Source organism: Aeribacillus sp. FSL K6-8394 (assembly GCF_038008865.1).
In the GTDB taxonomy this organism is placed as follows: domain Bacteria; phylum Bacillota; class Bacilli; order Bacillales; family Aeribacillaceae; genus Aeribacillus; species Aeribacillus composti.
Genome location: NZ_JBBPAA010000002.1, coordinates 264,776 through 322,446 on the forward strand (window position 1 = coordinate 264,776; position 57,671 = coordinate 322,446).

A 57,671-nucleotide genomic window follows, 5' to 3' on the forward strand; every position below is an offset into this window, starting at 1 on the left:
TTTTAAAGCGGCCCAGCTTAGTTTTTTTGAAAGCAAAGTGATTGCGAAGGCTCCCATAGCGCCGATTCCACCAGCTTCGCTAGGGGTAAACACGCCAAAATATATTCCGCCAATACTCAATATGAAAACTAATAAAAATGGCCAAATGCTTTTTAAAGAGCGGAGTTTTTCGCTTAGGTTTGCTTTCTGTTCTTTTCTTGGTGCGATAGAAGGATTTAGTCTCACTTGAATGTTAATCATGAGCATAAACAACAATGTCAAGAGGATCCCAGGTACAAGCCCTCCAATTAGTAATGGGCCGATTGGTTCAGATGTAAGGGCGCCGTACAATATTAATATAACGCTTGGTGGAATAAGAATCCCTAATGTTCCGCCAGCTGCAACCGCTGCGGTCGAGAAGGCTGTTTTATACTGATAACGTTTCATTTCTGGAATGGCAATTTTCGCTAATGTAGCGGTTGTTGCATTGCTCGATCCTGATATTGCTGCAAAAATGGAACTGGCACCGATGGTTGCTATAGCTAATCCGCCGCGAAAATGCCCAAGCCATTTATCGACGGCATTGAAAAGGTCTTTTCCAAGTCCTGTATTAGACATGAACATTCCCATTAAAATAAACAGTGGAATGACACTTAAACTATAATTATTTACTTGACCAAAAGCTGATGTCCCAAGCTGAGAGAGTCCAACCTCCCAACCTGACAAAATACATATTCCTATAAACCCTACGAGAAATAACGATAAACCTACTGACATGCGCAATAAGATCAGTATTATTAACACGATAATTCCAATTAATCCTGTCATTTCTGGGCTCATGATTTCACCACCTTGATGAGAGATTTCAAAAGGTCAAGCAAAAATGTCAGCATAAAACAAAATGATCCGATAGCAGTAGTAAATACAAAAATGTATAAAGGTAATCCGAGATCGCCGCTTGTTTCATTACCTAATAAAATTCTGTTCCCATATTGAAATAATTGCCAAGTTGTTAAAGCAATAAGAATAAATAAAATCAACGAGCTAATGGCATAAAGCACATGTTGTAGTGTTGCGGGCATTTTGTTTGTCAGAAAATCGATTTCGATATGTTCTTTTTTCAATTGCGTCATACCTAAGCTGAAGAAAATAATGATTGCCAGAGACAAGCCAGTAATTTCATAAGTTCCGGTAATCGGTTTGTTGAAAAAATATCTTCCAATTACATCGACTGTTGTTAAGATCATGAGAAAAAACAACAAAATGCTGGAAATGGAGTGTAAGATATTATTCAACTTGTAAATCAGTCGATCTAACTTTTCAACCCAGTTGCTTTTTACAGACATAGGTTGTTCATGTGAAATTTCAGAGTCGACTGTGACAAGATTGCCTTTTTCTTCTGCGTTCATTCATTTCCCCCCATAATAATTAATTGGATAAATATAATACCTGTGCACGTGTTTTGCTCAATTGAAAGTCTGTCATTCTATTCGTACACAGGTATTTCAAGTAAAATTAATTTCCTTTAATTAGTTCTACAGCCCGATCATAAATCTTTTGACTGTCAATTCCTTTATCTTTTACATCTGAAAGCCATTTTTTTGTGACAACTTCAGATGCTTTTTTAAACTTTTCCAATTCGCTGTCTGGCAGAGTAATAAATTCGGTACCTTTCTCTTTTGCTTCTTTTTCTGCAAGAGCTCTTTGGTTATCGAAGGCTTTACCTGATTTTTCAGCCATTGGAATACCAAGCAGCTCTTTCTCAATGAGTTTTTGGTCTTCCGGCGAAATTTTATTCCAGCTGTTCTTGTTCATGGCAACGTAATAAATGCTCGTATTGAAATTTCCAATAGTGACGTAATCAACTACATCAAATAAGTTGAAATCTTTAATTGCTGCAACAGGAAGTACACCGCCATCAATAACTCCTTTTTGCATTGCATCGTAAATTTCAGGTGCAGGCAGTGAGACAGGTGTAGCTCCCCAAGATTTGATCATTTCGCCAGCTTCTACAGAAGGCGTTCTCAGCTTCAAACCTTTTACGTCTTCAAAACTGCGGACCGCTTTTCCTTTTGTGATGATCGCATATGGATCAGCAGCATGTACCCATAACAGCTTTACATCAGAATATTCTTTTTGAATTTCTGGAAACTCATCATATAACTTTTGCGCAACAACACTTAATTCTGCACCACTTTTTCCGTCTGGAAGGAACGGCAATTGCAATACTGAATGGACAGGGAATTTACCTGCATTATACCCTTGTAAGCCCCATCCTGCGTCCATAATACCTGTGACAATATTATCGTATGTCTCTTTAGGTCCGCCTAATGCTCCGCCTGGATAAATTTTGAATTTCACTCGATTATTGGTTAATTTTGCAACTTCCTCACTGAAAGGTGTCATAGAATCTTTATCCTGTACGTGGTCAGGTGAGTTCATATGCCCCATCTTGAATTCAATTGATTTTCCTCCAGACTCGCCGGATCCTTTAGATTCGTCAGACCCACCGGCGGAATTGGATGAACATCCGGAAAATATTAGCATGGCCAAAAGAACAAAAATGAAAAAGAACGAATATTTTTTTGCAGTGTGTTTCAACATCTTCCCCCCCTATAAATAGTAAACGTTTACAAATCAGAAAGTTTTAAATATTTTTACATCAATAAACATATTATTTAATCATTTTTTATAAAACGATAGCGTTTTTCTTATATATGAAACAATTGATAATTTTTAGTTCTTAACTTTTGGGGCTGCCGGCTGACTTACTTTCTCAAATGTGATCAGTGCGTTCCAGCTGCCGGAAGATTGGCCGTCTGCCCAATATTTCGGTTGGTCATCGTCTTCAAGCATGCTTAATAGCATGGCGAGATGTCTTCCGCCTGATTCTACCTTTGCCAGACGGGCGTATTGAGGAAGCATTTGATAGGCTGCATCATATTCTTTGTTTACTATATAACTAATGAATTGTTTATCTAGTGCATGTTCTGAAGCGGTCGGTTTATTGTGTCTGCCGCGGACTAAATTGTGGGAAAGTGCGCCGCTTGAAACAAATACAATTTTCTTTTCGCTTTCTTTTAATACTTTTGCAATCAGCTGTCCCCATTTATACGTTTCATCTAAAGTGGCAGCCATCGTCACGGACAAATTCACAACAGGTATGTCTTCATTCGGCACAAGGTATCTAAGAGGCACAACCGTTCCGTAATCCCAAACATAGTAAGGGTCGTCTATTCCTACAACTTGCAGTCCAGCATCTTGACCGATTTTTACTAGTTCATCACCAAGCTGTTTATCTCCGGGATATTCATATGGAACATCACGAATTAAATCAGGACATTCAAAAGCGGTTAAAATGCCCTTATGGACAGGAGTGCAATCAACATAATGGAAAAAAGTCGACGGCCAATGGCAGGAAACAAGAACGATGGCATCCGGTTTTAAATCATAAATTGTCTTTGACATCTTTTGCATCTCAATGGCCATATTCTTTTGAAAGTCGGGGACTTGGTCAAAATGGCACATGCTTGGCACATGAGGCGCTAACATAGCCAGCTCAATCGTCATCGCTACTTCTCCTCCTTTAAAATTATTTTCTTACTTCAGATGCGGGTTTGCCCGCAATTCCCCAATGGGTTTTTGGCACCTCTGTCACTAAAACGCGGATGTTTTCTTTTGGTGAATCGAGCGTTTCCGATACAGTATTTGTTACATTTTGAATTAACTCCTTTATTTTCTCTGGCGGCCTGCCCTCCATGATTTGAATAGTAACAAAAGGCATGTCATCCCTCCTATCAGGTAAGAAATTTTTTTCTTTCGCTATTTAAACAACATGGAAGCTTACTTCGCCCAATCCGTCAAATTTTCCTGTGACATAGTCGCCTTTGTTTATCAAGACGGCGCTCGTGATTCCTCCTGTTAGAATGACATCACCTGCACGCAGCTTTTGTCCTTTTCGTGATAACATATTGGCAAGCAGAGCGACGGAATGGGCAGGATGGCCAAGCACAGCGGCTCCGGCTCCTAACTCTTTTCTTTCGCCGTTTATGGAAAGAGTCGATCCAACTAAATCAAGTTCTAATCCTTCCGGCTTTTTCAAAGACGTTCCGAATACAACCCGGGATGTTGACGCATTGTCAGCGATTACATCAGGAAGCGTAAAATCAAAATTTTCATATCGGCTGTCGATGATCTCAAGAGCCGGCATCACGTATTCTGTTTTCGCAAGCACCTGTGCACCATTGACACCAGGTCCTTCAATATCTTCTTTTAATACAAAAGCGATTTCCGCCTCCACTTTTGGGTGGATTAAGTCATGAAAAGGCAATGCTCCGCCGTTATTGATCACCATATAATCGAATACATAGCCGTAAATAGGCTCATTGACCTTCATTTGCTTCATCTTAGCAAAACTTGTCAAACCCATTTTTGGACCGATGATACGGTGACCTTCATTTATTTTCATATTGACAATCTCTTGTTGAATGGCGTAGGCTTCTTCGACGGACAAATCCGGTTTTAATGAGGCCGTTACCTTTTTTACTTCACGTTTTTCCTTTTCCGCTGTTACTAAGTAGTCAGCAATTTTTTTTATATCTGCGCCAGCCATTTGCTGCATCCTCCTTAAGTATGTGCCGTTTGTTTTTGTTTTGAAATTTCAGCAGCTACATCAATAATCATATCCTCTTGACCGCCAACAACCTTTCTTTTGCCAAGCTCAACTAATATGTCGCGCGAATCAATTCCGAATTTTTTGCTGGCAGCTTGTGCATGCAACAGGAAGCTTGAATATACTCCAGCATATCCGAGTATTAGTCCATCTTTTGTAATTTCTTGCGGCTTTTCCAAAATGGGGGCTACTATGTTTTCGGCTACGTCCATAATTTTGTATAAATCGATTCCGGTGTTGATTCCTAAACGGTTGAGCACCGCGATTAATACTTCCGTTTGAGTGTTGCCTGCACCGGCGCCTAAGCAGCGGATGCTTCCGTCAATCCGCGTCGCTCCTTCTTCAATGGCTGCTAATGTATTGGCCATTGCTAGGGAAAGATTGTTATGGCCATGGAATCCGATTTCAATTGACAAGCTGTTTTTTAAAGCTTGAATCCTTTCTTTTACTTCATGCGGTAGAAAAGCGCCAGCTGAATCGACAACGTATACAACATCAGCTCCATAGCTCTCCATAAGCTTTGCTTGCTCAACCAGTTTTTCTGTTGGAACCATATGGGCCATCATCAAAAAACCGACAGTTTCCAATCCTAATTCTTTTGCGAAAGCAATATGCTGTGCTGAAATATCCGCTTCTGTTACATGAGTGGCGATTCTCGCCATTTTTACCCCCAGCTGTGCAGCTTGTTTTAATTCTTTCATTGTCCCGATTCCCGGCAAAAGCAAAACAGCAATTTTGGCATTTGTGACAGTAGATACAGCGGCTTCGATCAATTCCATTTCATTTGTTAAAGAAAGTCCGTATTGCAGAGATGAGCCACCTAAACCGTCTCCGTGCGAAACTTCAATATAAGGTACATTGGCATCATCCAACCCTTTTGCGACGGCTACGACTTGATCCACAGTATATTGATGTCGAATCGCGTGGCTGCCGTCTCTTAAAGCGACTTCAGTAATCAGTATGTTACGTTCTCCCACGATATTCACTCCTTCCTTAAACATTCACTTTAGAAGTCATATTTTTCGCCCATTCCTCCGCCACTTTCACTGCTGCGGCTGTCATGATATCCAAATTGCCTGAATAAGTCGGCAAATAGTCTCCAGCGCCTTCCACTTCAATAAAAACTGTTATTTTATTTCCGTCAAAGAGAGGTTCTTGTCTTAAGCGATAGCCCGGTACATAAGATTGGACTACTTCCACCATATCTTTGACGGATTGAGTAATCTTTTTTTGATCGACAAAATCATTTTCTACAAGGCAATATATCGTATCTCTCATCATAATCGGCGGTTCAGCAGGGTTTAAAATAATGATAGCCTTCCCTTTTTTAGCGCCGCCGATTTCCTCGATTCCGCGCGCTGTCGTTTCGGTAAACTCGTCAATATTTGCTCTAGTTCCGGGACCGGCGCTTTTGCTTGAAATCGTTGCCACAATTTCTGCATATTTGACAGGCTGAACTTTGTTGATGGCATGAACGATCGGAATCGTCGCTTGGCCTCCGCATGTAATTAAATTAATGTTGTCGGCATCCAAATGTTTATCAATATTTACAGGAGGTATGACAGACGGACCGACGGCAGCAGGTGTTAAGTCAAGAACTTTTTTCCCTGCTTGCTTCAGCAATTTTGCATGGCGTATATGAGCTTTTGCGGAGGTGGCATCAAATAGAATATCCGCTAGATCGGGATTTTCTAAAAAACCTTTAATGCCGGTATCAATCGTGTAATATCCGAAATCTTTTGCTTTTTTTAATCCGTCCGATGAGGGGTCAATTCCGATGACCGTTGTAAGCTCCAATACATCTGATCGACGGATTTTGTACATTAAATCTGTTCCGATGTTGCCGGACCCTAAAATTCCAACCTTTACTTTATTCATAAAATTCTCCTTTCAATCTATTATTCTGTAAATGATACAGTTACATGCCCGAGATGAGCGAACCGCGCCGTAAAGACGTCTCCAGCTTGTGCATCAGCGGCTCTGGATAGAGCGCCTGATAAAATGATTTCTCCGGGACGTAATGAAATATCAAAATCAGCCAGCCTGTTGGCGAGCCATGCGACACAGTTTGCCGGATTGCCTAATGCTGCTGCGCCAACACCGGTATTGACTAGTTCCCCGTTTTTTGTCAAGCTCATTCCAATTAATTCGAGATCAACATTTTCTATTTTTTCCGGTTTTCCTCCCAATAAGAAATATCCGGATGAAGCGTTGTCGGCAATGGTGTCAGCCAGCTTGATTTTCCAATCTTTAATGCGGCTGTCGACGATTTCTAATGCCGGAACAATATAGTCAGTTGCTAAGATCACGTCTAAAGCGGTTACGTTTGGACCTTTAAGCTCCTTTTTTAAAATGAAGGCAATTTCAGCTTCTACTCGCGGCTGCAAAACTTTTTTCATGGAAATGCTTCCGCCGTTTTCAACGACCATGTAATCTAATAAATGTCCATAGTCCGGTTCATCGACTCCAAGCAGCTTTTGCATTGCTAAAGATGTTAAGCCGATTTTTTTTCCGACAATTTTTTGACCTTGATCGACCTTTCTTTTTATATTTTCCAGTTGTATAAGATAAGCTTCTTCGGCAGTCAGATTCGGATCAACGGAAGTAAGAGGATCTGTCGCCTTGTTTAAAGCTTCAGCTTCCTGCAGTTGATTGGCAAAGTTGGCAATTTTCGTTGTTAACATTTTTTCCTTCCTTTCTCATTCAGACAGAATGATTTGGTAAGCAGGCTATTTTAACATACTCCTTATGTTTCAACGGCACCTGAAATTATAGCTTTATCGTTATGTTTGAAAGCTCTGTATAAAAATCTAAGCTGTGCATGCCGCCCGTTCTGCCAATTCCGCTGTGCTTCATTCCTCCAAACGGCGTTCGTAAATCACGCAGGAACCAGGTGTTGACCCAAATGATGCCTGCTTCAATTTGATGTGCCACCCTGTGTGCACGCCGTAAATTATTTGTCCAAATAGTTGCGCTTAATCCGTAATGTGTATCATTGGCTTGGGCTATAACTTCCTCCTCCATGTCAAACGGAGAGACAGTTACAACTGGGCCGAATATTTCTTCCCGTACGCAGCGGGAATTTCGATCCAAACCAGTTATGATTGTAGGTTCGAGATAATAACCCTTATCTAATCCGTCTGGACGCTTTCCGCCTGTTAAAATTTCTGCCCCATCTTGCTTGGCTATGTCGATGTAGCTGTTGACGCGTTCGTAATGTTCCTTGCTTACGAGTGCGCCGACATCTGTGCCATTTTCAAATGGATCGCCAATCTTTAATTCTTTTGTTTTCTTTACAAATTTTTCTAAAAACTCTTCATAAGCTGGGCGCTCTACATAAATTCTTGAACCGCAAAGACAAACTTCGCCTTGGTTAATAAAGCTTGATTTGATGGTAGTTTCAATGACTTCATCTAAATCTGAATCGGCAAAAATAATGTTTGGATTCTTGCCGCCCAATTCATATGAAAGTTTTTTCAAGGAATTAGATGCTGCTTTCATAATGGCTGCTCCTGTACCGGGTTCACCGATAAAGGAAATGGCGTCAATGTCAGGATGTTCGGCAATTGCTGCCCCAGCGGAGTTTGGACCGAAGCCATGAACAAGGTTGACAACTCCGTCCGGAACACCGGCCTCTTTGCAAATTTCCATTAATGCAGTAGCGGTTAAAGGAGTCCACTCTGCAGGTTTAATAACAGCTGTGTTGCCCATTCCTAAACATGGAGCCAGCTTCCAAGTCAATAATAAAAGAGGTAAATTCCAAGGCTTGATAATTCCCACTACTCCGACTGGGCGTCTGTGTGCATAATGAATGGCCTGATCATCTTGCTGATAAGCTTCATTCGTAATCGAAATGATGTAGTCTGCGAAGAAGTGGAAGTTATAGGCAGCACGGGGAATGTCAATTTTTTTTGCAAGAGATAGCGGTTTTCCTGTATCCAATGATTCCAATCGTGCCAGCTCATCCTGTCTTTCTTGGATTAAATCGCCAATGCGCCGCAAAATTTTTGAACGCTCCGTTAATGTTATGTTTTTCCAAGGGCCGTTCAAAGCCCTTTTGGCAGCGGAAACGGCATAGTCGACTTCTTTTTTTCCTCCTTCAGCGACTGTTCCGATTACTTCCTCAGTTGCAGGATTAATATTGTCAAAGGTCCTTTTGTTATCGGATTCAACAAATTGTCCGTTAATAAAATGCAAGCAGTTAATCGTTCCGTTTGAGTTGATTGGCATGATTCACCCTCCCGAATATCATCATAAATTTCAACTGTGACTTTAATGGTAGTTTCCCTATGTTGCACTTTCAACTTCTAAATTGCTATATATGCAACAAATATAAAAATTTTTAAAAATATCTAAATATTTAATTTTTTACTTTTCAGTTGTTCATATATTTGATATATTCTCGTATAAAGAAAATTGATGTAGAGGGGGAGGGTGTACATTGAATGGAAAAGACGAGAAAAATCAGCTTTCTTCCATCAAAAATGCGCTGAAAATATTGAAGAGCTTTACAATGGAAGAGCCAGAAAAAAAAATAAGCGATTTATCCAATTCTCTAGGATTAAATAAAAGCACAGTCAGCAGGACAATGAAGACGTTGGCAAGTGAAGGATTTGTTTATAAAGATTCAGAAACGAAGAAATACAGATTGGGATTATCCATTTTATCTTTAAGCGGCGTGCTATTCAGCAATATGGATATTTACAGAGAATCGCAGCCTGTACTAAATAAACTGGTCGAAACAACCGGTGAAACTGCCCATATTTCTGTATTGGACAATTTAGAAGTTGTTTATTTGCAAAAAGTAGAGTGCAATCACCCCGTAAGATTTTTAACCCATATCGGGAGACGCAATCCGCCTTATTGCACGAGCTCTGGAAAAGTTTTAATTGCATTTTCGGAAAATGAAACGGTCGAAAAAATTATATCTAAAGGGTTAAAGCGTTTTGCAAAAAATACGATTACGGATCCTGAGAAGCTGAGAGATCATTTAAAAAAAGTAAGGGAGAATGGGTATGCCGTCAGCATTGAAGAATTGTCCGAGGGAGTTAATTCCATTGCCGCCCCGATTTATGATTATACCGGAAAGGTTATTGCAGCACTTTCTGTAGTCGGTCCAAAACAACGAATCAATTCTTACAAGCTTAAGGCGATGGCGAAACAAGTGATCGCAGCAAGCAAGGAAATTTCTGAAAGAATGGGGTATTTGAATTTTTCATAATTTGGTGGGAGAGTGGAGAGATGTATGATTTTCATACACATTTCATCCCTGAAGGCGTGATGGAATGGGTAAAAGAACATAAAGAAACTATTCATGCTGAATGGGTGAAAAAAGAAAAGAATAAGGAAGAGTTTTTGATTGTTAATCAAAAATGGGGATTTGAATTAAAAAAATCTTTTTTAGATTTAACCCTTTTTTTAAACGAACAATTGAAAGCGGGAGTTCATCATTCCGTCATTTCGCCGATACCGCAGCTTTTTATGTACGAGTTTCCGGAAGAAATCACTGCTGAACTATCCGGCGTGTATAATGATTCATTAGCGCGGCTTGTGCAATCGTTCCCGGAAAAATTGTCTGCGCTGGCAACGGTTCCGTTAAATAACCCGGATAAAGCTGCACAAATCTTGAACGATGCGATGGGAAAAGGGTTAAAAGGAGCCATTATCGGTCCTGGGGCAGCTAATCATATGCTGTCAGATGAATTTTTTATCCCATTTTTTGAAGCAGCCGATCGGTTGAAAGCGATTGTTTTCATTCATCCGTTATTGAGCGAAGATCCTCGCTTGAAAAGAAGAATGATGCCAAATTTAATCGGTGTTCCGTGGGAAACAACGATTTGTGCTACAGATCTTTTATTAAGCGGATTGATTGATCGATTTCCAAATGTGAAAATATTATTTGCCCATGGCGGAGGATTTTTGCCTTACCAAATCGGCAGAATTGAAAAAGGATACGAAGAATGGGAAGCGGTTTCAAAAAAATTAACATCCTCTCCGAAAGAATACTTAAAGCGTTTTTGGTATGACAATGTTTTGTGGGAGCAAGCAAGCATTGACTATTTAGTGCGAATAGTGGGAGAAGATCGAGTAGTGCCTGGCTCCGATTTTCCGTTCGACCTTTCTGTCTGGCCTCCAAATGAAAAGCATTGCAAAGGGGCAAGTTCATTAATAGATTTTTAAAAGCTTTTCGTCTTTTAAGCCAGCAGGCTGGACAATCAATCGCTAAATGATTTATTTTTTGAATCATCGTTCCGGTTTTTTTTAGCAAAACGTTATTTCACGAACGGGCTCAGCATCATGAAAACGGAAATGTCGTTGTACTATATGGCAGCAGAAAAGCATAAAAGCAGTCTAGACTTGCGGACTGCTTTTATGCCGTTGTGTGCTGAACAGGCAGTAAAGGTGCTATCTCGTCTATTATTTTTTGATCAGCAATGACAGTATAATTTCCGATCGTTTGTATAGCTCCGCCCGCTTCGCACACAAGCAGCTGTCCAGCAGCAATATCATAAAAATTAGGCTTATAGTAGACTGCGATATCAAGTTTGCCGCAAGCAATGTAGGCTAAAGTGACAGCAGCTGTTCCGATCATTCTGACTCGGTAAACGTCGTTTACAATGTTTTCAAGCAATGAAATGCGCTCTTTATTCGTTTGTTTATTGGCGTCCTTTGCAAAATCGCCAATGGAAATAAAAGCTTCCGCCAGGCTGGCATTTCGAATGTTTATAGCATTTCCATTTAAATAGGCTCCTTCTCCCTTTGCTGCCCAATACGTTTCCCCAAAAGCAGGCAATGATATAGCAGAGACGACTGGATCATTTTGATAGGTTAGGGCGATGGAAACTCCGTAAAGCGGAACGCCGAAACTGTAGTTGATGGTCCCGTCAATAGGGTCAATCACCCATTCAAATTCATCCTTTCCCCCAATGCTGCCGGCTTCCTCACTGAATATGCGGTGATCAGGATATGTCTCCTGAATGCGATCAATGATCAGCTTTTCAGCTTTCAAATCCATTTCAGTCACAAAATCTTTTGCTGACTTTAATGTTTGCTGCCCAGCTTTTCCTGCATACGGCCGAATCAATTCACCTGCCTCTTTAGCTAACTTTATCGCAAAAGGCAAATATTGCTTATACATTGCGTTCCTCCTTCGGAAAAGTGAATCAATGATTGATTGCTATTAATTAATCATAATATATTTCAAGAAATTTAGGAATAGATGGAATGTTAACACACACTAAGTGTAATGAAAAGTTTCCACATGAGAAATGAAATGCCCTGGATAAGAAAAATCATCTTACATCTTGCATTGAACGCTTTTCTCCTCATATCTTACGGTGTTTTACATGTTCGATGGTGCAGCGGCTTGACGATTTAATGACAGAATATTATAATTTTAATAAAATTGGACTGCCCAACAGTCCAAAAAATGAAAGGAACATGTTTATGAAATCCAATATATTTAATGAGCTCACCAATACGAGAGTTTACGAAAAAATTGTTGATCAAATTAAGCAGCTGATAGAAGAAGGAAAACTAAAACCAAATGACCGCCTGCCTCCGGAGCGTGAATTGGCGAAAATTCTCGGGTGCAGCAGGACTTCTTTGCGGGAAGCATGCAGAGTTTTAGAATCGGAAGGAATCATTATTTCAAAACCAGGCGGCGGACGGTTCGTTCAAAAAGTCGATCAAAGCTTGATTCTGAAATATCAGATCAACCCTATTGATGTACTCGAAAAAACAACAGTGATTCAATTTTTGGAGGCCCGGGAAGCATTGGAGCCAAAAATTGCTGAAATAGCATGCGAAAGGGCAACGAAAGAAGATATAGAAAAGATGGAAAAGGCATTGAAATTAATGGAAGAAAAGTTAAAAAATCCGGAAGAGGAAATAGATGCAGACAGCAACTTTCATTTATCTCTCGCCCAAGCGACACATAATTTTGTGTTCATCTCATTTATGGATACGAATTTGAATTTATACCGGCAAGTGCGAAAGCAAACGTTGCAGTCGCAAGCGCGTTATTCTGAATCTTTTTTTGAACATGAAGCGATTTTGGAAGCCGTGAAACAGAAAGATAAAGCAAAAGCATCGGAAGCGATGAAAGTCCATTTAAGCAATTTGCGAAGCAATGTATTAGGCATGCTGCCAGAGAAAAATTAATGTTTTGGAGGGGGATACGATGGAAAAAGGAAATTATGGTCCGTTAACAGGAGTAAATATTTTGGATATATCGACTATGATCGCTGCTCCTTTTGGGGCAACACTGTTAGCTGACCTTGGCGCCGAAGTGACGAAAATTGAATTGCCCAATAAAGGTGATACTTTGCGGACTGTAGGCCCTTGGAAGGGGAATGAGCCGCTCAGATGGCCAGGGCTTGCCCGCAACAAAAAATCAGTTACTTTAGATATACGGAAAGAAGAAGGAAAAGAAATTTATAAAAAATACGGATATTTTAATTGAAAACTTTCGCCCCGGTACTCTTGAAAAGTGGGGGCTAGGGTATGAAGAATTGAAAAAAGCAAATCCTAAATTGATTATGGTTCGAATCTCCGGTTACGGTCAAACAGGACCGTATCGCGAAAAAGCCGGGTTCGGAACTCCGTGCACCGCTTTCAGCGGCCATACTTATATCCAAGGGTATCCGGACAGACCGCCTGTCAGTCCATCTTATTCATTGCTTGATTATATCACTGGTGTATATACTGCATTTGCTGCGGTCAGTGCATTATATTACCGTGATAAAACTGATGATCCAGAAGGGCAAGTAGTAGTCGAAATGGGATTATATGAATCGATTTTCCGAATGCTCGAATTTTTACTAGCTGAATATGACCAAAACGGTATAGTAAGAGAAAGAACACCCGGGTTGGCCGGACATTCAAGTCCAGCAGGAACATATGAAACGAAGGATGGAAAATATGTTGTTCTTGTTTGCAGTACTGATTCAACATTTAATCGGCTTGCAGAAGCAATGGAACGAACAGATATGCTTGAGGATGAACGTTATTATACAAATTCACAACGTTTAAAACATGACGATGAAGTACAAAAGATTGTCTCTGACTGGATACGCCAGTTTACGCTGAAGGAGCTGCAGGAAAAATTGGATTTGTACGGTGTGCCTGTCAGTCCGATTTTAAGTATTAAAGATATTTTTGAAAATGAACATTATCAAGCTAGGAAAAACATAGTAGAAGTTGAGCATCCTCGGCTTGGAAAAGTAAAAGTGCCGGGCGTCGTTCCTAATTTTTCAAAAACTCCTGGAACCATTCGTTACCGCGCTCCTGAGCTTGGAGAGCATAATGAAGAAATATTAGGCGGAAAATTAGGGTTATCAAAACAGGAGCTTGCCGAGTTAAAAGAGAAAGGAGTCATTTAAATGAGTGATGCCATGTTTCCTGCAAGGGTCATCATTTGCGAAGTTGCGCCGCGCGACGGGTTTCAATCAGAGGATCAATGGATTCCGACTGAACAAAAAATAAAAATTATCCGTGCGCTTGCGAACACAGGAGTTCAATCGATAGAAGTGACATCGTTCGTTCATCCAAAAGCAATTCCGCAGTTGAAAGACGCCGAGGAAGTTGTGAAAGGGATAGAAGATTTAACGCATATTAAATTTCGGGCTTTAGTGCCAAATGTAAAAGGGGCCCAAAGAGCAATTGCGGCTGGAATAAAGAAATTGAAGCTTATGCTCTCGGCAACAGATTCGCATAGTTTATCAAATGCAAACTGCCTTGTGGAAGAAGCGCAAAGAGGATTTGAACCTATTGTCGATTTGGCGCAAAAACATAATGTTGAAGTAGGAGGATCAATTTCCGTTGCATTTGGATGTCCATACGAAGGAAAAGTGCCTTTAGAAAAAATAGTAACAATTGTAGATCGATATAAAAAAATGGGGATAACTGAAGTTTCGCTTGCTGACACGACAGGAATGGCCAATCCAAAACAAGTCTATCAATATCTTGGCGTATTAAAAAAGGAATTTCCTCACATGACTTTCTCCATGCACTTCCATAATACGCGCGGAATGGCGTTGGCGAATGTGGTTGCCGCTTTGCAGCAAGGTGTCATCCATTTTGACAGTTCTGTCGCAGGTCTCGGCGGATGCCCATATGCACCAGGAGCAACGGGTAACATTGCAACAGAGGATTTAGTTCATTCACTAGAAGAGATGGGGATTGAGACTGGAATTCATTTAGATCGCATAATTGACGTTGCAAAAGATGTAAGAAACATGCTCGGTCATGATGGAGGAAGCTACATGCTTCAGGCAGGACCTTGTTCGAAATTGAGTCCAAAACCAACTGCTCAGGAAAAATTAGAAAAGTAAAATGATGGTATGGAAAACATGTTTTTAGATCGATCTAATAAGATCGATCAATTTTTTGCCGTCAAAAAAAGAGCCAGTTGAAATGCGTAAACCCAATCTGTTAGGCATTGAATAAAGAGTCGTAGCAGGGCTGAAAAGTGACCAGTTAAGTGTAGCCGATTCACTTTTTAAGCAAATCGACTTGTGCTTTCTTCTTCTAAACTTTTAAATTGCATGTGTTTTCATACTTCCCACCGATCGTAAAAACGCATCAAAAAGCCTCTACATTTTTCACTTCTTAAATTTTGCGTATGCCGCTTAATTCCAAAATGTTCATGGAGTTGCCGATAAGGGAGCCTCCTTTCATTTCAAACGAACGATTCACGCTTCAGATCTTCTGAGTATGAGTTACATGTTTGATTTTTCACCATAAAAAATCCCCTCTCCGGCAGACTCCTAAGAACACTTTTTTTACTTTCCACCTGGAGGGGATAAAACCACACAGAACCCTCTTTTTTCCCATCCAATGGATCAATGAAAATGATTATGAAAGGAAACGGACAGCGGAATTTGATCTTGGTGTTAACGCTGCTTGTTCAGCGCCGTTCTAAGATTGGCCAACTCGTTTTCAATTTCCGTAAGCTGCTGTTCCGCTTTTTCTATATTTCCTCCGACTGATTCAAGCTTTTCGATGTCCCCTTGAATGCGGATATAGTCAGATTTTAATTCGGCGATTCTTTGTTCAATTTCTTGTTTTGTCATCAATATTCACTCCAATGTATCTGATTTCCTTTTTACCATTTTATCATGAATGTCGGAATGACACCTTACACGATATGAGTGATTCCAACTAAAAATGTATGAGAAGTAACTATTATTTATGAAAGAGTCGAAAATATAATTATTTTTTCCGAAATAAAATAAGGAGAATTTTTGCGCCGTCTCTTTTAAGGGGTTTTTGGAAAAGGAGTAGGAAAAGGAGAATGAAAAATGTTTTAGTGCTGATGGAAAAAAATTTTGACCGAATCTACAAAAACTTTAACGATTTGTGCACAATGTTTGAAGAAAATCATCATTTAGACTACCAATCTTTTGAAACATATCAACAATTACGGAGAAAATTAATAGAAGATGTAAAAGCTCTTGAATATTTTATTGTTGGAACAATGAAATCTAAAGAAAAATAACTTTTCAATTAATAAAGGCTGCTTTGTTGATTTCGTTGCAAAAGATATATGATTTATGAAAAGATAAGTACAAAAAAGAAAAAGAGGAGGCAGGATGAAAAAAATTATAGCGGAAGCATTAAGGGCTGCTGGAGATTTTGGAGTAATCGAAAACATTCGGAAAGTAAGCGGAGGTGATATTAACGAAAGCTATTTTGTACAGACAGAAAACCAAACGTATTTTTTAAAGTACAACTTAGAAGCTCCCGAAGATTTTTTCCGTCTGGAAGCGGAAGGGCTTCAACTGATTAGGGATACTAACACCGTGCGCGTACCGAAGGTGTTTGCTTACTCCGAGAATTCCAACGAGGGATTTTTGATCATGGAATGGGTGAACGGTAAAAAAGATGATAATACAGAAAAGCTGTTAGGCCAAAAGCTGGCAGCTTTACACAAAAGCCATTTTGTATATCACGGATATTCGAAAAATACATATATTGGAACGCTTCCTCAAACCTGAATCCGTGATGAATTGAAATCGACTTTGATTTTGTTGTAATTTTGATGGATTGATAATCCATAAAACCCCTTTTATGCTTATGACCTATGTCATCTCTATTTCCGAAAATGGAACAAATCTCTTTTTTAGGTATACGAACCAAAAAAATAGACAAAAAAGCACAGGGAGTGACGTTGGACATCAGTGCCCGAACATTCGTTCGTTATCTTGCCTCTCTCCATTTCTGATAGACGTTCAGTAGGGGCTCGCTATAGCCACTCCTTCGCGTCAGTTTCATCCAGATCTGTCGTGATCGACGGACGAGTCGCCCTGCCATCGTGATCACCGTCTGAATAATCGTCTTGATGCGGCGGCGTTTCACTTTGTGGTGCAACGGATGTCTCGGATCGCTTAATAGATCTTGTCCAATCAGACGAAGAAGATTGTAAACGAAGGCTCCCATGACCAACACGAGCGCATTCGTTTTCATCTTCCCAGATGGAAGCCGCTCTAAATCTAAGTCGCTCTTCAGTTCGCTATGAAACTGTTCGCATGTCGCATGGTCATGATACAACGCGAGCACATCGCTCATTCGAACATGCTCGTATCCTTTGAGCCGCACCCAATAGCTTTCCACTTCATAATCAGGAACGAGCATCAGCTGTCCATTGCGTTCCATCGTCCGTTCCGTCACTTGGGTGACTTGAACGTACGTATACGTGTTTCCATCGATCGCTGCCTTCTGTGGAAGGCATAGCTCATAGGTTTGTACTCCTTCGCTTTGTCCATCATCGACACGTTTGCCCTTTTGCGAAGCGATCTGGAACCAAAGCGCTTTCGATTCTCGGCGTAAGTTTCGCTTGATGACAAAGTCCACGTCTTCCTTTAGGCATACGTGCACATTCGCTTCTGCATCGTTTCCTGCATCCATGCGAACAAGCAGACGAGATGAAGTCAGTTGACGAGCTCGACGGATAGCGGTGACTAAAAACGAGGGCATGTTGTCTTGCACATGTTGTTTCCCTGGACGCAACTCGGCATGAACGAGATACCCTTCCTTCCCTGCATACGCAAACAACGGTGTAAAACCGTCAAATCCTTTATACGTTCGACTGACTCCTTCTTTTTTCGTATCGGAGTTGTCAAATGGGGAACCATCTATATCAAGGGGAAGCCATGTCGTCTTTCCTTTGGTCCAACAAGGGGACAAAGTGGCATGTCGTTGAATCAACAGACGTATGGACTCCTCCCAAAGAATCGTTTCGGTCATCGGAAGACAAGCGAGCTGATCGAGTCGTTGTCGCAAGGTTGGAGAGGAAGGCACGTGCTGAATCCCCATCGATGCCGAAAAGATATCGTCCTGACGATACGCTTCGATATGATCGAAATCCGTTTTTCCTGTGGCAAGCAAGCCAATCATCGAGCGAATGACATCGCTATGGGAAATGTGCACTTCTCGACGAACCGTTGGAAGCCGAAGTGCGTTTACCCGTTTATCCAGTTTCGTTCGATGGAGTAAGTAGCCAACGAGAGCAAGCCCAGCACTTGGGGTAATCGCTTCATCTGTCAATACAAACCGAATCGGGAAATCTTTCATCACATCACCTACTTGATGAAGAATCGTCAACGTCGTTTTCCCTTATCGTATCAACGGTTTGCGACCATTGTAAAGATGTTTTGTCACGGATTCAGGTCAAAGAAACCGTCTTATGTCATCTTGGCTTGAATACTATCGGGACTACCGTTTAAGCGGACAAATGGAAATAGGAATCAAGAAAAATTATATACGTGGTGAACGTGGAAAAAGATTGGAAACTCTCCTTAATCGCTTGCATGAATGGATTCCAGCAAACGTGGAGGCTTCTCTTTTACACGGCGATTTATGGGGAGGGAATTGGATAGTTGGACCGAATGGGGAACCATTTTTAATTGATCCGTCCGTAATGTATGGAGATCGCCATTTTGAAATTGCCTTTACCGAATTATTTGGCGGCTTTTCCCAAGATTTTTACCGCGCATATGAAGAATATTACCCTCTTTCCGAAAGATATGAGGAAATCAAGCCTTTGTACCAGCTTTATTATTTGCTTGTCCATCTGAATTTGTTTGGGGAATCATATGGTGGAGCAGTAGACCGCATATTAAAAATGTATGTTTAAAAAAAGATGAGGACTGAGAACCGTTAGTTTTTTCGGTTTAGACAACTGTTTCCCTTCGTTTTAAGAGCTTGCAGCTCCCTAATTGTGCAAACGATCAAATGTTTTCTTCCAGAAAGAAAAGGATAGTTGTCGTCCCTCCCCGACACTCTTATTTAAAAGCCCGCTCTTCTCAAATAAATTTATAAACGAACGTTTTCATTTTCTAATTCAACTGTAATGTCAAAGCTTCGCTGCCCGGCGCATTCGGTTTATTAGTTGAAAGAGGTTGGAATACTGAACTCAGCATCAAAATGCAAGGACTTGAAGCTGACAGCATTTCTATATTGAAGACAAATGAAACAGGCTTAATAGCTTGCTTGGTCCATTTTGTCTCGGTTGATTCGATTTATCTGAAAAATTCCGCCTCTAAACGCGGATGAAGGCAGCCGCATTGCGAGACTGCTGATTTTGGCAATCATATTTATTGTTAAACAAACGTTTGAATAGTAATATAGGTAATTGATCATAATATATGAAGCAAATAAATGTTTCCACAAAATTTTTTATGATAATCTAAAATAAAGGAGTTGATCACATGGCAAAAGTAGCTACTCTTATTACAGACTTGTTCGAAGACAGTGAGTTCACAAGTCCTGCAGAAGCATTTCAATCAGCAGGTCATGAAGTGGTCACAATTGAAAAAGAAGCTGGCAAAAAAGTTAAAGGAAAAAAAGGTGAAGCGGAAGTTAAAATTGACTATTCGATTGATGATGTAAAACCGGACGATTTTGATGCACTTCTTTTGCCGGGAGGTTTCTCGCCGGACATTTTGCGTGCGGATGACCGTTTTGTTTCTTTTGTAAAAGCTATGATGGATGCGAAAAAACCGGTATTTGCTATTTGTCATGGACCTCAGCTGCTAATTTCGGCAAAAGCATTGGAAGGTCGGGATGCAACTGGCTATAAATCAATTCGCGTAGATATGGAGTATGCAGGCGCCAACTATCATGACGAAGAAGTTGTCGTGTGCCAAAACCAATTGGTTACAAGCCGCACACCTGCTGACTTAGAAGCATTTAATAGAGAATCATTGAAGCTTTTGGATAAAGTATCAAAGTAAGCGGAGAGAAATTCAAAATTTTTTGCTGAGTGATTTTGGCAAAAACAAACTTCATATATGGCAAAAAACCTGCCTGTTTATGTTTGAACAGGCAGGTTTTTATCATGCAGCAAGACTTTATTATAGAACATCTTTCATCAAACGTTTAATCATAGGTGCCATGAAGAATAAAATAAGGCCAAGAATAATTGAAACCATGCCGATAATGCCAAAATAAACAATTTCTGTTTCAACTGTGTAGTATTTTACAAGCTGGGCATTAATGGCTTGAGCGGCTGCACTAGTTAAAAACCATAGGCTCATTGTTTGCGCTGAAAAAGCCGCTGGAGCAAGCTTTGTAGTTGCTGAAAGTCCTACTGGGGACAAGCACAGCTCTCCGATTACAACAAGGAAGAAGCTTAGTACGAGCCATAAAGGGCTAACTAATGACTCAGTACCGTTTACATAAGCAGGAATGATCATAACTAGAAATGATAGACCGCCAAAAATAAGTCCGAATGCAAACTTGCTCGGTGTTGATGGCTGACGCTTTCCAAGCTTCACCCAAAACCATGCAAAAACCGGCGCCAAAAAGATGATAAATAAAGGGTTCAATGATTGAAACCATGATGAGTGCAGTTCAAGTCCTGCATAGGATAATTGGGTGCGCTTATCTGCATAAGTGGCCAAAATAATAGCCCCTTGTTCTTGAATAGCCCAAAAAACTACTGCGGCAATAAAGAGCGGAATGTAAGCAATTACACGCGAACGCTCCACTTCTGTTGTTTTAGGACTCCGGTACATAAATATAAAATAACATGCAGGTATTACAATTCCGAGGATGCTGACAATCATAGTAAAGCTATTTATAGTCAAAAGTCCTGCAGGGATGGTGACAGCTAAAAAGGCGATAATTACTAAAGCGCCGATGCCGAAAATAGTGAATACTTTTTTTCGTTCTTCCGGTTGTAACGGGTTAGGCACCTGTGTTCCGGCGAGACCAAGGTTTTTCTTTTTTGTTAGGATAAATGTCAAAAGCCCGAAAAACATACCAATAGCAGCAAGAGCAAAGCCAAGATGGAAATTATATCCTTGTCCTAAAGTTCCAACAATAATGGGAGCTAAAAATCCACCTAAATTAATACCCATGTAAAAAATACTAAACCCTGAATCGCGGCGGGCATCGTTATCTGCATAAAGATCGCCGACAACACTTGATACATTCGGCTTTAAAAGTCCAGTACCAAGAACAATCAGCGTCATGGAAATGAATAAAGCTTCAATATTTCCAGGGAAGGATAAGACGATATGGCCGAGCATGATTAAAATTCCGCCGTAAAAAACAGTTTTGCTTGTCCCTAACAGGCGGTCTGCAATCCATCCTCCAATCGTTCCCGACATATACACAAGAGAACCGTAGATCGCCATAATCGATGCAGCGGTAGCTTCATCTATTCCCAAACCGCCTTTAGAAACTTCATAATACATATAATAAAGAAGTATTGCTCTCATTCCGTAATAGGAAAAACGTTCCCAAAACTCCGTAAAAAACAGCGTAAATAATCCTTTTGGATGTCCAAAAAAACCTTTTTGCGGAAGGCTTTGGACAATCTGCTCCTTTGTTATCATAAAAAATAAACCTCCATTATTTTTGTATAATTTTTAAGATGTTTAGAATTGTCCGAAAATAAAAAATAACCGCCCTACCGCTCTTTAAATAATATTTTAATATAATTAAAACGTCAACTGTTAAAAGTATAAAATTATATATATATAATATTTAAAACAGTTGTAAGTTAGGGAATTTTTAAAAAAAGGGGAGGATACAATATGAAATGGGGGATTGGAAAAAGAAAAAATCGGTTCCCATATAGGTTAAACCGATTTTATCCATGGTCATATTGATTATATTAACGATAAGATTTTTTTCTATTTATTTCCTCTGCTATCAATTGATACGATTTTGTGCGTTCTTCATAGCTTCCAGTTATTGTTATGATCATCATTTCATCTGCTTCATACCAATTTTTTAATTCATATAAACGGTGAACGACAAATGTTGGATCGCCAATGATCATATTCTTTTGAAACTGTTGAAATTCATCTGAATTCAGCAATTGCTGCTTTGCTTCTTCTTTTAATGGAAAATCAAGTGTTTTTCCTTTATGATGCTGAAGATTCCATAAAAAGCTGCTGAAGGCAATTTGCTCCGCTTTTTCGCTAGTTTCAGCGCATATTGCCGAGACTGTGACAATTGTCTTTGGCTGCTGTTTTCTTTTTTTCTGGAACTGATTTTTATATGTTTGAATAATTTGCCGCCCGTCTTCATTGCTCATAAATTGGCCAAATGCATAGGAAATGCCGTTTTCAGCTGCTAAAAAGGCGCTCTTTATGCTTGTGCCAAGGATCCAAGGTTCAGGAGGAATATTTGGCAAAGGAGAGGCTGAGATGCTTGAAAATAATTCATTTTTTGGATAGTCATTATATAAAAAATGAAGCAGCTCTTGAACGGTTTTCGGCATGTTTTTTACATTTTCGAGATAATTGCCGGATAACGCAATACTTGATTGAGCGTCTCCTCCGGGGGCCCGCCCGATCCCAAGATCAATGCGGTTAGGAAATAATGTTGCCAGCATATTAAACATTTCCGCAACTTTATACGGCTTATAGTGGGGGAGAAGCGTTGCGCCTGACCCGATGCGAATCGATTTTGTTTTTGCCCCTATAACTGGGAGCATAATTTCTGGAGCGGAGCAGGCAAGTCCGGAAAGATTGTGATGCTCCGCAATCCAGTAGCGGGTATAGCCTAGTTTTTCCGCCATTACGGCCAGTTGAATGGATTGCTCCAACGCCTCTTTTGCTGTTGAGTTGTTCAAAATCGGTGCTTGGTCTAAAATGCTAACCTGCATTATTCGCCAACCTTTCTTCGTATATTAAAAATTTTTTAATGCTTCGCGAATCGGGGTGTTTCCTGAGACTAGGTCAAATGAGCGGCGAAAAGTGTTTTTCTCCGTTATTGATGCAAAAATAACCGAAGCCACATCTTCTCTTGGAATGGCGGCTCTTTCAAGATTTTCGGCAATTTTTATTTTTCCGGTTCCTTTCTCGTCCAACAGCGCCCCCGGCCGGACAATTGTATAGTTTAAACGGCTTTGGACAAGGAAACGGTCGGCATAATGCTTGGCAACATAATAATGTTTAATCTTTTCGTTCCAATTTTGTCTATTATGGGCTTGCAGAGCGCTGACCATTATAAACCGTTGAACGCCTGTCTTTTCTGCTGCTTCAATTGTTTTTACGGCACCGTCTAGATCTACTAAAAGAGTTTTATCTGCACCTGTATGTCCGCCTGAACCTGCGGTAAAGACGATCCCTTCCGCACTTTTGATCGCCTCGGCAATCTGATCGACTGTGCCTTCCAAATCAGCTAAAACCGTCTTGACTCCGATCGAGTCAAAATATTCTTTTTGGTTTTCGTTGCGGATCATTGCTTTCACTGTGTGCTCGTTGCTTTCTTTTAATAACTGAACAAGAATTTTTCCGATTTTTCCATTGGCGCCAACTACAACAATTTCCATAAACGGACTCTCCTTTCAAACATCGTTTATTAACATTATTCCAGAAGCTGGCTGTTTTCTCAAATGATCGATACATGGTATGTGGTTGATTTTCCCATCGATGGGGATTAGTATATTAATAATTGACTTTTAAGATGTTCAAGGGGGGTGTGCTGGCATATCAAGATATCGATGGGTATGAGGTATATTAATAATTGACTTTTAAGATGTTCAAGGGGGTAAAGGAGGGGTGAGTATGGAACGCTATACGGTAAGGGCAGAAAAAGAAATTTCTATCCCGAAAATTTAAGTCCATGAAAAAAGCACAAAAAATCCAGGGGGTGTTAACACCAGCAGATTGGTATTTGCTGGAATAAGTCATGTTTATGCACCTGATGGTTACTGTTTCGGTTAACTACGCTGTTTGATTTGACGGCTCTACCATGACCTTAAACCCTAGTGTTTCCAACTTCCGAATCGCTTGTCTGGCGACTTGATGGCGCTTGCGTTCTTCGTAGTAATGTGGACCAAGTTCGATGTAAGTCTGCTTCTTTTTGAGGAGATGGTAGACAATAGTCAGGATGCTATGAGCGACCGCAACCGCTGCACGATTGGCCCCCCGGCGTGCAGCAATACGGTGGTACTGGCTGGATAGATAGGTGTGTTTGGACCTAGCAGCGGCACGGGCGGCTTCCACCAGGGTGCTACGAAGCTTCTGGTTTCCCTTGCGGGTTTTCCCTGACTTTCGTTTTCCGGCACTTTCGTTATTCCCTGGGGCGACTCCTGCCCATGAACACAAGTGAGCTGCCGAAGGAAACTGTGTCATGTCAGGGCCAATCTCAGCCAAAATATGCTCCGCTGTGCGCCGACCAACGCCGGGGATCGTATCTAACCGCTCCAGGTCATCTTCAAAAGGGCGCATCCGCTCCTTGATTTCAGCATCCAGTTCTTCAATCAAGGCATCTAAGTGATCAATATGCTCAAGCTGGGTTTTAAGCATCAGGCGTTGATGAGGGCCGATGAGGCCCTTCAGGGCCTTTTTCAACTCCTCTTTCTTCCGTTTGAGACGGCGCTGAGCCAGTTCGGATAGCACATCGGGGTCAGTTTCACCATTAATTAAAGCCTCGATCATGGCTCGACCCGATTTGCCCAGCACATTGGTCGCCACCGAGGAGAGTTTGATGTTAGCCCCTTCCAGTACCTTCTGGATGCGGTTGATTTCGCGAGCCCGCTCTTCAATCAGGCTGCGACGATAACGGATGAGTTCCCTCAACTCCCGTTGCTGGCGGTCAGGGATGTAACTACCTTGTAGCAATCCATGGCGTAAGAGTCCAGCGATCCACTCGGCATCCTTTACATCTGTTTTGCGACCAGGCACATTTTTGATATGTTTGGCATTGACCACTAAAATCTTGATGTCTTCCATCTCCAACAGGTTATAAATTGGCTTCCAGTAGGAACCTGTACTTTCCATGGCCACGTGAGTGACGCCATGCGCCTTGATCCAGTCTACAAGCATAAGCAAGTCTTCAGTCATGGTAGAAAACGTGCGGATCTCTTGATGATCCGGAGTAATAATACAAGCGACGACGTTCTTCTTATGAACGTCTAATCCACAAACATGAGTATGGATAATGTCCATGTTCGTTCCCCCATGCCTAACATGTAATAAACACAGGCTGGCGGTGCAACGACCATACACGTCATTCTATCCCGCGTGCTTCCCCAGGGAGCAACAGTCTGTGGTGCACCAGGTCGTCGGGGTCTGTCTAATTAACGGGCTCATGGCACCAAGGTAAGACGACCTCGCTGGCCAGCCTAAGATTAAGTATACATGGACGAACTATTTTCATCATCTGCTGGTGCCGCTTTTGCGGCATGGGGGTCTATTAAAAAAATGCTCTTGATAGTTGGAATCATCTTTGCTGCTTTTAATTTGCGTCCTGCTATTACTTCGGTCGGACCGCTCATCGGTTATATTCGTGAAGATCTCGGAATCTCCAACGGGGTTGCGGGTTTACTAACGACTATCCCGTTAATCGTTTTTGCGGTTCTTTCGCCATTAGCTCCGAAATTTGCAAGCCGATATGGAAATGAAACGGCGATTTTTGCTGGGTTAGTCGTGCTTCTTGCAGGAATGATTATTCGAACATTCGGAGCGATGATCGGTCTGCTTTTAGGAACTGTATTGATTGGAGTAGGCATTGCCATTGGAAATGTGCTTCTTCCGGGTATTGTAAAAGAACGGTTCCCGGATAAAATCGGACTGATGACAAGCGTTTATTCAACAGCTATGGGTATGCTTGCAGGGATCGCTTCCGGTTTAGCAATTCCGTTGTCGGAAGGATTAAAATTTGGATGGAAAAATGCCTTATTATTTTGGGCAATTTTAGCAATTGTGGCGATATGTTTATGGTTTCCATTAATTAGTGGAAAACAGAGATCCGCGAAACCGCCAATTGAACATATTTCAAATGGTTTTTTGCTCCGGTCGCCGCTGGCATGGCAAGTCACATTTTTTATGGGTCTTCAATCGTTCTTATTTTATAGTATGGTTGCATGGCTTCCTGAAATTTTGCAGGCGGACGGATTAAGTGCTTCAACAGCTGGTTGGATGCTGTTTCTTGTGCAAATTGCTGGCTTGCCGGCAACATTTGTCGCTCCGGCACTGTCGGACAAATATGCAGATCAAAGGCGAATTGTAGCGGTTTTAGGAGCTATTTATTTAGCAGGTCTCGTTGGATTATTGTATGGCGGGCCTCTTTTACTGATTGTCTTTTGGATTATTTTAATCGGTATTGGACAAGGGGCAAGCATTGGGCTCGTATTAGCGCTATTTGGTTTAAGAACAAGAAGCTCCGAGCAAGCTTCCGCTTTATCGGGAATGGCGCAATCAATTGGTTATTTGCTTGCTGCTTTTGGGCCCATTTTAATTGGCGTTTTGTATGACAAAACTCATTCGTGGGTGGCGCCCATTTTATTGTTTATTGCTGTCTGTGTTTTGATGATCATTGCTGGTTTGAATGCCGGACGAAATAAGTATGTGTAAAAAGAAACTAAATAAAAAGCCGGGGCAGTTCAAAGTCGTTTTTCCGACTTATTGACTGCCCCTTTTAATGTTTTAGAAACGTTGATATATCGGTGTTTATGATTGTTTGTTTTCAATGGGGATTTGACTTTTTGGACAACCCCAAGCTTTTTATTGTATTTGGAAGGTTCCATTTGATAAATGAATGTTCACATCGGCGATGGATGCAATTGTTAAATCGTGCGTCACCATGATGACGCATTTTCCCTCTTGATGTGCTAAATCTTGAAAAATGCGGACGATTTCTTTAGATGTTTGCTCATCCAAGTTTCCTGTTGGTTCATCCGCGACAATTAACTGCGATTCGCAGCAAAGAGCGCGGGCAATGGAAACTCTTTGCTGTTGTCCTCCGCTTAGTGTCAGTACTTTTTGCTTTGCTTGGTCCTGCGAAATCCCCATTTGTTCTAATGTTTTTAGTGCAATTTGTTTATATGGCTTTTTAGAGGATTTCGTTATTTCCATTGCCGCAACGACGTTTTGCAATGCTGTCATATAAGGAAGCAGGTTGTATGATTGAAAGACGATTGAGACGTATTGATTGCGAAATTTGGAATAGCCGATTTTTTTTAAATCCTTGCCCTCGTATAAAATAGCCCCTTCTTTTGGAGAATCAAGAGCACCGGCAAGAGCTAAAAATGTGGATTTTCCCGCACCGCTTGGACCAGTAATTGTGTAAAATGTACCTTTTTCAAAATCAATATTGATCTTTTTTAAGATTTCTACTTTTTTTTGATCTCTGCTATACCAATAGCTAACATCTTGAAATTTCAACAATGCACTCATTTGATCCCCTTCTTTTCTTAGTCTTGTTTAGTTAAAATCACCTTCGGATGCAGCCGCAAAACGGACAGCGATGGAATAAATGATGATAAAACGGCAATTAACATTCCGATAGACGACAGCATGCCTAAATCTTTCGGTGTTATTGCGATTTCTAAGTCATCAATTGTTTCCACGTTAGCTGCTTGCCCTCTCATTCCTACACTGCCTCCCATTCCTGGTCGAAAGGATGGAGGTGTATTCATCTGCTCTTGCTGGGCCAGCTCTTGCGCTAATAATTGATCGCTGATCTTGCCGGCCACCACATTTCCGCATGCGCTTGAAATTCCGATGGCGAGAACGGCTACAATCAATATTTCTGCGACAAATTGACCGATGAGCTTCCATCTTTTCTCCCCAAGAGAAAGAAGAACACCCATCTCGTATTTCCGTTCGCGGATTGACAGCATGACAATCAGTCCAAGAATGACAGCCCCTGAAATCGTCACTAAGTAAACGACATTTTTTGAAAATGACGCGACATTGTTGATTGGTCCGACCATTTGATTGTATAGCTGATCATTTGCATCAAGCTTGAATGTATCGAAGTCTATGCTCGAATTTTTCTTCGCTTTTTGAATAAACGAGTCTATTTCCGCGGGATCTTTCATGTAATAAACAGCGCGGTCAATGGTATTTTCATAGTCTTCACCTTTCAGTGTGTTCGCGACAGTATATGGAACGTACAATTTGTTGTAAGGGTTCATAAAAGAAAAATTCATTCCTTGATCTTGTTCGTTTGTGGTTGTCTCATAAATGCCAATGATTTTTAATTCAATCGTTTTTTCCTCTTCATTGGCACCTTTTACCGTAATCGTATCACCGACAGTTAAGTCGTTTTCATCCGCCAATGTTTTTTCGATGACCACAACATTTTTTCCTAATGATTGATCGGTAATATGTTCACCTTCTACCAATGTAGAATCTCCGTTCATAAATTCTTCGACAGCATCAGTAAAAACGACGCCTTGCAGACTGACATCAGATTGAAACATTGGATTTCCATTTTCCCCAAAGGGACCTCTGTTTTCTGTTTCCTCATCCGAATCACTTGTGTCTTCATTTTCAATTGGATCAAAGTCTTCAGCAATTCCGTTTGTCGACGAATATAAGTTATAACCTTTTACTTCTGAGTATGTAGATAATTCTTCTGCCGATTTTACCGGAATGGGTTCAAGCTGAAACCTCGTCCGTTCACCTTCCGATTGCTGCTGATTCCGCATTTTTTCCATATCCATCTGCAAGGTCACTTCTCCTCCCAGCTTTTCCTTCGCTAAATCACTGGCTTTCTTTGCTGCACTTTCGATCGCCAGACCGGAAAGGACAAGTAAGCAAATGATGGTGAAAATAAACAGTTGTAAAAGGCTCTTTCCTTTTCTAGCCCATACGCTTAACAACGACCTTTTAAAAAAATTCATCTAATCTTACCTCCTTCGTGATTGTCAACGATAAGCATATTGGAAACATATGAACAATTTATGAAAAATCTATGTTCGAAAGTTTAATTTTTTAAAAGAGAAGTTGAAGTAGTTGCTTCCCTTTCTTTACTCGTTTATCTTGAAAATAAGAGTTGTTTTAGCGGGAGGAAGAGAAATGAAAATTTTAGTGATCGAAGATAATGAAAGCGTCTGTTCGATGCTAAATATGTTTTTTATAAAGGAAGGGATTGAAGGGGAATTTGTCCATGATGGACTTGAAGGCTACCAATCCGCTAAGAGTGGCAATTGGGACTTGCTCATCATCGATTGGATGCTTCCCGGAATGGATGGAGTCACGCTTTGCAGAAAATTAAGAGAAGAAGAACACTCCGTTCCGATCATCATGCTGACCGCTAAAGACAGTGAATCCGATCAAGTGATCGGACTTGAAATGGGAGCCGATGATTATGTCACGAAACCGTTTAGCCCGATTGCACTAATGGCGAGAATAAAGGCAGTGGCGAGAAGATATAACAAGCAAGAACCTCGTCAAAAAAACATTGTGACAACCAAACACTTTAAAGTGGACAAAGATGCAAGAGAAGCGTATTTTAAAGGACAATCGATTAATAACCTAACTCCAAAAGAGTTTGACCTCCTTTATCATTTTCTCACACATCCGCGCCAAGTATTTACGAGAGAGCAGTTGCTGGAAAGTATATGGGGGTATCAATTTTACGGGGATGAAAGAACGGTTGATGTCCACATGAAAAGGCTGAGAAAGAAGCTCGGGCCTGAAGCGCAAAACTTCCTTCACACGGTTTGGGGGGTGGGATATAAATTCGACGAATCGGTGAAGCACGATGAAACTTAAATATATGTATCAGCTGCTTATTAGCCATATAGGAGTTTTAGTCATTGCATTCTTGATTTTGAGCTTTTCCTTTGCAAAATATGTTGAAAACTATGTTTATCAAAATAAAGTAGAAGAATTGATTGCCTACGGCCAAAACATTTTACATGATTATAGCCGCGATAATTGGGGCGGAAACCGGATTTTGGATCAATACCGGCAGGTGCTGAGGACACGAAATATTATGTTCAGTGTGTTTAATCAACAAGGCGAAATTTTTTATCCGGAAGCTGGCTTTTTCCCGCGGTTCACAATGTCAGAAAAAGAATGGGAGAGTTTGGAGGATGGCAAAATTGTCGTGGTCAAGCAAGATTTAAAACGGTTTGATCAGGCGGTATCCTTCGTTTCTTTGCCATTCATCGTGAACGGGGAGCTGATGGGAGGAGTTCTCCTAGTTTCGCCGATAAGCGGTTCAAGAGAGACCATCAGCGACATTAATCAGTTTTTATTTTATACAATTTTAATTTCGTTGACGGTTTCATTTTTGCTAAGCGGTCTTTTATCGAAGCTGCATGTTCGGAGAATTCAGAGGATTCGTGAAGCAACGTCAATGGTGTCATCTGGAAACTATGACGTCCAGGTGAATGCCTCCAAAATCGATGAAATTGGTGAGCTGGCAAGCGACTTTAATGAAATGGTAAAAAAGCTTAAAGCTTCTCAGGAGGAAATAAGCAGGCTTGAAAAAAGAAGGAGACAGTTTATTGCAGATGTTTCTCATGAGTTGAAAACTCCTCTTACAACGATCAGCGGTGTCATTGAAGGATTAAAAAGCGATATGATTCCTGAAGAAGAAAAAGAAAGAGGCATTCAATTAGTAAGCCAAGAGGCAAAAAGGCTGATTCGGCTAGTTAATGAAAATTTGGACTATGAAAAAATTCGGTCGAATCAAGTAAAGCTAAATATAGAACCTATACAGTTAATTGATGTGTTTGAAATTGTGAAGGAACAGCTTCTTTCACAAGCGGAGGAGAAAAATAACATTATGATCATTGAAGCGGATGAAAATGAAATCATTTATGCTGATTATGATCGCCTCATTCAAATTTTGATCAATATTGTTAAAAATAGCATTCAGTTTACACAAAACGGAAAAATATTTTTGCGGGGGAAACCTGGATATAAGGAAACAATCATTGAAATCGAAGATACCGGGATCGGAATGGACGAAAAAGAAATTGAAAACATTTGGCAGAGATTTTACAAAGCAGATCTGTCAAGAACAAACAATAAATACGGGGAATTCGGGTTAGGACTCTCAATTGTGAAGCAGTTAGTGCTCCTGCATCAAGGAGAAATCAACGTGACAAGTAAAAAAGGCAAAGGAACGAAATTTGAGATTAAACTGCCTGTCAAAAGCTAAAGAATCTTGTAGAAGGGATTGGATAATACATGGAGCTTGCATTTCATCGTTCGCCCAATAAATATATCGGGGGAGTATCGATCAAAGTGGAGGATCTTAAGAGATCTATTGCGTTTTACCACAATTTATTGGGTTTTAAAATATTAGAGCAAAAGGAAAATAAAGTCGTTTTTTCTGCTGATGGAAAGAAACCGATATTGATTGTCGAACAACCGGATAATGTCATAAGAAAACAAGTCCGGACGACAGGGTTATATCATTTTGCCATTTTATTGCCGGAAAGGAAAGATTTAGCTAATGCCCTTTATCATCTCATTCAAATGAACTATCCGCTGCAGGGTGCTTCCGATCATTTGGTCAGTGAAGCGGTCTATTTGGCAGACCCGGATGGAAACGGCATTGAAATTTATGCTGATCGAAAGTCGGCGAATTGGGAATGGAATCAAAATCAAGTTGTGATGGACACGATTCCGTTAGATATAAACGATTTATTTTCTGAAAGAGATCCAGAGGACTGGCAAGGGATGCCTGAAGCAACCATTATTGGTCATGTTCATTTGCATGTTGCCTATTTAGATGAAGCAGAACAATTTTATTGTAAAGGCCTCGGTTTTCAAATGACATCAAAATATGGATCTCATGCATTATTTATTTCTAGCGGCAAATACCATCACCATATTGCGTTAAATACTTGGAATGGTATAGGGGCTCCAAAGCCTCCTGAGAATAGTGTCGGGCTTAAATGGTTCACAATCATTTTGCCGAATAAGGAAGAAAAAGATCAGGTGATCAAGAGATTAAAAGAAATAAATGCACGTATAACTGAAAAAGATGGAAAAATATACACGATCGATCCTTCCGGAAATCAAATTGAAATAACGACAGCTCATTAAAAATCGATCATGAACATGGACGCATTGGCGTCTTTTTTTTGTGCAAATTTTTCTTGCATTAAGAATAAAAAAACGAAAAATGCAAATATTAACAAGAAATAAAAATGCTGGAGTTAAGCAAAAATGAAATTCAAAAAGATGCTTTTATTTGCTGTTGTTTTGTTGTTGTTATCCGGCTGCTGGAACCGAAGAGAATTAAACACGATTGCCATTCAAGTGGGTTTAGGGATCGATAAAGAAGGAGACCAGTATGTGGTGACCTCGCAAATAGTAAACCCTAGTCAAATTGCCATGCTGATGAGTAAAGGGGATAAAACTCCTGTTATGACTTATCAAGAGAAAGGTCACACCATCATTGAAGCTATACGGCGAATGACCACTGCTGTTCCAAGGAGAATTTACTCGTCTCATTTGCGGATTTTAGTAATCGGTGAGGAATTAGCAAAAGAGGGAATTGGGGAGGTGCTTGATCTTTTGTCACGTGATCATGAAATGAGAACAGATTTTTATATAACTGTTGCAAAGGATGCCAAGGCAGGGGATATTTTAAAAGTTTTAACAGCGTTAGAAGATATCCCGGCGAACCAGCTTTTTAATTCTCTTGAATTATCAGATAAGCAATGGGCGCCGACAATATCTGTAACTCTTGATCAATTGTTATCGGATTTAAGCAGCGAAGGGATCGAAGTGAAACTGACAGGAATATCAGTAGAAGGCAATCAGCAAGTCGGTGAAACGAAAGCCAATTATGAACAAATTGACCCTGAAGCAAAATTAAAATTTAAAGGAATCGCTTTGTTTCACCAAGACCGATTAATAGGCTGGCTGGATGAACAACAGAGCAGAGGACTTCATTATATTATCGGCAAAGTACATCGGACGATCGAAGAAATTTCATGCAAGAATGACGGAAAGATAAGCATTGACATTTTTTCTGCAAAAAGCCAGCTAAAAACAAAAATGCATAAAGGCAATCCCGTTGGTGAAGTTCATATAGAGGCTCAAGGAAATGTAGCGGATGTACAATGCAAGCATCTCACAATAACAAATACAAAAACGATAAGAAAGATAGAAAAAAAGACGGAAGAAGAAATAAAACAAGAAGTTGAAAAAGTTCTTTCGAATGTTCAGCAAGATTACCGAGTCGATGCTTTCGGTTTTGGAAAAGCGTTGTATCGGGACGATTATAAAAATTGGAAAAAAATAAAAAAACATTGGAAGGAAACGTTCACTGAACTTCCAATAAAAACTACTGTTGATGTCAAAATACGAAGAACAGGCACGATCAACAATCCTCCGCTTAACAAGCTGGAGGATTGAGAGCAGGGAAATGGAAGGAATTTTATATGGAAAAAGCAAAAATCGATGGGTTACAGATGTTTTCATTTATGTTTTTGTTTCAATTTGGAAGTCTGATTGTCACAGGGCTAGGATTGGAAGTAAAGCAAAATAATTGGATCGCCGTGTTAGTTGTTTCCGGAATTAACATTCTCCTTATTTTAATGATTTACGGTCCAATTTATAATCGTTTTCCAAACCTAACCTTGACAGGAATATTTTTGGAAAACACAGGGAAAATTGTTGGTACAGTGCTTTCAATCATATATAATTTTTATTTTATCTTAATCGCCGGCTTTATATTGCGGGATACTGGGGATAACATCATTAAATATCTTTTGCCTGAAACGCCTCTTGAAGTTGTTTTATTGATTGGAGTTTTACTTATTTCTTATTCATGCTTTTTAGGAATTGAAGTGTTCGCAAGAGTTGCCCAGCTGCTTTTCTTTATCATGATCACTCTAGGGATAATGGGAAATTTTTTAGTGTTTGCCTCCGGAATTGTTGATCCAATACATCTTTTGCCAATTTTAGAAGATGGCTTATTTCCTTTAATCAAAGCGGTGTTTCCGTCTATCATTTCTTATAGCGAAATGGTTGTCTTTTTCATGATACTTCCATACTTAAACAAACCTCAGAACGGTGTGCGAATTGGAACGTTATCGGTTTTATTCAGCGGTTTGGCCGTCTCATGGACTTTTGCATTAACTATTGCAGTGCTTGGGGTGTACGGAACGGAATTAGCCGATCTCCCTTTGCTTGATACAGCCCAAAAAATCAATGTCGGCGACTTTTTTCAGAGAATGGATCCGATTGTCATTTTAACTTTATTTATCGGCCTTTTCATAAAATTAAATATTTTTTTTTATGCAGGAGTTGTAGGAATGGCGGAGCTGTTTAAAAAACAAAAGCACCAGCCTTTTATACTGCCTGCAGCGATTATGATTTTTGTCATTGCAATTGTAAGTGCGGAAAATGAGATCGAGAAAAAAGAACTTTTAAAGGAAAAACTTCCATTGTTCATTGAGCTGCCGATTTTAATTATTATTCCTTGTATATTGCTGGTGATCATAGCCATTCGCGGCAAACGGCAAAAAAGAAAGCATCTACAACCTTATTCAAAAGGATCGATGAAGGATGAATGAATTTTTGGTAATAGGCGCATTATTATTAAGTCCCTTGCTGACATATGTGATCGTGTTATTAACTATTCGCCCTCTTATTAAAAGAGCTACTTCATCGTTTACAAAAATTCTCATGGGTGATCCCTATATGGAAAATGTATGGGAAATGGTCAGTGCCTTTACGCGGATAAGTCCAAGGATTGTCGTTGAGAACAGCTTGAGGGCTGCAGAAGGGAAAATTATTGACCGCCCGTTTGGTAGCCCGCGAAAATTTCTTAATTTTGACGGGCTCGTCTTTTCACCCGCTCAACTTGCAATTTTTCCTGCAAAAGAGGATGCAAAAGTGGAAATGAAAACGGTTATTGGTCCCTTGGCCAAAAAACCTCTCACAATTGATATGCCTGTTTTGCTTGGCGGGATGGCATACGGTCTTGGCGTAAGCGAACAAGTTCGAATTGCCCAAGCCTGGGGAACGGCCGTTGTCGGAACAGCCTGTAACATTGGTGAAGGGGGATTTTTGCAAGAGGAACGTGAACGGGCAAAGCATTTGATCGTTCAATACCACACTGCGAATTGGGGGAAAAATGCAGATGTATTAAAACAGGCAGATGCTGTGGAAATCCATATTGGACAAGGAGCTTCAGCTGCTGTCCCGGCAAGAATTTCACCTGAATTTTTGCAAGGAAAAGCCCGTGATATATTAGGTTTAAAACCGGATGAGACCGCAGTTATTCCAAGAAGATTCAATGAATGGAACAGTCCGAAAGATTTAAGAAAGGTTGTAAAAGAATTAAAACAACTCACTGGAGGAGTCCCGATCGGAATCAAAATTTGTGCAAGCAACAGGCTTGAAGAAGATATTGAATACGGACTTTTGGCAGGTGTGGATTTTATTTCGATTGATGGCGGTCAGGCAGGTACAAAAGGATCGGCGCCGATCATACAAGATGATTTCGGATTGCCGACGATTTATGCATTGACTAGGGCTGTCCACTATATAACAAAAAGAGAAATGAAAGGAAAAGTGAGCTTATTGATTGGCGGCGGAATCAATACACCCGGGGATGCATTGAAGGCTTTGGCGCTTGGAGCAGACGCTGTTTATATAGGAACTGCTGCTTTATGGGCAATGACGCATACACAGGTCGTAAAAACAATACCATTTGAGCCACCGACGGTATTGGCCTTTTATAGCGGAAGAATGGCGGATCAATTTAATAAAGAGGAGGCAGCATATTATTTATCTAATTTTTTAACGTCATTTTCGGAAGAAATACAGGTCGCTGTCAAAGGTTTAGGGAAAACAAATGTTCATGATGTGAACAAAAGTGATCTTGTCGCACTTGATGAAACAACAAGTAAAATTACAAAAGTCCCTTTAGCATTTGACCCAAATGAGACCGCTCATATGACTGGAAGCAAAAATTGATTTCGACTATTTCTTGTTTAGTACGTGGCTAAATCTTAACGCATGTTCAATTTCATCAGTCATGGCTCTAAAAAAAGCATCTCGAATCATTGGATCTTGTGTAGATAAATAATTATCGCGGTATGTCTCATATGCTTCCAATTCTTGTTCATAAGCGATCCGCAGACCTTCTTGGAAATTTCGGAATCGAGTTATTTTTGTTTGATAAACCGGTTTTTTTCCTGTTAATGTTTGATAAAGCTGCGTGAATGTTCGTAAATGTATTTTTTCGTCTTCTAGCGCATGTTCAATTGCCTGTCTCTGTTCAGAAGTTTCCGCCGCCTTTGCCAATCTTGTGTAAAAATCAATAGCACTTGCTTCAGAAGAAATTCCGTTTAAGATAGCCTTCAGTATATTGTCAATGGAGCTGTTGTTTCTATTTTGTCTAATGAAGCTGTGGTCGTAAACTGGATAATAGTAGTTTACATAATGTGTATTAGCATACATGCAAATATCCCACCTTTCATTTTTCTTATGTCAGTTTATTCAGATATAGAGAAAAAGTGATGAATTGGGTGAAATCGAGACGTGTCGGAAACAAATTTTTGTTAAAAACTAAATTCTTATTGACTTAAAACGAAAGAGGTTATATAATCATTTTCAAAATTATTTACTAAATAAATTATTTTCAGATAAGAAAAGCAAAGAAAAGGAGCAGTAAAAGAGGCCGGTGGCGCATAGAGAGCTGACCCGCAGGCTGAAAGGTCAGTCGTTCACCACTCTTTGAAGGTCACCTTGGAGCTTTGTTTTAGAAATAGCGCAAGCTAAAGTATAAAGCAACGGTTCTTCCGTTATCAAGAAAAGTCATGTACGTGACTTGCTGAGTCTGTATTTCGCGAGGAATACAGAAAAGTTGAGTGGTACCGCGAAAAACTCGCCTCAACAATCCAATATTTCTTTTTGGATTGGGGCGAGTTTTTATTTTGATAATTTCATATGAAAAAGGTGAGGAAAAGGAGCAGTAGAAGAGAGCGATGACGTATTAGAGAGCTGACCCATAGGCTGAAAGGCCAGCCGTTATCTCTCTTTGAAGATCGCCTTGGAGCCTTGTTTTAGAAATGGCTTTTTGCCAAAGTATAAAACAACGGATCTTCCGTTACGAAGAAAGTCATCTATGTGTGACTTGCTGAGTCTGTATTCTGTGAGGAATACAGAGAAGCTGGGTGGTACCGCGAAGCATCTCGCCCCAGCAATCAACCGATGTTTTATGCGTTGGTGATTGCTGGGGCATGTTTTTTTAATTGGCTATTTCGCCATGCTGCCCGCTAAAAGAAAAGCCTGATTTAGCCAATCAGCATTCAATAAAAATTGGCAACCAAATAGGTCTAGTCAGCAGCGCACAATAAAATTAAAATAATGAGAAAGGATGGATGAACATGAATCAAGTTATTGAATTTATTAAATCGGACCGGTTAAAAGAAAAGCCTGATCTTGAATCGTTAGGATTTGGAAAACATTTTACAGACCATATGTTTATATTGGATTATAATAAGGTGCAAGGGTGGCATTCCCCTCGTATAGTGCCGTTTGAACCGTTGGTGCTCTCGCCGTCAGCAATGGTATTTCATTACGGGCAAGCAATTTTTGAAGGGCTGAAAGCTTATAAAACGAATGACGGCCGCACATTGTTATTCAGACCGGATAAAAATATAGAGCGATTGAACCGCTCTTGCGAACGAATGTGTATTCCGCCCATTGACCCTGATCTAGTATTGGAAGCCATTGTGCGGCTTGTTGAAGTGGAAAGAGATTGGATTCCAAATAAAGAAGGCACTTCTTTATATATCAGACCGTTCATCATTGCAACGGAACCATATTTAGGAGTTAGACCAGCAAGCGAATACAAGTTTATGATTATCCTGTCGCCAGTTGGAGCTTACTATTCAGGCCGTCAGCTCGTTCCTGTAAAAATTTATGTTGAAGATGAATATGTTCGCGCTGTACCGGGAGGAGTTGGTCATGTTAAAACTTCCGGAAACTATGCAGCTAGCTTATACGCCCAAAAAAAAGCGGAGGAATTAGGATACGATCAGGTGCTCTGGCTCGATGGAAAAGAAAATAAATATGTTGAAGAAGTTGGAAGCATGAACATTTTCTTCAAAATCAACGGTGAAGTGTACACGCCAAAATTAAACGGAAGCATTTTGAGCGGTATAACAAGAGACTCCGTTATCCAGCTAGTGAAAGATTGGGGAGTACCGGTGCATGAAGAACGCATTTCAATAGAAGATATCTTCAATGCCTACAAAAACGGGGAATTGGAAGAAGTTTTCGGAACAGGAACAGCAGCGGTAATTTCGCCGGTCGGAGAGCTGAAATGGAATGAGCATAAAATGCTATTGAATAATTCAGAAACAGGCGAGTTTTCTAAAAAGCTTTATGAAACGATCACGAACATTCAATACGGAAAAGCGGAAGACAAGTTCGGCTGGACGAAAGAGGTATAATTCAATTTATATTGATTTCAAATAAAATATATTAAGGTGCCATCCATCTTTATTTGCTTTCGAATCAGAAATATTGGCAGTGACAAAAAATTGTTTTTAGGTAAGAATGGAACAGAAAATGGAGAGGAGATAGATGATTGATTAAAGCTGTTTTTTTTGACTTAGATGATACACTTCTTTGGGATGAAAAAAGCGTCAGCGACACATTCCAATATGTTTGCACCACAGCAGAAGAACAATACGGGGTTGATTCAAAACAGCTTGAGGAAGCGGTTCGTCAAGAAGCGAGAAAATTGTATGAATCTTATGAAACATATCCATTTACAAAAATGATTGGCATCAATCCGTTTGAAGGCCTTTGGGCGAATTTTAGCGAAATCGTGCACGAACAGTTTGGGAAGCTTAATCAATTGGCGCCTGTTTACAGAAAAGATGCTTGGACGAACGGTTTGAAGGCGGTCGGTATAGATGATGCTGAATTCGGGGAAAAGCTGGCTGAGCTTTTTCATGCAGAACGGCGCAAAAGACCGCTCGTATATGAAGATACATTTGAAGTATTAGAACGGCTGAAACAAAACTATCGTTTGCTTCTTTTAACCAACGGGGATCCAAGCCTGCAAAAAGAAAAGATTGCTAGTGTTTCTGCTCTCTCATCGTATTTTGAGCATATTGTCATTTCAGGTGAGTTCGGCAAAGGTAAGCCTGATCCGTCAATTTTTGAACACGCACTAAACTTAATGGGTGTTCAAAGCAATGAAGTGGTAATGGTTGGAGACAAACTGAGCACTGACATACTTGGGGCATCACGGACAAATATCCGGTCTGTTTGGATTAATCGAAAGCAGTTGGAGCTTAGCGGAGAAGTCACTCCAGACTATGAAATCAGCCAATTAAGAGATTTATTGACGGTTTTAGAGGATTTAAAAAAGGAATAGAAATATTTTGATAGGAAAAGAATGAGGCTGGACTGGATGAAAAAACATCCGAAGTCCAGTTTTTTTAGATTCGTGCTTTTTATGAAAGGGCTGTCTTAGAAAATCAAATCGCCATTGAAAACAAAAAATCATAAACACCGATATATCAACGTTTCTAAAACATTAATGGGGGCGTCTATAAGCCGTAAAAACGACTTATTAGACACCCCCAGCGGCTTTTTCTTTATTTAAGATGCGAGCCTAAAAATTCTTTCACTTCCTCAGGTGTTTTTGCGTATGCGCTGTGCAGATGAGCGATTTTTTCGTTGTTTTTAAAAATTAAAATGCTTGGAATTCCCATTACTTGATATTTTTCAGCTAGGTCGGGGAATTGATCTTTATTGATCTCATACCATTCATATTGACCGTATTCTTCTAAAATGTCGCCGATAAACATGTCCATTCTTTTGCAATCAGGGCACCAATCGGCAAAAAACTTGATGATGGTTTCTTGATTGCTCTGAATCACTTGTTCAAACTGTTCTGCTGTCTCTATTGGCTTCATTGGATAACCCCTCCTTCCTTCGTATTTATTTTAATTCATGGTAAAGAAGAAGTGAATTTTTTTCTCCCGCAAATAAATTGTTCGGCAATGATAACAAAAACAACCTATATAATGATAAAATAAAACAGATGATTTTTTTCAAAACGGGAGGAAAAAATAAATGGCAATCAAACTGGCGCTTGTATATGGGGGCAAATCTGCCGAGCATCAAGTATCATTACAAACAGCTCGGGCAGTAATAAACGCTCTCGATAAAAATAAATTTGACATATATCCAATTTACATTACGGAGCAAGGGCAATGGGTAAAAGGAAAGCAATTGAACGGTCCAGTTGAAAGAGTAGAAGACTTGAAGTTTCTAGCGGGAAATTCCGAAGCTGGAGAAAAAGGTGAACATTTGCCGGTACCTTTCAGTCAAGAGCTATTTAACGCTCCAGGAAGCGCTGATCCAGTCCATGTCGTATTTCCGCTATTGCATGGACCGAATGGTGAAGATGGAACGATACAAGGAATGCTGGAATTGCTGAATATACCTTATGTTGGGAATGGAGTTTTGGCTTCAGCAGCAGGAATGGATAAAATCATTATGAAAAATTTATTTGCCCAAGCAGGACTCGCTCAGGCAAAGTACGTTTGGTTTACGAACAAAGACTGGGAAAAAGATAAAGAGAAGGTTTTTCAAAAAGTCGAGGAGCAGCTCGGGTATCCTTGCTTTGTAAAGCCAGCCAACCTCGGCTCAAGCGTAGGTATCAGCAAGGCAAAAGATCGGCAATCGCTCATTCAATCTATTGAAGAAGCGTTTCTGTATGATCGGAAGCTGATTATTGAAGAAAGTATTGATGGAAGGGAAGTTGAAATCGGAGTAATTGGAAATGACGAACCGATCTGCTCTGTTGTTGGGGAAATTGCTCCGAAAAAAGAGTTTTACGATTATAAAGCGAAATATGAAGACGGAGATACGGAGCTCATTATTCCAGCTGACATAACGGAAGAGCAATATGAACAAATCAAGAAAATGGCGCTGAAAGCATTTAAAGCTATCGATGGTTCTGGACTTGTTCGGGCAGACTTTTTCTTGAGAAAAGACGGAACACCGTTGATCAATGAAGTGAACACAATGCCTGGATTTACGCCGTTTAGCATGTTCCCTCTTTTATGGAAGCACAGCGGCATCGATTATCCGGCGTTGATTGAAAAATTGGTTCAGCTTGGAATCGAGCGATATGAACTAAAACAGAGAATCAAGTATACTATTTAAAGATCGTTCTTAGGGCGGCTGTGTAAAGCCGCCTTTTGAAAGGAGAACAAAAAAGCATGATAAAACGGCAATTATCAGCAATTAAGCAGATGGCAAACAACGCAGAATTAAAAGAGGAATTTGAGAAGATTACCATCGAAGGAGTAACGACTGATTCAAGGAATGTCCGTAAAGGAAACTTATTTGTACCCATTATTGGCGAAAAGTTTAATGGACATGACTTTGTCGAGAAAGCGTTCGAAAATGGTGCTCATGCCTCCTTATGGTCTAGATCAGTCCCGAATCCGCCGCAAGACAAACCATTGATCATTGTCGACGACACCTTGGCAGCATTGCAGCAGATTGCTTCTCACTATTTGTTGGCAGTAAACCCAAAAGTAGTAGGGATTACAGGCTCTAATGGCAAAACAACGACAAAAGATATGATCGCATCGGTTGTGGGCACTCGGTATCGCGTGCATAAAACGAAAGGGAATTTCAATAACCATATCGGTCTGCCTTTAACAATATTAGATATGCCTGAAGATACAGAGGTGGCTGTATTAGAAATGGGCATGAACGCTAAGGGAGAAATTGAATTATTATCATCAATTGCACGTCCTGATATAGCCGTCATTACCAATATCGGCGATGCTCATTTACAAGATTTAGGCTCTCGTGAAGGGATTGCGGAAGCAAAGCTTGAAATTATAAAGGGTTTAAAAGAGAATGGAACGCTCATTTATCATGGTGATGAGCCTTTGTTAAAAAAAGACTATTCATGTCAAACCGTAACGTTTGGAGAAAAGAAAAACAATAATCTTTTTCCGACATCAATGGAGCTGTTGGGTGAAGGAACACGGTTTCGCGCCAATATAGCTGAACAGCCTTTTTTTATCCCTGTTTTAGGCCGTCACAATGTTTTAAACGCATTGGCAGCGATCGCTGTTGGAGAACTGCTAAAGATCGGACTGGATCGTATTGAAAAAGGGCTTCGCGATTTGAAAATAACAAACATGAGACTTGAATTGATTCAAACGAAGAACGGTCTGTCCATCATAAATGATGCATATAACGCGAATCCTACAGCGATGAAAGCAGCCATTGATCTAGTCCATGGTCTAAAAGGATATTCGCAAAAAATTCTTGTCTTAGGGGATATGCTGGAGCTTGGCGAAAGAGAAGTTGAACTTCATCAAGAAGTAGGAATGATGCTGTCTGATCAAGAAATTGATCACCTCTTTACATTTGGAAAACTCGGAAAAGAAATTGCCGTTGGTGCAAAGAAAGTTATAGATGAAAGAAAAATTCATGTGTTTTTTGACAAAGATGAACTAATTCATGAATTAAAGAAAGCTGCAGGCTCAAAAGATCTTGTGTTAGTGAAAGCGTCCAGAGGAATGAAGCTGGAAGATGTTGTTCATGCATTAATGAAAGAATAAAATAAAACATCATTTTGCTTGTGCTTTTGTTTTTATGCTTTTTTAGCTATAGTGCGGTAAGTTGAAATAGATTGATGGAAATGGTATGATAACACCTGCGGTGAATGGATAAAAATCCCTATGCGTACTTTCCAGCAAAAATCGGAGTTTACACTGATTCTCACGACTATGATAAGCTTACAGTTTCTAGAAAATACGCACAAGAGCCTTTTTATCCAGCAGCGCTTAATAAAAGTCTTAAAGGAGTTTGGAAAAATTGACAAATTTGTTTCACCAGTTCGGGTTGAGTCCGGAGCTGTTAAAATCAATAAAAAGAATGGGCTTCGAAGAAGCGACTCCCATTCAAATGCAGGCGATCCCTTTAGGCTTGAACAATAAAGACATCATTGGACAAGCGCAAACAGGGACAGGAAAAACAGCAGCTTTTGGCATCCCTTTAGTAGAAAAAATTAATGTTCATGATTCAGCTGTTCAAGCGATTGTGATAGCCCCAACACGGGAACTTGCTATACAAGTATCAGAAGAGTTATATAAAATCGGCTATGATAAACGGACAAGAGTATTGCCGATTTACGGAGGCCAGGACATTTCCAGGCAGATTCGGGCTTTGAAGAAGCCTCCCCACATCATTGTTGGAACACCTGGAAGGTTATTGGATCACATACGGCGCAATACGCTGCGGCTTGATTCTGTGCACACTGTCGTTTTAGATGAAGCGGATGAAATGCTCAACATGGGGTTTATTGATGATATTGAGCACATTCTTTCAAATATTCCTAGGGAGCGTCAAACCCTTCTATTTTCTGCGACAATGCCTGGTCCAATTAAATCAATTGCAGAACGCTTTATGAAAAATCCGACTCATGTCCGTGTAAAAGCGAAAGAAGTAACGGTTCCAAATGTGCAGCAATATTATTTAGAAGTGCCTGAAAAACAAAAATTTGACGTTTTGACAAGACTTCTTGATCTGCAATCACCGGAGCTTGCGATTGTGTTTGGCAGGACAAAGCGCCGAGTGGACGAACTTTCTGAAGCATTAAATGTCCGCGGCTATTCAGCAGAAGGAATTCATGGCGATTTAAGCCAAGCGAAACGCTTATCTGTTTTGAACAAATTTAAAAATGGAGCCATTGATGTACTTGTTGCAACAGACGTAGCAGCCAGAGGGCTTGATATATCTGGTATCACCCATATATATAATTTTGATGTACCTCAAGACCCTGAAAGCTATGTGCATAGAATTGGAAGAACAGGACGGGCTGGGAAGTCAGGAAAAGCGATGACGTTTATAACCGCAAGGGAACGCGGTATTTTGGAAACCATTGAGCATACAACAAAAAGAAAAATGGATCGAATGCGTCCTCCTACTTTAGATGAAGCACTAGTAGGAAAACAAAAAATGACGGTCGAAAAAATTTGCTCTGTAGTGGAAACTGAAAATTTAGATCAGTATAAAAATTTTGCTGCGGAGCTATTGGAAAAATATGATTCCGTCCCATTGCTTGCAGCAGCTATTAAAATGTTAACGAAGGAGCCGGATACGACACCTGTAAAATTGACGGAGGAACCTCCTCTCCCTATGAAGAAAGAAAAAAGCAGAAATAAACGAAAGCTTGATTTAAAAAACAAACGGGTTGGACGGAAACGCTCCTTTCATTCAGCAAGATCGACAAAAGGATCGGCTAGCCCAAAATAATTGGAATGAAAAAGAATAATCAGACATGGAAAAAGAGGCATTCCAAAACTTGGAGCTGCCTCCTTTTTATATATTTGAAACTTTTTGCCTAAATGAAACGTAATTTTTTACAGAAGGAGACAAGGGAGGGAAAAACTTGCGGCGCGAACCACAAAATCGCATTAGTCCTAAAGCTGTTACTGTATGGAAGATCACTGCGGCTATTTGGAGCATCGTTGAGTTGCTGGTGATCATAGGCATATCTTTATTGATATTTTTTTTCAACTGGCCGAAATGGATTATTCCTATATTGGCAATTATTTGGTTGGTGTCTTCTATTTGTTCCATTTTCATTTTTCCAAATATTCGGTTGAAAATATGGCGATATGAAGTTCATGAGAATGAACTGGATTTGCAGCATGGATTGTTTACAGTTACCCGTGTGCTTGTTCCAATGGTGAGAGTTCAGCATGTAGATACCTCACAAGGGCCGATTTTAAGAAAATATAACTTGGCGACTGTAACTATTTCCACTGCAGCAACGGTTCACGAGATTCCTGCCCTGGAAATGGAAGAAGCGGATCAGCTTCGCGATTATATCTCGAAATTGGCACGGGAGGCGAAGGATGATGTATGATCAGAAAAGATTGCATCCCGTAGCTGTTTTAGTGAAAATTGCGAAGGCGATTAAAGAAATTATAATAACGAATATTTTCTTGTTTGTCACAAACATAGGAAACATCCGGTCGTTTTTATTGATCGGAACGATTCTAGCACTTGTACTCACGATCATTTCCAGTGTGTTAAATTGGTTGAAATTTACTTATCGCATTGAAGAAAATGAATTTCGTGTTGAGCAGGGCGTTTTTTTAAAAAAAAATCGATATATACCGATTGAAAGAATTCAATCCATAAATGTAACCGCCGGTTTCATCCAGCGCCTCTTCGGTGTAGTGAAGCTTGAAATCGAAACAGCGGGCGGCATGGGCGAAGCAGAGGTTGAACTTAGCGCCATACGGAAAGAAGAGGCAGAACAGATTCGGACAATCATCAAGGAGCAAAAAAGACAAATAGCACAAGGAGAAGCAGAGCAAGACAAACTGGAAGAAGGAAGGGTTCTTTACAAAATAAGCTTTAACGAACTGCTTATTACTGCAGCAACTTCAAGCGGCTTAGGGGTTGCTCTGTCAATCGTAGCCTTTTTAAGCCAATTTGATGAAATTATTCCGTACGAAAAAATATTTGACAAGCTGGAATGGATTGTCCATGCAAGTGTGACGATGATTGTCATCTTATGTTTGATTGGTTTGATCATTGCGTGGATTATAAGCTTTATCGGGGTTTTACTCCAGTACGGAGATTTTACAGTTCGAGAAGAAGCCGGACAGATTATTATTTCAAGTGGCATTTTTGAAAAAAAACAGATTTCTATACCAATAGATCGTATTCAAGCAATTAAAGTAACAGAAAATTGGCTGCGCCAACCTTTTGGATATGCAACTGTACATATTGAATCGGCGGGAGGCGGAAGTGACAAGGATGTCGAGACCATTTTGTTTCCGTTAATTCGGAAGAAACAAGTTAAAGAAAAGGTTGAAAGCTTTTTTCATTTGACGATAAACGAGACACTGCACCCGGTTCCGCGGCGTGCGCTGTCCAGATTTTTGCTCCGTATGCTGATTTTATCACTTCTCATAGCCGTCCCTTTATGCTTGTTTTTTAAACCATGGGGCTACTTATCACTTATTCTCATTCCTTTTGCACTGGTGCTCGGATATTTTCAATATAAAGATACAGGTTGGTATTTAAATGGAAAAGAATTGACGCTGTCTTTCCGCGTGTTGAATAAGACAACCGTCTTTTTCGAAAAAAAGCGGATTCAATCATTGGAATTGAAACAATCCTATTTTCAGAGACAAAAAGATCTGACTTCTGTTCAGTGCAGTATTATTTCCAAGTCTACTGGAAGCTTTTTTGCTGTTAAAAACCTCGAGGAAAAGGACGGAATGGAAATTTATAAATGGTTTTCAAGAAGAAGTGAAGGACAAGTTTAGAAGCTCCCATCTCTCATGTGGATGGGAGTGATTTAAATTTTTACAACACATATAAAATAGCCGCAAGTATAAAAACGAAAACAAAAATCCATATCGACCATTTTTTGAAAAATAATTTCATTCCTTCCTGCCGAACCGGTTGATGATAATACGTATAATGAATGAAGCTTGGTTTTTTACGGACAAACACTTTACCTAGCAAAAATCCAGCCAGAAGTCCTGTTACATGTGCAACTACATTGATATGGGCATCAATAAAGGACAGTACGAGAGCTATGGCTGTAACCGTTAAGATCATTTGAGAGTTTTTTTGATCCATATATTCCTTTCGGAAAAAACAGATGAACATGTACGTGCCCAAAATACCAAAAATCGCCCCTGAAGCTCCTGCATGAGAATAATCCATTGGCATGATCAAATAGGTTGCAATGTTGGCTATAATGCCTGATGCACTGTAAATGACCAGAAAATAAATTGACTTTACCATTCGTTCCAGCGGCGGGGCAAAAATAATAAGTGTGATTGTATTAAACAAAAGATGGGAAAAGCTAGTATGCAAAAAAATTGGTGTAATGAGCCGCCACCATTCCCCTGAATGAACCCCTGCATTGTATCCGGTTAAAAAAGAAAATAGAAGCGTAAATATTGGGAAAGAAAGTTTCATCATAATCCATAACACAACATGTATGCAGCTTATGATCGTGACAGCAGGATAAAGGCGAATAAAAGTGTGAAGGCTTTCTGTTCTGCGAAACATGTGAATTCTCCTTTTCAACAGGACAAGTATTCTATAATCATTTGTATGATTTTCAATTTATAAATAGTACAGTAGAAAATTAAAGGGATGTGATGGTGTGATCGTTGGGATTGGACTTGATATCGTTGAAATGGACAGGATGAAAGAGATTATGGAGCGGAGATCCAACATTATTGACAGAATCTTATCGTTTCGCGAAAAGGAAATCTTTAATAAATTGCGGGATTCAAGACAATTGGAGTTTTTGGCAGGCAGATTTGCCGCTAAAGAAGCATTTAGCAAAGCATTAGGGACAGGAATCGGAAAGACAGTGGGCTTTTTAGATATTGAAATTTTACATGATGAAAAAGGGAAACCGATCATTGTGCAAAATATTACATCAGACCGGGTGTTTGTGACAATCACTCATTCAAAAAATTTTGCTGCTGCACAAGTAATCATTGAAAGCCTGTCAAGCTAGTCTGCATATTTGCTGACCTTGCCTCATATAGTTGTAATGCGGTAGGGGAGACAAGTCAGAAATTGTTCACTGACTCTTCAAAACTTCCTAGTGACGCTAATTGAGGCAAAGGGGTTGAAAAATTTGACGAGAGGCGTAAAGCTCGTGATTGTCTGTCTGCTTTTTGTGGGATTAATATCTGCATGTGGCGTAAAATCAAAAGAAGACGTTTCAAGTGCATTGAACAAAAAAATTGAAGAATTAAAAGGCTATAAGGTGAACGCCAAAATGACGATCAAAACAGCGGAAGAGCCGCATGTGTATGAAGTGGAAATTTGGCACAAAAAGCCCCATTATTATCGAGTGCTATTAAAAAATGATGACAGGGATCAAAGCCAGATTATTTTAAGAAATGATGATGGGGTATTTGTTCTGACTCCTGCTTTGAACAAAAGCTTCCGTTTCCAAAGCAATTGGCCGCAAAATTCGAGTCAAGCTTACCTGTATGAATCGCTTGTCCAAGATATATTGAAGGATAAAGAAGCGAAATTCGAAGTCGGGGAAAAGAACTATGTATTTGAAACAAAAACCAATTATCAAAACAATCAAATGCTCCCATACCAAAAAATTGCATTTCATAAGAAAAATTTGACACCTTCATATGTGAAAGTGATGGATGTTGATCGGAATGCGCTCGTTTCTGTTGAATTTTCCAATTTTGAATCGAATCCAAAATTTGATAAAAATGCCTTTGAAATAGAAAAAACGATGTCCAATGCCCAAGTGGATATTCCTGTTTTGGCTCAATCAGCGAACAAACAATTTGCTGTTCTTTATCCGCTTAAGGAAGACTTGCCGGAAGGTGTCGATCTCGTCCAAGAAAAAGAGCTGAATACAGATAGCGGAAAACGAGTAGTATTAACTTACGGAGGCGAAAAATCATTTACTCTTATTGAGGAGCTTGCGGAAGTTTCACCAGTTACCTCTTCAGAATTTGTCAGCGGAGAGCTGGTCGACTTAGGGTTTGCAGTTGGAGCGCTGACCGACAATTCTTTAACATGGACATATAATGGTGTGGATTATATGCTCGCTTCAAACGAACTGACGCAAGAAGAAATGATTGCAGTTGCTCGTTCTGTACAAAGCCAATCAGGGAAGTAGTAAAATTGAGCGGCAAAAGAAACGATCTTCTGCCGCCTTTTTTATGTACTATTGTTTAAAAAGAAACAGTGATATAAAATAAACAAAACGATATCGTTGGAGATGAAATTAAGATGCAGAACTATTTCCGAGATACATGGGCAGAAATTAATTTAGATCATATTGAAGCGAACATTCATGGATTAAAGGAACATTTGCCGAATGAAACTGAAATTATTGCTGTTGTGAAAGCTAATGCTTATGGTCATGGAGATGTGGAAGTTGCCCAAGCAGCATTGTCAGCAGGTGTTTCTAAATTAGCAGTCGCTTTTCTAGATGAAGCATTGAAATTGAGACAAGCAGGAATAAAGGCCCCTATCCTCGTTTTAGGAGCGGTAAGACCAGAAGATGTTACAGTTGCAGGAGAAAATGGGATAAGTGTGACTGCCTATTCAGCTGAATGGCTGGAAAGTGCGGGAAAATATTTAGGGAAAACATCAGTCAACATCCACTTGAAATTAGACACAGGTATGGGACGGATCGGAATAAGAGATAAAAAAGAACTCGAACAAGCCATTTCGCTCATAAAGGGACAGCAGTTATTTCGATTAGAAGGTATATTCACTCATTTTGCCACAGCAGACGAACACGATACAGCATATTTTGAACAGCAATATGAACGTTTCCTGGAATTATTGCAAATCGTGGATACAGACGGTTTGATTATTCATTGTGCAAACAGTGCTGCGACTCTTCGCTTTCCAACAAAAACTTTTAATGCGGTTCGCTTTGGCATTTCCATGTATGGTTTGGCGCCATCGGAATTTATCAAAAGCACGCTGCCTTTTCCGTTATATGAAGCCTTTTCTTTACACTCAAAGATTGTTCATATTAAAAAAATAAAAAAAGGGGAAAAAGTAAGTTACGGAGCAACATACGCAGCGAAAGAGGAGGAATGGATTGGTACGGTTCCAATCGGTTATGCTGATGGATGGATTCGAAAATTGACTGGTTCGGAAGTTCTTGTCGATGGAAGGCGCGTTCCTATTATCGGGCGCATTTGCATGGATCAACTGATGATTAAGCTTCCGGAAAAAAAACCTGTCGGGACAAAAGTGACACTTATCGGTTCACAAGGCAATGACATGATTTCAGTTGATGAAGTGGCCAAACGGCTGGAAACGATTAATTATGAAATTCCATGCATGATCAATTGGCGGGTTCCTCGGATTTATATAAGAAATGGAGGCAAAACAAACGTAAGAAATCCTCTGCTTACTGAAAAATGAAGAAACTTGAATAAAATATTCATCTCAATGCCGATAATATTGAAGAAATTATTTGAAAAATGGCTTTGCTTCAACGAATATAAATGTTAATATTAATATTGGAATAAAATGATTTCGGCTTTGTAGGAACGGTGGAGGTGTATTTTGGTGTCTGAATCCAGCTCAACAACGGAAATTATTGTTCGATTGCCACAAGCACTTGTTTCTGAATTAGATGGAATCGTGAAACAGGAAAACGGAAACAGAAGTGAATTTATTTATCAAGCAATGAAAATGTATTTGAGAGAGCGTAAAAAACGCCAAATTCGCGAGTCAATGAGACGCGGTTATATGGAAATGGCGAAGATCAATCTAAATATTGCATCGGAGGCTTTTCTGGCAGAGTATGAGGCTGAACACACCGTTGAACGCTTAGTTAGCGGGGGGTAATCTTTTGATTGTTAAACGCGGCGACGTTTATTTTGCTGATTTATCCCCTGTAGTTGGTTCAGAGCAAGGCGGCGTTCGTCCAGTTTTAATTATCCAAAATGATATAGGGAATCGTTTTAGTCCAACGGTGATCGTAGCCGCTATTACAGCACAAATTCAAAAAGCAAAATTGCCGACTCATGTTGAAATTGATGCGAAAAAATATGGATTTGAACGGGATTCGGTCATTTTGCTTGAGCAGATTAGAACGATTGATAAACAACGGTTAACGGATAAAATTACCCATCTTGATGATGAAATGATGGATAAAGTGGACGATGCCTTACAAATCAGTTTAGGGCTGATCGATTTCTAATATTTTTTACGTATATTTCAACGATCTTTTCAAAAGGACTGCCTGCAGGTAGAATGTTTAAAATAAATAAGATTGAAAAAATGTCCACAGTTGCGAAACTGTGGTATTTTTGATTTTTGCGCAAAAATGAACAGACGTGCTGACAAGCTGCATTCGCTTTTTTAAACGACGAAGCATTTAAAAACAGCATCTTCCATAGTCGAGAAGTGAAAGGAAGATTTGCCGCATTCCCTTTATAAAATAGCTGTAAGCAATGCATGCGACAGCATTAGCAGATATTGTGGAAGAAAAATGATAAAAACGGGAACATATCTATAATTTTTTTTATTTTTCTATAAAAGTTGAAAAGGCAAAGTTTTTGAAAGGAGACATGCAACATGTCACTGAAAATTTCTGAAATAGTTGAATTTATCCGAATGCATCGAGACGAGATTATGAAGGATTGGATTGATCGCTTCAACAAGGCTGATGCCCAATCAATTTCCGCTGAGTCTGATCAAATTGATCAAGCAATTGCTGCAGAATATGTGAATATTCTCATCGAATGGAGCAAAAACAAAGAAGATGAATTTTCCAGAAAAATTCATGAATTTTCAAAACGGATTGTCCAGCTTGACTGGCCAATGGACAAAATTGCTCAATGCTTACATACTTTTGAAAAAATATTATTTGCTAAATTGCTTGAGAAACAAATACCGGGTGATCCGCTTGAATTATTATCGGAGATAGAGAAAGTTACCTCACCGGTTAATCGGGAAGTATTTCTGCAATATACCTCTTCATATGAAAGAACCATTAATCTCCAAAAAATGGCTCTGCAAGAATTGTCTGCGCCGTTGATTCCGGTTTTTGATAGCATCACTGTTATGCCATTGATTGGAACGATTGATACGGACCGTGCCAAAAGAATTATGGAAAATTTATTAAAAGGGGTCGTTAAATATCGTTCTGAAGTGGTGCTGATTGATATAACCGGTGTGCCTGTTGTGGATACGATGGTAGCCCATCACATTATACAAGCTGCAGAAGCAGTTCGTCTTGTAGGAGCAAAAAGCTTGCTTGTCGGCATTCGCCCTGAAATTGCGCAAACGATAGTGAATCTAGGCATTGATTTAAGTCAAATTACGACGAAAAATACCCTTCAAAAAGGCATCGAAGCTGCGCTTGAAATGACCAATCGAAAAATTGTTTCAATGGGTGAACGCAGATGATGAAAACGTCAAAAATACCTATTTTAAAACTGTATAATAATCTATTAATTTCAATACAGTGGGAGCTGGACGACAAAACAGCGATGCAATTTCAGGAAGATTTATTAAAGAAAATTCATGAAACAGGAGCAACAGGTGTTGTCATTGATTTAACTTCGGTTGATGTCATTGATTCATTTATCGCCAAGATTTTAGGGGACTGTGTCAACATGTCTAAGTTAATGGGGGCGACGGTCGTATTGACAGGTATTCAGCCTGCTGTGGCTATTACGCTGATCGAATTAGGCATTGAACTGGAAGATATTCATACTGCGCTTGACTTGGAAAAAGGGCTGGAATTGCTTAAGGAGCTGGAGGATTAGAATGGATGGCCAATCCTGTGTAATGATTATGAACGAATGGGATATTGTGGCTGCCCGCCAATTGGGTCGTCATGCTGCGAAAGAACTTGGATTCGGCGCAGTGGACCAAGCCCGGATTACCACCGCAATATCAGAATTAGCAAGGAACATTTATCATTATGCAAATGGTGGGAAAATTTACATCGATAAAATTGAAGAAAAAGAAAAAAAAGGAATTAAAATTACTGCCTCTGATCATGGGCCGGGAATTCCTGATATTCGCAAGGCAATGGAGGATGGATTTACGACGTCAGGAGGACTTGGGGCTGGATTGCCCGGTGTTAAGCGATTAATGGACGAATTTTATATCGACTCAAAGACAGGCGAAGGGACCGTTGTACAAGTGGTGAAATGGCTTCGTTAGGAGGATTTTATGGCGTTTGATGATGATATTCAAATGAAATATAAAGAGATGTTAGCAAATTACATTCAAGAACTGACCGAACAAGCTTTATATGAAGGGCAGCGCTTCAGTTGGAAAGCAATTGAACATAAAATACCGCCTGAGGAAATCATCAACATCCATTTAAAAGTTTTAAAAGAATTATTTCCAGACATACCAAAAAAGATTTTAGATTCCTTTGACTTTTTATTGGAGGTAATGGTTGGTTATGGTCTGGCTTATCAAGAACATCAATTTTTGAGGGGCAGGCAGCTTGAGCTGAAATCCGAAATTGAAATTGCAGCAAACGTACAGCAGGCACTGCTGCAAACAAATATTCCAAAAGTCGAAGAATTGGACATAGGGGTCATCAGCGTTCCTGCCAAAATTATGAACGGAGATTATTACCAGTTTGCAGAACATGAAAACACAATGAGCGTTGCGATTGCGGATGTCATAGGCAAAGGCATACCTGCAGCATTGTGTATATCAATGATTAAATATGCGATGGACAGCCTCCTGGAATCAAGGCAAAATCCGAGCTACATATTAGAAAATTTAAATAGAGTTGTTGAACAAAACATCGATGTCAATATGTTTATTACCATGTTTTTTGGTAAGTACGATTTTCGGACGAATAAGATTACATATGCATCTGCAGGACATGAACCGGGCTTTTATTATTGCGCCAGCGAGGATCACTTTTATGACCTTCAATCAAAAGGGCTTGTTTTAGGTGTTGACCGGCAAGTGAAATATGAGCAATATGAATTAAATCTTTTCCAAAACGATATGATTATTCTTTTGTCAGATGGAGTAACTGAAACAAGAACGAAGGAAGGATTTATTGATAGAGCTGCAGTGACGAGCGCCATCCGAGCTCATTTACATTTGCCTGCTCAGCAAATAGTAGAAAATATTTATAAAGATTTTGAGAAAATGCAAGGTTTTCAATTGCGGGATGATTTCACCTTAATCATTATGAAAAAAAATGTTTAAACGGCTTCGAAAAAGGGTATAAGTGAATGGATGATTTTGTCTTTTATGAGGGGGATCAGAATGAATCTTGAAATTGATATTAAAAGGGAAAAAAAGGTTTCGTATGTGCATCTAAAAGGAGAGATTGATGCCTATACTGCGCCAGCGCTAAAAAATAAACTTGCGCCCATTTCTGAGGAAAGCGAACCTTTTATTGAAGTCAACCTAAAAGATGTTGAATATATGGACTCAACCGGATTAGGAGTTTTTGTCGGATTGTTGAAAACGGTCAGAAAACAAGGCGGAAAGCTGAAATTGACAAATTTGTCGCCGCGGCTGGAGCGCTTATTTCATATTACCGGTTTGGACAGCATCATCGAGATTTCAAGAAAAGGTGAGGATTAATGGATAAATGTATTGATTACATTGAAATGAAAATACCTGCGAAAACTGAGTATATAGGGATTGTCAGATTGACTCTATCCGGTATCGCCAATAGAATGGGGTACACATATGATGACATTGAAGATTTAAAGATTGCCGTCAGTGAAGCGTGTACAAATGCGGTGCAGCATGCCTACGGTCATGATGAAAACGGTGAAGTGAGAATCGGCTTCAGCTTGTTCGAAAATCGATTAGAGATCACTGTTTCAGACGATGGAAAAAATTTCGATTTATCAAAAATGAAAGAAAACACCGGGCCTTATTCTCCTTCCATGCCGATTGAAAAATTGAGCGAGGGCGGTTTAGGTTTGTTTCTAATTAAAACGCTCATGGATGAAGTGACAATCGATATGAACTCAGGAGTAACTGTCAAGATGTCCAAGCTTTTAAATGAGGAGCGAATGAGAAATGAACAAACCTCATGGTCAAAAACGAAGCAATAACGAAATCCATGAACTCATTCGTCAAGTTCAGGAAAATAAAGATGAAAAAGCACAAGAACAAATTATTGAACTTTATCAGCCAATTGTTGTTGCACTGGCAAAAAAGTACTCAAGTTCGAAAATGTATCAGGAGGATTTGGTACAGGTCGGGATGATCGGTTTATTGGGAGCGATTGATCGCTTCGACCCAACAGTTGGGAAATCATTTGATGCGTTTGTTGTTCCAACGATTATTGGAGAAATCAAACGCTATCTTCGGGATAAAACGTGGAGCGTCCATGTGCCCCGCAGAATGAAAGAACTTGGACCAAAAATAAATGCAGCGGTGGAGCAGTTGACGAGTCAGCTGGAGCGCTCTCCGAAGGTCAAGGAAATAGCAGAATATTTAGGAGCAGCTGAGGAAGAAGTTTTGGAAGCTATGGAAATGGTCAAAAACTATCATACGCTTTCTGTTGATCACTCAATAGAAGCTGGACCGGATGGAACCGCGGTCACCATTTTAGATCTTGTCGGACAAAAAGACGAGGGCTTTGAACGCATTCTTCAAAAACTGACTATTGAAAACATTATGCACGTTTTAACTGAGAGAGAAAAAGAAATTATTCTACATTCTTTTTATCATAACCGCAGTCAAAAAGAAATAGGTGAAATTTTAGGTATCTCCCAAATGCATGTTTCCAGACTATTGCGCCAAGCATTAAAAAAATTAAAAAAAGCTGTTCACGCTGATCCAATGGAGATAGGGCAATGATTCAATATCAAGAAACTGAACATATTCAATTTTTGACATGTCAGGTTGGAAAAGTAGGCAGTGCTTATTGTGGAGACAGTTTTTTCACCTGTACGGACGAGCATAGATTTGTTTGTGTTGTCGCAGATGGGTTGGGAAGTGGACAAGCTGCGCGTGAATCATCTGAAATCATATGCCAAACGGTGAAGCAATACCAGCAGGAAACTGTACATGAGATTTTTAAACAGTGCCATAAGAAATTAAAAGGTAAAAGAGGCGCGACAGTCGGAATATTAAAAGTGGATTTCGTAGACAAAACTATTACATACGGCTCGGTAGGAAACGTTCGTTTCATCTTATATTTGCCTTCTGGGGAATACATTTATCCAATTCCAACCGCTGGATATTTACCTGGTAAAATGAAGAAATATCGCATCCGCACTTTTTCATATGAAAAAGGGTCAAAATTTATTATTCACACTGATGGCCTTTATGCTTCAAACATTAAAACGGCGTTAAAAGATCATTCTTCTATTCACGAGATTGCGAAAGGCTTCAATAAATTTCTTTCCGATCGGACAGATGATTTAACTTATATAATCGGACAGCTTTTTTAATTGTTGGGACAATCGGATGGATAACGGTTGTCTTTTTATGTTGAAAAAATTTTTGATAAAATGTTTATGTAGATGGAAATAGTAGTGGAGGCTAAAGAATGTTAAATAATGAGAAAATTTTTCAAATGTTAAGCAGCGAATTATCAATATCCACCAAACAAATTCAAAATGTCATTGCATTGCTTGAAGACGGCAACACCGTTCCTTTTATTGCGCGGTACAGAAAAGAACAAACAGGCGCTTTAAATGAAGTGGAAATACGAAACATTAGTGAGCGCTGGCAATACATACAAAACCTTGAAAAAAGAAAAGAAGAAGTTATTCGGTTAATTGAGGAACAAGGAAAACTAACAGAATCTTTGCGAAATGAAATACTGGCGGCTGAAAAATTGCAGCAAGTTGAAGACTTGTATCGGCCATACCGGCAAAAAAGAAGAACGAAAGCAACGATTGCAAAAGAAAGAGGGCTTGAGCCTTTAGCCAAATGGATATATTCCTTGCCGCTAGCGGGATCGATTGAAGAAGAAGCCGAAAAATACATCAATGAAGAGAAAGAAATCCATACGGTTGAAGATGCTCTCTCTGGTGCAAAAGATATTATTGCAGAATGGATTTCAGACGATCCGAATTATCGGCAATGGATAAGGGAGCAAACGTTGAAAGAAGGTATGGTCGTCTCAACGTGTAAAGACGAAGAAAAAGATGAGAAAAAAGTATTCGAAATGTATTACCAATATGAAGAACCGATCAAAAAAATCGTTCCCCATCGTGTTTTGGCGTTAAACAGAGGGGAGAAGGAAGGGATTTTAAGGGTGGCAATCGAGCCGCCGACAGAACAAATAGTAGCCTATTTGAAGAAAAAAGTTGTTTCGGATCAAAGGACAATTGCTGCTGATATTTTAATTGAAACGTTGGAGGATGCGTATAGACGGCTCATACAGCCTTCGATTGAGCGGGAGATTAGAAAAGAATTGACTGAAAAAGCTGAAGATCAGGCCATTCGTGTTTTTTCCGAAAATTTAAGAAAACTGCTCCTTCAACCTCCATTAAAAGGAACGATCGTTTTAGGAATCGACCCGGCTTACCGTACAGGATGCAAGCTTGCGGCAGTCGATGAAACTGGAAAAGTTCTTTATATTGATGTGATTTATCCTCATCCGCCAAAAAATGAAATAGAAAAATCAAAACAAAAGCTGATCGATATTATTCAACGCTTCCAAATTGAAGTAATCGCTATCGGCAATGGAACAGCTTCAAGAGAAACAGAACAATTTGTTGCAGATGTAATAAAAGAATTAAAAGAAGATATTTATTATTTAATTGTTAACGAGGCGGGAGCAAGTGTTTATTCAGCTTCTGATTTAGCCCGGGAAGAGTTCCCAGATCTTGAAGTCGAAGAACGCAGCGCAGTATCCATTGCTAGAAGGCTTCAAGATCCGCTTGCTGAATTGGTGAAAATTGATCCTAAATCAATCGGTGTTGGTCAATACCAGCATGATGTATCCCAAAAGAAATTGCATGACTCTTTAACGTTTGTTGTGGAAACAGTTGTCAACCAAGTCGGTGTCAACGTAAATACTGCTTCGCCGTCTCTGTTGCAATACGTATCTGGATTATCAAAAACAGTGGCTCATAATATTGTGAAACGAAGAGAAGAAATTGGAAAATTTGTGAATCGCAACGATTTAAAATCCATCCCACGGCTTGGGGAGAAAACGTATGAGCAATGTATCGGCTTTTTAAGAATATTGGACGGCGACGATCCGCTTGACAGGACGAGCATTCATCCTGAAAGCTATGAAGACGCTAGAAAACTGCTGTCAAGCCTTTCATTGACAGTCGATGATATCGGTACAGAACTGTTGAAAGATAAAATCA

At 39.9% G+C, this 57,671-nt stretch carries 56 protein-coding genes, 3 pseudogenes and 2 other annotated features (2 of these 61 running past the window's edge); of the genes and pseudogenes, 37 read left to right on the forward strand and 22 right to left on the reverse strand.

Annotation, left to right across the window (positions count from 1 at the left end):
- The 10 genes from NSR00_RS13710 to NSR00_RS13755 form a co-directional block, all read right to left on the reverse strand.
- A protein-coding gene (locus NSR00_RS13710) for a TRAP transporter large permease (protein WP_340789462.1) crosses the window boundary here: on the reverse strand, nt 1-819 show its 5' portion. The gene continues 486 nt to the left of window position 1, outside the view; 819 of the gene's 1,305 nt are visible here — the first part of the coding sequence; its start codon is at nt 817-819; the stop codon falls past the left edge of the window.
- The gene (locus tag NSR00_RS13715) at nt 816-1,388 is read right to left on the reverse strand and encodes a TRAP transporter small permease (protein WP_340789463.1); all 573 of its coding nucleotides are present in this window, start codon (nt 1,386-1,388) and stop codon (nt 816-818) included. The genes NSR00_RS13710 and NSR00_RS13715 overlap by 4 nt, the downstream gene beginning before the upstream one ends.
- A gap of 106 nt (nt 1,389-1,494) precedes the next feature.
- Nucleotides 1,495-2,580 (reverse strand): TRAP transporter substrate-binding protein, encoded by a 1,086-nt coding sequence (locus tag NSR00_RS13720; protein WP_340789465.1) that lies wholly within the window; start codon nt 2,578-2,580, stop codon nt 1,495-1,497.
- Between the two features lie 135 nt (nt 2,581-2,715).
- Complete coding sequence (locus NSR00_RS13725; protein WP_339210848.1) at nt 2,716-3,549, reverse strand: DODA-type extradiol aromatic ring-opening family dioxygenase; 834 nt, start codon at nt 3,547-3,549, stop codon at nt 2,716-2,718.
- A gap of 22 nt (nt 3,550-3,571) precedes the next feature.
- Entirely contained in the window at nt 3,572-3,805 is a 234-nt protein-coding gene (locus tag NSR00_RS13730; RefSeq protein WP_257790172.1) for a 4-oxalocrotonate tautomerase, read from the reverse strand.
- Nucleotides 3,806-4,591: a 2-keto-4-pentenoate hydratase gene (locus NSR00_RS13735; protein ID WP_340789467.1), complete on the reverse strand. Its 786-nt coding sequence runs from the start codon at nt 4,589-4,591 to the stop codon at nt 3,806-3,808.
- A gap of 14 nt (nt 4,592-4,605) precedes the next feature.
- Nucleotides 4,606-5,652: a 4-hydroxy-2-oxovalerate aldolase gene (gene dmpG / locus NSR00_RS13740; protein WP_063388383.1), complete on the reverse strand. Its 1,047-nt coding sequence runs from the start codon at nt 5,650-5,652 to the stop codon at nt 4,606-4,608.
- The gene (locus NSR00_RS13745) at nt 5,645-6,529 is read right to left on the reverse strand and encodes an acetaldehyde dehydrogenase (acetylating) (RefSeq protein WP_340789470.1); all 885 of its coding nucleotides are present in this window, start codon (nt 6,527-6,529) and stop codon (nt 5,645-5,647) included. Before NSR00_RS13745 ends, dmpG begins: the two co-directional genes overlap by 8 nt.
- Nucleotides 6,530-6,549: 20 nt before the next feature.
- Nucleotides 6,550-7,335 (reverse strand): 2-keto-4-pentenoate hydratase, encoded by a 786-nt coding sequence (locus NSR00_RS13750; protein WP_066247143.1) that lies wholly within the window; start codon nt 7,333-7,335, stop codon nt 6,550-6,552.
- An 85-nt stretch (nt 7,336-7,420) separates the two neighbouring features.
- Entirely contained in the window at nt 7,421-8,881 is a 1,461-nt protein-coding gene (locus tag NSR00_RS13755) for an aldehyde dehydrogenase (RefSeq protein ID WP_063388380.1), read from the reverse strand.
- A 211-nt stretch (nt 8,882-9,092) separates the two neighbouring features.
- Between NSR00_RS13755 and NSR00_RS13760 the strand changes: the two genes are divergently transcribed.
- Together NSR00_RS13760 and NSR00_RS13765 are read left to right on the forward strand one after the other, a co-directional pair.
- Nucleotides 9,093-9,872 carry an IclR family transcriptional regulator gene (locus NSR00_RS13760; RefSeq protein ID WP_063388379.1) on the forward strand — a complete coding sequence of 260 codons (780 nt, stop codon included), beginning with the start codon at nt 9,093-9,095 and terminating at the stop codon, nt 9,870-9,872.
- Between the two features lie 20 nt (nt 9,873-9,892).
- Nucleotides 9,893-10,831, forward strand: a complete 939-nt coding sequence (locus NSR00_RS13765) for an amidohydrolase family protein (protein ID WP_340789471.1) — start codon at nt 9,893-9,895, stop codon at nt 10,829-10,831.
- Between the two features lie 190 nt (nt 10,832-11,021).
- On the opposite strand, the gene NSR00_RS13770 is transcribed toward NSR00_RS13765, so the two are convergent.
- Nucleotides 11,022-11,789, reverse strand: coding sequence for an inositol monophosphatase family protein (locus NSR00_RS13770; RefSeq protein WP_066247136.1), 768 nt, complete (start codon nt 11,787-11,789; stop codon nt 11,022-11,024).
- A gap of 215 nt (nt 11,790-12,004) precedes the next feature.
- On the opposite strand from NSR00_RS13770, the gene NSR00_RS13775 reads away from it, so the two are divergent.
- The 3 genes and pseudogenes from NSR00_RS13775 to NSR00_RS13785 all read left to right on the forward strand — a co-directional run bounded on the left by NSR00_RS13775 (nt 12,005) and on the right by NSR00_RS13785 (nt 14,985).
- Nucleotides 12,005-12,814 carry a FadR/GntR family transcriptional regulator gene (locus NSR00_RS13775; RefSeq protein ID WP_130157909.1) on the forward strand — a complete coding sequence of 270 codons (810 nt, stop codon included), beginning with the start codon at nt 12,005-12,007 and terminating at the stop codon, nt 12,812-12,814.
- Between the two features lie 19 nt (nt 12,815-12,833).
- Nucleotides 12,834-14,034 (forward strand): annotated as a pseudogene (locus NSR00_RS13780) (CaiB/BaiF CoA transferase family protein).
- Nucleotides 14,035-14,985, forward strand: coding sequence for a hydroxymethylglutaryl-CoA lyase (locus NSR00_RS13785; RefSeq protein WP_066247129.1), 951 nt, complete (start codon nt 14,035-14,037; stop codon nt 14,983-14,985). It abuts the pseudogene before it with no gap.
- 561 nt (nt 14,986-15,546) lie between these two features.
- Here NSR00_RS13785 and NSR00_RS13790 read toward each other — a convergent pair.
- Nucleotides 15,547-15,726, reverse strand: coding sequence for an SE1832 family protein (locus tag NSR00_RS13790; protein WP_063388738.1), 180 nt, complete (start codon nt 15,724-15,726; stop codon nt 15,547-15,549).
- 221 nt (nt 15,727-15,947) lie between these two features.
- Between NSR00_RS13790 and NSR00_RS13795 the strand changes: the two genes are divergently transcribed.
- Together NSR00_RS13795 and NSR00_RS13800 are read left to right on the forward strand one after the other, a co-directional pair.
- Nucleotides 15,948-16,151 carry a hypothetical protein gene (locus NSR00_RS13795; RefSeq protein WP_063388739.1) on the forward strand — a complete coding sequence of 68 codons (204 nt, stop codon included), beginning with the start codon at nt 15,948-15,950 and terminating at the stop codon, nt 16,149-16,151.
- Nucleotides 16,152-16,245: 94 nt separating this feature from the next.
- Nucleotides 16,246-16,650 carry a fructosamine kinase family protein gene (locus NSR00_RS13800; protein WP_340789472.1) on the forward strand — a complete coding sequence of 135 codons (405 nt, stop codon included), beginning with the start codon at nt 16,246-16,248 and terminating at the stop codon, nt 16,648-16,650.
- Nucleotides 16,651-16,852: 202 nt separating this feature from the next.
- Here the strand turns inward: NSR00_RS13800 and NSR00_RS13805 are convergent, their stop codons facing one another.
- Entirely contained in the window at nt 16,853-18,226 is a 1,374-nt protein-coding gene (locus NSR00_RS13805; RefSeq protein WP_044899598.1) for an IS1380-like element ISGsp2 family transposase, read from the reverse strand.
- Nucleotides 18,227-18,320: 94 nt separating this feature from the next.
- On the opposite strand from NSR00_RS13805, the pseudogene NSR00_RS13810 reads away from it, so the two are divergent.
- Both NSR00_RS13810 and NSR00_RS13815 read left to right on the forward strand, forming a co-directional pair.
- Nucleotides 18,321-18,788, forward strand: a pseudogene (locus tag NSR00_RS13810) (fructosamine kinase family protein); the annotation flags it as partial.
- 574 nt (nt 18,789-19,362) lie between these two features.
- Nucleotides 19,363-19,887, forward strand: coding sequence for a type 1 glutamine amidotransferase domain-containing protein (locus NSR00_RS13815; RefSeq protein WP_066247109.1), 525 nt, complete (start codon nt 19,363-19,365; stop codon nt 19,885-19,887).
- Between the two features lie 120 nt (nt 19,888-20,007).
- Here the strand turns inward: NSR00_RS13815 and NSR00_RS13820 are convergent, their stop codons facing one another.
- The 4 genes from NSR00_RS13820 to NSR00_RS13835 form a co-directional block, all read right to left on the reverse strand.
- Nucleotides 20,008-21,495, reverse strand: coding sequence for a peptide MFS transporter (locus NSR00_RS13820; protein ID WP_340789474.1), 1,488 nt, complete (start codon nt 21,493-21,495; stop codon nt 20,008-20,010).
- A 281-nt stretch (nt 21,496-21,776) separates the two neighbouring features.
- On the reverse strand, nt 21,777-22,775 hold the full coding sequence (locus tag NSR00_RS13825; RefSeq protein ID WP_340789475.1) for an LLM class flavin-dependent oxidoreductase: 999 nt from the start codon (nt 22,773-22,775) through the stop codon (nt 21,777-21,779).
- Between the two features lie 24 nt (nt 22,776-22,799).
- Entirely contained in the window at nt 22,800-23,444 is a 645-nt protein-coding gene (locus tag NSR00_RS13830) for an SDR family oxidoreductase (protein WP_340789477.1), read from the reverse strand.
- A gap of 394 nt (nt 23,445-23,838) precedes the next feature.
- Nucleotides 23,839-25,065: an IS110 family transposase gene (locus NSR00_RS13835; RefSeq protein WP_044897903.1), complete on the reverse strand. Its 1,227-nt coding sequence runs from the start codon at nt 25,063-25,065 to the stop codon at nt 23,839-23,841.
- A 192-nt stretch (nt 25,066-25,257) separates the two neighbouring features.
- Between NSR00_RS13835 and NSR00_RS13840 the strand changes: the two genes are divergently transcribed.
- Nucleotides 25,258-26,472 carry a CynX/NimT family MFS transporter gene (locus NSR00_RS13840; RefSeq protein WP_445659585.1) on the forward strand — a complete coding sequence of 405 codons (1,215 nt, stop codon included), beginning with the start codon at nt 25,258-25,260 and terminating at the stop codon, nt 26,470-26,472.
- Nucleotides 26,473-26,622: 150 nt separating this feature from the next.
- Here the strand turns inward: NSR00_RS13840 and NSR00_RS13845 are convergent, their stop codons facing one another.
- Together NSR00_RS13845 and NSR00_RS13850 are read right to left on the reverse strand one after the other, a co-directional pair.
- Entirely contained in the window at nt 26,623-27,294 is a 672-nt protein-coding gene (locus NSR00_RS13845) for an ABC transporter ATP-binding protein (RefSeq protein WP_063388210.1), read from the reverse strand.
- Nucleotides 27,295-27,311: 17 nt separating this feature from the next.
- Entirely contained in the window at nt 27,312-28,748 is a 1,437-nt protein-coding gene (locus tag NSR00_RS13850) for an ABC transporter permease (RefSeq protein WP_063388211.1), read from the reverse strand.
- 175 nt (nt 28,749-28,923) lie between these two features.
- Here NSR00_RS13850 and NSR00_RS13855 point away from each other — a divergent pair, with 175 nt between their 5' ends.
- The 6 genes from NSR00_RS13855 to NSR00_RS13880 all read left to right on the forward strand — a co-directional run bounded on the left by NSR00_RS13855 (nt 28,924) and on the right by NSR00_RS13880 (nt 35,805).
- Nucleotides 28,924-29,622: a response regulator transcription factor gene (locus NSR00_RS13855; protein WP_063388212.1), complete on the forward strand. Its 699-nt coding sequence runs from the start codon at nt 28,924-28,926 to the stop codon at nt 29,620-29,622.
- Nucleotides 29,612-31,021: a sensor histidine kinase gene (locus tag NSR00_RS13860; RefSeq protein WP_063388213.1), complete on the forward strand. Its 1,410-nt coding sequence runs from the start codon at nt 29,612-29,614 to the stop codon at nt 31,019-31,021. Before NSR00_RS13855 ends, NSR00_RS13860 begins: the two co-directional genes overlap by 11 nt.
- Before the next feature lie 29 nt (nt 31,022-31,050).
- Nucleotides 31,051-31,914, forward strand: a complete 864-nt coding sequence (locus tag NSR00_RS13865) for a VOC family protein (RefSeq protein WP_340789478.1) — start codon at nt 31,051-31,053, stop codon at nt 31,912-31,914.
- Nucleotides 31,915-32,037: 123 nt separating this feature from the next.
- Nucleotides 32,038-33,234: a Ger(x)C family spore germination protein gene (locus NSR00_RS13870; RefSeq protein WP_130158686.1), complete on the forward strand. Its 1,197-nt coding sequence runs from the start codon at nt 32,038-32,040 to the stop codon at nt 33,232-33,234.
- 26 nt (nt 33,235-33,260) lie between these two features.
- Entirely contained in the window at nt 33,261-34,397 is a 1,137-nt protein-coding gene (locus tag NSR00_RS13875) for a GerAB/ArcD/ProY family transporter (RefSeq protein ID WP_153028100.1), read from the forward strand.
- Nucleotides 34,390-35,805, forward strand: coding sequence for an FMN-binding glutamate synthase family protein (locus NSR00_RS13880; RefSeq protein ID WP_340789479.1), 1,416 nt, complete (start codon nt 34,390-34,392; stop codon nt 35,803-35,805). Before NSR00_RS13875 ends, NSR00_RS13880 begins: the two co-directional genes overlap by 8 nt.
- A 6-nt stretch (nt 35,806-35,811) precedes the next feature.
- Here the strand turns inward: NSR00_RS13880 and NSR00_RS13885 are convergent, their stop codons facing one another.
- Nucleotides 35,812-36,291, reverse strand: coding sequence for a ferritin family protein (locus NSR00_RS13885; protein ID WP_066247086.1), 480 nt, complete (start codon nt 36,289-36,291; stop codon nt 35,812-35,814).
- 188 nt (nt 36,292-36,479) lie between these two features.
- Nucleotides 36,480-36,729, forward strand: a binding site (T-box leader).
- Between the two features lie 54 nt (nt 36,730-36,783).
- Nucleotides 36,784-37,036 (forward strand) — a binding site (T-box leader).
- Nucleotides 37,037-37,220: 184 nt separating this feature from the next.
- Between NSR00_RS13885 and NSR00_RS13890 the strand changes: the two genes are divergently transcribed.
- Nucleotides 37,221-38,291, forward strand: a complete 1,071-nt coding sequence (locus NSR00_RS13890) for a branched-chain amino acid aminotransferase (protein ID WP_063388219.1) — start codon at nt 37,221-37,223, stop codon at nt 38,289-38,291.
- 140 nt (nt 38,292-38,431) lie between these two features.
- Nucleotides 38,432-39,226: an HAD family hydrolase gene (locus tag NSR00_RS13895; RefSeq protein WP_327873207.1), complete on the forward strand. Its 795-nt coding sequence runs from the start codon at nt 38,432-38,434 to the stop codon at nt 39,224-39,226.
- 223 nt (nt 39,227-39,449) lie between these two features.
- Here NSR00_RS13895 and NSR00_RS13900 read toward each other — a convergent pair whose 3' ends face one another.
- On the reverse strand, nt 39,450-39,770 hold the full coding sequence (locus NSR00_RS13900) for a thioredoxin family protein (RefSeq protein ID WP_063388220.1): 321 nt from the start codon (nt 39,768-39,770) through the stop codon (nt 39,450-39,452).
- Between the two features lie 160 nt (nt 39,771-39,930).
- Between NSR00_RS13900 and NSR00_RS13905 the strand changes: the two genes are divergently transcribed.
- The 5 genes from NSR00_RS13905 to NSR00_RS13925 all read left to right on the forward strand — a co-directional run bounded on the left by NSR00_RS13905 (nt 39,931) and on the right by NSR00_RS13925 (nt 46,178).
- On the forward strand, nt 39,931-41,028 hold the full coding sequence (locus tag NSR00_RS13905; protein WP_066247084.1) for a D-alanine--D-alanine ligase: 1,098 nt from the start codon (nt 39,931-39,933) through the stop codon (nt 41,026-41,028).
- 56 nt (nt 41,029-41,084) lie between these two features.
- A complete protein-coding gene (locus tag NSR00_RS13910; RefSeq protein WP_340789480.1) occupies nt 41,085-42,449 on the forward strand; it encodes a UDP-N-acetylmuramoyl-tripeptide--D-alanyl-D-alanine ligase in 1,365 nt (454 codons plus the stop codon).
- A gap of 316 nt (nt 42,450-42,765) precedes the next feature.
- Entirely contained in the window at nt 42,766-44,145 is a 1,380-nt protein-coding gene (locus NSR00_RS13915) for a DEAD/DEAH box helicase (RefSeq protein WP_063388241.1), read from the forward strand.
- 136 nt (nt 44,146-44,281) lie between these two features.
- Nucleotides 44,282-44,761 carry a PH domain-containing protein gene (locus NSR00_RS13920; RefSeq protein WP_063388223.1) on the forward strand — a complete coding sequence of 160 codons (480 nt, stop codon included), beginning with the start codon at nt 44,282-44,284 and terminating at the stop codon, nt 44,759-44,761.
- Nucleotides 44,754-46,178, forward strand: coding sequence for a PH domain-containing protein (locus NSR00_RS13925; protein ID WP_340789481.1), 1,425 nt, complete (start codon nt 44,754-44,756; stop codon nt 46,176-46,178). Before NSR00_RS13920 ends, NSR00_RS13925 begins: the two co-directional genes overlap by 8 nt.
- Before the next feature lie 172 nt (nt 46,179-46,350).
- Here the strand turns inward: NSR00_RS13925 and NSR00_RS13930 are convergent.
- Nucleotides 46,351-46,935, reverse strand: a pseudogene (locus tag NSR00_RS13930) (rhomboid family intramembrane serine protease); the annotation flags it as partial.
- 97 nt (nt 46,936-47,032) lie between these two features.
- On the opposite strand from NSR00_RS13930, the gene acpS reads away from it, so the two are divergent.
- From acpS to NSR00_RS14000, 14 genes are all read left to right on the forward strand, one after another.
- A complete protein-coding gene (acpS, locus tag NSR00_RS13935) occupies nt 47,033-47,395 on the forward strand; it encodes a holo-ACP synthase (RefSeq protein WP_340789483.1) in 363 nt (120 codons plus the stop codon).
- 123 nt (nt 47,396-47,518) lie between these two features.
- A complete protein-coding gene (locus NSR00_RS13940) occupies nt 47,519-48,535 on the forward strand; it encodes a LolA family protein (protein ID WP_165381955.1) in 1,017 nt (338 codons plus the stop codon).
- Nucleotides 48,536-48,648: 113 nt separating this feature from the next.
- Nucleotides 48,649-49,803, forward strand: a complete 1,155-nt coding sequence (alr, locus tag NSR00_RS13945) for an alanine racemase (RefSeq protein ID WP_094244994.1) — start codon at nt 48,649-48,651, stop codon at nt 49,801-49,803.
- A 147-nt stretch (nt 49,804-49,950) separates the two neighbouring features.
- Nucleotides 49,951-50,232, forward strand: coding sequence for a CopG family ribbon-helix-helix protein (locus tag NSR00_RS13950; RefSeq protein ID WP_063388229.1), 282 nt, complete (start codon nt 49,951-49,953; stop codon nt 50,230-50,232).
- A 4-nt stretch (nt 50,233-50,236) separates the two neighbouring features.
- Entirely contained in the window at nt 50,237-50,587 is a 351-nt protein-coding gene (gene ndoA, locus NSR00_RS13955) for a type II toxin-antitoxin system endoribonuclease NdoA (RefSeq protein WP_063388230.1), read from the forward strand.
- A 377-nt stretch (nt 50,588-50,964) separates the two neighbouring features.
- Nucleotides 50,965-51,798 carry an STAS domain-containing protein gene (locus NSR00_RS13960; protein ID WP_130158217.1) on the forward strand — a complete coding sequence of 278 codons (834 nt, stop codon included), beginning with the start codon at nt 50,965-50,967 and terminating at the stop codon, nt 51,796-51,798.
- Nucleotides 51,798-52,160, forward strand: a complete 363-nt coding sequence (locus NSR00_RS13965; RefSeq protein WP_063388242.1) for an STAS domain-containing protein — start codon at nt 51,798-51,800, stop codon at nt 52,158-52,160. Before NSR00_RS13960 ends, NSR00_RS13965 begins: the two co-directional genes overlap by 1 nt.
- Before the next feature lies 1 nt (nt 52,161).
- Nucleotides 52,162-52,563, forward strand: coding sequence for an anti-sigma regulatory factor (locus NSR00_RS13970; protein ID WP_063388232.1), 402 nt, complete (start codon nt 52,162-52,164; stop codon nt 52,561-52,563).
- A 9-nt stretch (nt 52,564-52,572) separates the two neighbouring features.
- Entirely contained in the window at nt 52,573-53,580 is a 1,008-nt protein-coding gene (locus tag NSR00_RS13975) for a PP2C family protein-serine/threonine phosphatase (RefSeq protein ID WP_066247065.1), read from the forward strand.
- Between the two features lie 60 nt (nt 53,581-53,640).
- Complete coding sequence (locus tag NSR00_RS13980) at nt 53,641-53,964, forward strand: anti-sigma factor antagonist (RefSeq protein WP_063388234.1); 324 nt, start codon at nt 53,641-53,643, stop codon at nt 53,962-53,964.
- The gene (gene rsbW / locus NSR00_RS13985; protein WP_278342289.1) at nt 53,964-54,446 is read left to right on the forward strand and encodes an anti-sigma B factor RsbW; all 483 of its coding nucleotides are present in this window, start codon (nt 53,964-53,966) and stop codon (nt 54,444-54,446) included. Before NSR00_RS13980 ends, rsbW begins: the two co-directional genes overlap by 1 nt.
- The gene (gene sigB / locus NSR00_RS13990) at nt 54,412-55,197 is read left to right on the forward strand and encodes an RNA polymerase sigma factor SigB (RefSeq protein ID WP_063388236.1); all 786 of its coding nucleotides are present in this window, start codon (nt 54,412-54,414) and stop codon (nt 55,195-55,197) included. Before rsbW ends, sigB begins: the two co-directional genes overlap by 35 nt.
- Entirely contained in the window at nt 55,194-55,793 is a 600-nt protein-coding gene (locus NSR00_RS13995) for a PP2C family serine/threonine-protein phosphatase (protein WP_063388237.1), read from the forward strand. The genes sigB and NSR00_RS13995 overlap by 4 nt, the downstream gene beginning before the upstream one ends.
- 98 nt (nt 55,794-55,891) lie before the next feature.
- Nucleotides 55,892-57,671 carry the 5' portion of a Tex family protein gene (locus NSR00_RS14000; RefSeq protein ID WP_066247056.1) on the forward strand. 377 nt of this gene lie beyond the right edge of the window, so the window shows 1,780 of its 2,157 coding nt (coding positions 1-1,780); its start codon is at nt 55,892-55,894; its stop codon lies beyond the right edge, outside the window.

Excerpts from the sequence above, each read along its gene's own strand:
- NSR00_RS13715 (WP_340789463.1), bottom strand. The coding sequence starts at position 1,388 with ATGAACGCAGAAGAAAAAGGCAATCTTGTCACAGTCGACTCTGAAATT.
- NSR00_RS13880 (WP_340789479.1), top strand. The coding sequence starts at position 34,390 with ATGAATGAATTTTTGGTAATAGGCGCATTATTATTAAGTCCCTTGCTG.
- NSR00_RS13885 (WP_066247086.1), bottom strand. The coding sequence starts at position 36,291 with ATGTATGCTAATACACATTATGTAAACTACTATTATCCAGTTTACGAC.
- NSR00_RS13820 (WP_340789474.1), bottom strand. The coding sequence starts at position 21,495 with ATGATAACAAAGGAGCAGATTGTCCAAAGCCTTCCGCAAAAAGGTTTT.
- NSR00_RS13770 (WP_066247136.1), bottom strand. The coding sequence starts at position 11,789 with ATGTATAAGCAATATTTGCCTTTTGCGATAAAGTTAGCTAAAGAGGCA.
- NSR00_RS13865 (WP_340789478.1), top strand. The coding sequence starts at position 31,051 with ATGGAGCTTGCATTTCATCGTTCGCCCAATAAATATATCGGGGGAGTA.
- NSR00_RS13765 (WP_340789471.1), top strand. The coding sequence starts at position 9,893 with ATGTATGATTTTCATACACATTTCATCCCTGAAGGCGTGATGGAATGG.
- NSR00_RS13970 (WP_063388232.1), top strand. The coding sequence starts at position 52,162 with ATGGATGGCCAATCCTGTGTAATGATTATGAACGAATGGGATATTGTG.
- NSR00_RS13960 (WP_130158217.1), top strand. The coding sequence starts at position 50,965 with ATGTCACTGAAAATTTCTGAAATAGTTGAATTTATCCGAATGCATCGA.
- NSR00_RS13910 (WP_340789480.1), top strand. The coding sequence starts at position 41,085 with ATGATAAAACGGCAATTATCAGCAATTAAGCAGATGGCAAACAACGCA.
- NSR00_RS13745 (WP_340789470.1), bottom strand. The coding sequence starts at position 6,529 with ATGAATAAAGTAAAGGTTGGAATTTTAGGGTCCGGCAACATCGGAACA.
- NSR00_RS13845 (WP_063388210.1), bottom strand. The coding sequence starts at position 27,294 with ATGAGTGCATTGTTGAAATTTCAAGATGTTAGCTATTGGTATAGCAGA.
- NSR00_RS13905 (WP_066247084.1), top strand. The coding sequence starts at position 39,931 with ATGGCAATCAAACTGGCGCTTGTATATGGGGGCAAATCTGCCGAGCAT.
- NSR00_RS13755 (WP_063388380.1), bottom strand. The coding sequence starts at position 8,881 with ATGCCAATCAACTCAAACGGAACGATTAACTGCTTGCATTTTATTAAC.
- NSR00_RS13860 (WP_063388213.1), top strand. The coding sequence starts at position 29,612 with ATGAAACTTAAATATATGTATCAGCTGCTTATTAGCCATATAGGAGTT.
- NSR00_RS13855 (WP_063388212.1), top strand. The coding sequence starts at position 28,924 with ATGAAAATTTTAGTGATCGAAGATAATGAAAGCGTCTGTTCGATGCTA.
- NSR00_RS13835 (WP_044897903.1), bottom strand. The coding sequence starts at position 25,065 with ATGGACATTATCCATACTCATGTTTGTGGATTAGACGTTCATAAGAAG.
- NSR00_RS13805 (WP_044899598.1), bottom strand. The coding sequence starts at position 18,226 with ATGAAAGATTTCCCGATTCGGTTTGTATTGACAGATGAAGCGATTACC.
- NSR00_RS13800 (WP_340789472.1), top strand. The coding sequence starts at position 16,246 with ATGAAAAAAATTATAGCGGAAGCATTAAGGGCTGCTGGAGATTTTGGA.
- NSR00_RS13775 (WP_130157909.1), top strand. The coding sequence starts at position 12,005 with ATGGTGCAGCGGCTTGACGATTTAATGACAGAATATTATAATTTTAAT.
- NSR00_RS13785 (WP_066247129.1), top strand. The coding sequence starts at position 14,035 with ATGAGTGATGCCATGTTTCCTGCAAGGGTCATCATTTGCGAAGTTGCG.
- sigB (WP_063388236.1), top strand. The coding sequence starts at position 54,412 with ATGAACAAACCTCATGGTCAAAAACGAAGCAATAACGAAATCCATGAA.
- NSR00_RS13915 (WP_063388241.1), top strand. The coding sequence starts at position 42,766 with ATGGGCTTCGAAGAAGCGACTCCCATTCAAATGCAGGCGATCCCTTTA.
- NSR00_RS13875 (WP_153028100.1), top strand. The coding sequence starts at position 33,261 with ATGGAAAAAGCAAAAATCGATGGGTTACAGATGTTTTCATTTATGTTT.
- NSR00_RS13825 (WP_340789475.1), bottom strand. The coding sequence starts at position 22,775 with ATGCAGGTTAGCATTTTAGACCAAGCACCGATTTTGAACAACTCAACA.
- NSR00_RS13750 (WP_066247143.1), bottom strand. The coding sequence starts at position 7,335 with ATGTTAACAACGAAAATTGCCAACTTTGCCAATCAACTGCAGGAAGCT.
- NSR00_RS13870 (WP_130158686.1), top strand. The coding sequence starts at position 32,038 with ATGAAATTCAAAAAGATGCTTTTATTTGCTGTTGTTTTGTTGTTGTTA.
- NSR00_RS13830 (WP_340789477.1), bottom strand. The coding sequence starts at position 23,444 with ATGGAAATTGTTGTAGTTGGCGCCAATGGAAAAATCGGAAAAATTCTT.
- NSR00_RS13925 (WP_340789481.1), top strand. The coding sequence starts at position 44,754 with ATGTATGATCAGAAAAGATTGCATCCCGTAGCTGTTTTAGTGAAAATT.
- NSR00_RS13725 (WP_339210848.1), bottom strand. The coding sequence starts at position 3,549 with ATGACGATTGAGCTGGCTATGTTAGCGCCTCATGTGCCAAGCATGTGC.
- NSR00_RS13995 (WP_063388237.1), top strand. The coding sequence starts at position 55,194 with ATGATTCAATATCAAGAAACTGAACATATTCAATTTTTGACATGTCAG.
- NSR00_RS13850 (WP_063388211.1), bottom strand. The coding sequence starts at position 28,748 with ATGAATTTTTTTAAAAGGTCGTTGTTAAGCGTATGGGCTAGAAAAGGA.
- NSR00_RS13900 (WP_063388220.1), bottom strand. The coding sequence starts at position 39,770 with ATGAAGCCAATAGAGACAGCAGAACAGTTTGAACAAGTGATTCAGAGC.
- rsbW (WP_278342289.1), top strand. The coding sequence starts at position 53,964 with ATGGATAAATGTATTGATTACATTGAAATGAAAATACCTGCGAAAACT.
- NSR00_RS13840 (WP_445659585.1), top strand. The coding sequence starts at position 25,258 with ATGGACGAACTATTTTCATCATCTGCTGGTGCCGCTTTTGCGGCATGG.
- NSR00_RS13735 (WP_340789467.1), bottom strand. The coding sequence starts at position 4,591 with ATGGCTGGCGCAGATATAAAAAAAATTGCTGACTACTTAGTAACAGCG.
- NSR00_RS13980 (WP_063388234.1), top strand. The coding sequence starts at position 53,641 with ATGAATCTTGAAATTGATATTAAAAGGGAAAAAAAGGTTTCGTATGTG.
- NSR00_RS13890 (WP_063388219.1), top strand. The coding sequence starts at position 37,221 with ATGAATCAAGTTATTGAATTTATTAAATCGGACCGGTTAAAAGAAAAG.
- alr (WP_094244994.1), top strand. The coding sequence starts at position 48,649 with ATGCAGAACTATTTCCGAGATACATGGGCAGAAATTAATTTAGATCAT.
- NSR00_RS13975 (WP_066247065.1), top strand. The coding sequence starts at position 52,573 with ATGGCGTTTGATGATGATATTCAAATGAAATATAAAGAGATGTTAGCA.
- NSR00_RS13790 (WP_063388738.1), bottom strand. The coding sequence starts at position 15,726 with ATGACAAAACAAGAAATTGAACAAAGAATCGCCGAATTAAAATCTGAC.
- dmpG (WP_063388383.1), bottom strand. The coding sequence starts at position 5,652 with ATGTTTAAGGAAGGAGTGAATATCGTGGGAGAACGTAACATACTGATT.
- NSR00_RS13795 (WP_063388739.1), top strand. The coding sequence starts at position 15,948 with ATGAAAAATGTTTTAGTGCTGATGGAAAAAAATTTTGACCGAATCTAC.
- NSR00_RS13815 (WP_066247109.1), top strand. The coding sequence starts at position 19,363 with ATGGCAAAAGTAGCTACTCTTATTACAGACTTGTTCGAAGACAGTGAG.
- NSR00_RS13965 (WP_063388242.1), top strand. The coding sequence starts at position 51,798 with ATGAAAACGTCAAAAATACCTATTTTAAAACTGTATAATAATCTATTA.